This window comes from Allobosea sp. OK403, from assembly GCF_900113835.1.
Lineage (GTDB): Bacteria > Pseudomonadota > Alphaproteobacteria > Rhizobiales > Beijerinckiaceae > Allobosea.
The window spans coordinates 281,052-336,449 of sequence record NZ_FOQV01000004.1 but is presented as its reverse complement, the minus strand read 5'-3'; the positions used below and the strand labels follow the sequence as shown (position 1 = coordinate 336,449).

Sequence of the window (55,398 nt, the reverse complement as noted above, 5' to 3'; positions counted from 1 at the left end):
CTGGGGCTAGTGTCGGAGAGCACGGCGCTGTGGGCGCGCGGCTTTCGCCACCGCAAGGCCTGGGCTGCGCATCATAGGCGCTGCCGCGCCGTGGTGGCGGATGTGGTCGCGGCACTGCCATCCCGGTGCTGCGTCGTCGTGCTCGGTTCGGGGCTGATGCGTGACGTGCCGCTCGACCTGCTCTGCACCAGCTTTGCGCGCGTGCTTTTGGTCGACGCGGTGCATCTGCCGCCGGTCAGGCTGCGCATGGCCTTTCGCCGCAAGGTCACGCTGCTGACGCGTGATCTCAGCGGCGTGATGGGCTGGCTCGCCGGGGAGCGCGAGCGACGGATAGACCCCGTTGCTGATCTCGTCACGGATGCGGGCATCGATCTCGTGATTTCGGCCAATCTGCTCTCGCAGCTCGCCTGGCCGGTGGAGGATTGGCTGGAGGAGAATCCGGAGCGTGCTGCCGCATTTCCGGCCGATCTGCCAGCACGCTGCATCGCCTGGCATCTCGACGATCTCGCGCGCTTTCAGGGGAGCGTCGTCCTGCTCAGCGATGTCGAGATGGTCGAGCGCGACAGGGCCGGAGCGGTGATCGAGAGGCTCGATTTGATGCGCGGCGTCGTGCTCCCCGAGCCGGATGAGAGCTGGGACTGGCCGGTCTCGCCATTCGGGGAGACCGGGCGGGACCGGGAGGCGGTGCATCGGGTCGGCGCCTGGCGGAATTTTGGGAAGTGGCGCGAAAGCCCGGCCGGCCGCTGCCCGCCCTCGCTCAGCGATTCAGCCTGACCTCGCCGCTCTGCGCCAGATCATAGCCGCCGAGTTCGCGCGCCCTTGCCGGCATGTCGGGCCTGCGCATCCAGGCGAGCAGGGTTTGCGTCGCCGGTTCGAAATAGGTCCGGCGGCGCATCACCAGATCGACATGCTCCCAGACCAGCGGCAGGAAATCGAGGCCGAAGGCGGCAGCGATGGCGCGCGAGGCGACGCCGCAATCGGCGCGGCCGGTGCGGATCGCCAGGGCCAGGTCCTGGCCGGTGGCGCAGATGCCCTCGGCCATGACCATGCGGCCGTCGGGGACGCCGTCGCGCGCCATCAGGCTCGTCAGCAGCAGTTGCGCGCCGGCGCCCTGCTGGCGGCGGGCGAAACGGGCACGCCTTTCGACAGCCGAGGCGATGCCGGTAAGGGCGAGCGGATTGCCGGGCGCCGTCAGCAAGCCCTGCTCGCGCCGGGCGAAACCGATCACCACCGCGTCGAACAGGCCGGGCTCGGCCCGGATCGCGGCCAGGTTGGCTGCGTCATCATCGGGTGTGGCATGGAGATGGATCGCGGCGATGGCGACCTCGCCGCGCGTCAGCCGGTCGAGCCCGGCCCGTGAGCCTTCCGCCAACAGCGCCAGACCGCAGCCGGAATCGCGCACGGCGACCTCGAGCAATGAATCCTGGCTGCCGCCGATAATCGGCGGCGGGTTTGAGGGCTGCATGCCCTCGGGCCGCGCCAGCCCGGCCTCGAGCCAGCGGTCGAGCGCCGTACGCGGGAACAGCCATTTGCCGCTGACCTTGGTGCAGGGCACGGCGCCATTGGCAACGAGCTCGTAGAGCTTGCGCTCCTTGAGCCGCAGATAGGCGGCGGCCTCCTCGGTGGTCAGATAAATCCGATCCTGCATTTGGCTGCGCTGGGCTGTTCTTGTTCCAAGATTGGCAATTAGTCGCATTGAACTCTAGAAATCACAAGTGTCTGCAGGCGCTGGCTGTTGGCAGGCTTATGCTTTCGGGCAGATCTGGGCGTTCAGGCAGGTCTGGCTTTCGGGGGAGCGCGACGGACGGTGGACTTCGCGGCGATCTTCAAGGCGGCCTTCGCGCTGGTGGTCGGGCTCGATCCCGGTTTCCTGGCGATTGTGGGCCTGTCGCTCAGGGTGACGCTGACCGCCGTGCTGATCGCGGGGCTGATCGGCCTGCCGCTCGGAGCGGCCCTGGCGCTGGCGCGCTTTCCCGGCCGCTCGGTCGTCATCGTCTGCCTCAATGCGCTGATGGGCCTGCCGCCGGTCGTGGCCGGGCTTTTCGTCTTCCTGCTGCTCTCCCGCTCGGGCCCGCTCGGCCCGCTCGGGCTGCTGTTCACGCCGACCGCGATGATCGCGGCTCAGGTGATCCTGGTCCTGCCGATCGTGATCGCGCTGACACGCCAGACGGTCGAGGATCTCTGGAGCGAGTATCGCGACCATCTGCGTTCGGTCGGGCTGGAGGGAATGCGCGCGATCCCGACCCTGCTCTTCGATGGGCGCTTTGCGCTGGCGACCGCGCTGCTCGCCGGCTTCGGCCGGGCGAGCGCCGAGGTCGGCGCGGTGCTGATCGTCGGTGGCAACATCGCCGGTTACACCCGCACCATGACGACGACGATCACGCTGGAGACCTCCAAAGGCGACCTGCCGTTGGCGCTGGGGCTCGGGCTTGTGCTGATCGCGCTGACGCTGGCGATCAATGCGGTCGCCTTCGGGGCGAGCCGCATCGGCGCCCGCTATGCTGGATGAGCATGATGCGTGACGTGACCTCGATTCTGCCGCTCAGCCTCGAGAGCATCTCCTTCCTCGGGGAGGGGCGCAGATTGGTCGATGCGGTCAGCCTCGTCGTGCCTGCGGGCGGGGTCACCGTGCTGCTCGGGCCCAATGGCGCCGGCAAGTCGCTGATGCTCAGGCTCTGCCACGGCCTGCTGACGCCGAGCGAGGGCCACGTGCATTGGGCGGCGAGCGCGACCGGGCGCGCGAAACGCCACGCCATGGTGTTCCAGAAGCCGATCATGCTGCGCCGCTCGGTCGAGGCCAATATCGATCATGCGCTGGCGGCGGCGGGCGTCGCGCGCATGGAGCGGCGCGAACGCGCTCAGGCCGCGCTGCGGCGCTTTGGCCTGTCTGAGCGCGCGAGGCAGCCGGCGCGGTTGCTCTCGGGCGGCGAGCAGCAGCGCCTCGCCATCGCTCGTGCCTGGAGTTTGAGGCCCGAACTGCTCTTCCTGGACGAGCCGACCTCGCAGCTCGATCCCGCCGCGACGTGGCAGATCGAGGAGTTGCTGACCGGCCTCGTGGCGGAGGGCATCACGGTCTTGATGTCGACGCATGATCTCGGCCAGGCGAAGCGGCTGGCCGATCGCGTGCTGTTCCTGCATCGGGGCCGGTTGGTCGAGGATTCCCTCGCCGCGTACTTCTTCGCCGAGCCGCAGACGATCGAGGCCCGCGCTTTCCTCGCCGGGGAATTGCTCTGGTGAGACGCTCTTCCCGAGAAACCGATTGCTGCCAAAACCAGAAACCCCAGGAGACGACCATGATGAGGAGACGACTATGATCGCGACCAGACGCCTCTTGCTCATTGCGGGCTTCTCGGCCGCCTTTGCCGGCCTTGCGCTCGCCCAGACCACCACAGTCGCGCCACCGGCGGCGGCGGGCACGCGCTTCATCACGGTCTCCTCGACGACCTCGACGCAGGATTCCGGGCTGTTCGGGCATATCCTGCCCTTGTTCCAGGCCAGGACCGGCATCGAGGTGCGGGTGGTGTCGCAAGGCACCGGCCAGGCGCTCGACACCGCGCGGCGCGGCGATGCCGATGTCGTCTTCGTCCATGCCAAGGCGCAGGAGGAGAAGTTCCTGGCTGAGGGTTTCGCGCTCGAGCGCAAGCCGGTGATGTACAATGACTTCGTCCTGATCGGCCCGAAGAGCGACCCGGCCGGTGTCGCCGGCACGAAGGACATTGTCGCTGCGCTGAAGGCGATCCAGGAAAAGGGCGCGCCCTTCGTCTCGCGCGGCGACAAATCCGGCACCCACTCCGCCGAACTGGCGCTCTGGAAGGTTGCCGGCATCGATCTCGATCAGAAGAAGGGCTCCTGGTATCGCGATATCGGCCAGGGCATGGGGGCTGCGCTCAACACGGCTGGCGGCATGGCCGCCTATGTGCTCTCCGATCGCGGCACCTGGATCTCGTTCAAGAACCGCGGCGATCTCGTCATTGCGGTCGAGGGCGACCGGCGTCTGTTCAACCAATATGGCGTCATGGCGGTCAACCCGGCCAAGCACCCGCATGTGAAGGTCAATGACGGCCAGGCCTTCGTGAACTGGCTCATCAGCCCGGAAGGCCAGAAGGCGATCGCCGACTACAAGATCGACGGCCAGCAATTATTCTTCCCGAATGCGACGCAGGCGGGAGCCTGAGCCGATGCGCCGTCTGATTCTTGCCGCCCTGTTCGGGCTCTCCTGCTCCGTCGCGCAGGCAGAGCAACCCGTGCTGCTCCACGCCGCCGGCAGCCTGCGCAATGCGCTGACCGAAGTCGCCCAGGCCTTCGAGGCGACGGCCAAGCTGCCGGTCAAGACCAGCTTCGGACCCTCCGGCCTGTTGCGCGAGAACCTGTCCGGGGGCCAGGCGGCTGAGGTCTTCGCTTCCGCCAATATGAGCCATCCGCTCGCCCTGACGCAGGAGGGCAAGGCCGGTCCCGTCGTGCTCTTCGCCCGCAACGAGACCTGCGCCTTTGCCCGCACCGGGCTGGAGGTGACGACGCAGACGCTGCTGGCGCGCATGCTCGATCCTGCGATCAAGCTCGGCACCTCGACGCCGAAGGCCGATCCGTCCGGGGACTATGCCTGGCAGATCTTCGCCAAGGCCGAGGCGCTGCAGCCGGGCGCCAAGGCGGCCCTGGAGGCCAAGGCGCTCCAGCTCGTCGGCGGTCCCAACAGCGCGCCGACTCCGGCCGACAGGAACGGCACGGGCCATCTGCTGGCGACCGGGGCGGCCGATCTCTTCCTGGGCTATTGCACCAATGCCTTGCCGATCGCGCGCGAACAGCCGGGCCAGCGCATGGTCAGGCTGCCGCCGGCGCTGGCCGTGGGCGCCGATTACGGGATGACCGTGATGAACGGCGCCTCGAACAATGCCTACCGATTGGCGATGTTCATCCTGTCGCCTGAGGGGCAGCGCATCCTTGCCAAGCACGGCTTCACCGCTCCGACCGCGCCGCGCGAGGGCAGTTGACGGCGATGGCTGCGGCCCTTCCGCCGATCCGGCTCCTGGCCGCGGGCAGTTTGCGCGCGGCGTTGGGCGAGGCCGCGGCGGTGTTCGAAGCCAGGACCGGACTGGCGGTCGAACTGGTCTGCGGCGCGTCGGGCCTGCTGAAGGAGCGGATCGCCCAGGGCGAGGCGGCCGATCTCTTCGCCTCGGCTGATCTGGGCAACCCCGAAGCGCTGGCGAAAGCGGGGCTGGCGGGGCCGGTCGTGCTGTTCGCGCGCAACGAGCTTTGTGTCTTCGCGCGGCCGGAGGTTGCGGTGTCTCCTGAGACCCTGCTGGCGCGCATGCTCGATCCGGCGATCAAGCTCGGCACCTCGACGCCGAAGGCCGATCCCTCCGGCGACTACGCCTTCCAAGTTTTCGCCCGCGCCGAGGCCTTGCAAGCCGGAGCGAAGGCGAGGCTGGAGGCCAAGGCGCTGCAACTGACCGGCGGGCCGGCGAGCATCGCGGCCCCCTCCGGCGTCAATGTCTACGGTCACAAGTTGGCGACGGGGGCGGCCGATCTGTTCCTGGCCTATCGCACCAATGCCGAGGCGATCGCGCGAGAACAGCCCGGCCTCCAGCTGGTGCGCTTGCCGGCCGCGCTGTCGGTGGGAGCCGATTACGGCCTGACCGTGATGGCGAAGGCCTCGCCAAATGCCGGGCGGCTCGCCATGTTCATCCTCTCGCGGGCCGGGCAGGAGATCCTGGCGAAGCATGGCTTCGCAGCGCCGACCCTGCCGCGCGACACGAACTGAACGGAGCAAGCGCGGATGGATTGGCAGGCGACGCGACCGGGCGAGACATCCGCGCCCCTGCCCGAGAGGCAGGATGCGCATCTCGTCTTCATCGGCCGGATTCGCACGCCTTTCGCGACGCGCGACCAGTGCCCGCGCCAGGGCGACAGCGAGAACGGTCCGGAATGCCGCGTCGAGATCGACGCGCCCTGGCATGCGGCCTTGATGGGGATCGCGGCCTTCGCTCATCTCGACCTGCTCTATTGGATGCATGAGGCGCGGCGCGACCTCGTGACCCAGACACCGCGCGGGGCGGAGCCGCTCGGCACCTTCGCCCTGCGCTCGCCGGTGCGGCCCAATCCGATCGCGCTGTCGCGGGTGCGGCTGCTGCGTGTCGAGGACGGTACGTTGATCGTACGCGGGCTCGACTGCCTCGACGGTACGCCCCTGCTCGATGTGAAGCCGAACCGCTGCGCCCAGTCGCCAGCGCAGGAGCATCGCCATGCCGCATCCTGACCGCCGCCTGGTTCTGGCCGGGCTTGCCACGCTCGCGATTCCGCGGGGGGCCTGGGCGGCCGCCATCCGCGACGGGGCCGGCCGCGAGATCGCGATTCCGGCCAGGGTCGAGCGCGTCTTCCCCGCCGGGCCGCCGGCCGCGATCCAGCTCTATACGCTGGCGCCGGACCTGTTGCTGGGCTGGCCGCGCGCCAACGGGCCGGAGGAGCTGCCCTTTCTGCTGCCGGATATCGGCAACAAGCCGCAGATCGGCCGCATCACCGGACGTGGCAATAGCGCCAATCTGGAGGCGGTGCTGACGCTGAAGCCCGACCTCATTGTCGATGCCGGCTCGACCGGGCGCAGCTATGTCGAACTCGCCGAGCGTGTGCAGGGCCAGACCGGCATTCCCTATGCGCTGCTCGACGGGCGCTTCGAGGCTACCCCTGCGAGCTACCGCATCCTCGGCCAACTCACCGGGCGCATGGAGCGGGCCGAGACGCTGGCGCGCTGGTGCGAGACCGCCATGACGGTGATCAGGGGCCGCGTCGCGACGATTCCCGCCGAACAGCGCCCTTCCGTCTATTACGCGCGCGGGCCGCGCGGGCTCGAGACCGGGCTGGGCGGTTCGATCAATGTGGAGACGCTGAGCTTTGTGGGCGCGCGCAATGTCGCCGCCGAGCAGCCCGGCAATGGCTTGGCGCAAGTCTCGGGCCTGGCGCAAGTCTCGCTCGAACAGGTCATGGCCTGGGATCCGGAGGTGATCGTCACCATCGATCCCGGCTTTGCCGTGAGCGTGCATACGGATCCGGGCTGGGCGAGCATCCGGGCGGTGAAGGCGGGGCGGGTGCATCTCTCGCCGAAATTGCCCTTCGGCTGGGTCGATTTCCCGCCCTCGGTCAACCGCATGGTCGGCCTGTGGTGGCTGGCGAAGCTGCTCTACCCGGCCCAGTTCCCCGAGGATATCCGCGTCATCGCGCGCGACTTCCACACGCTGTTCTATCAGGTCACGCCGAGCGAGGCGCAGCTCGACCTGATCCTGTCGGGACGGGGGTAAGGTCGTGTTTCCCCGCCCACTGGATCCGTCCTGACGCCATGCCGCCATCCTCCCTTCGCGGAAACGCCATCGCGCTTGGCCTGCTCGGCGTTGCGGTGCTGCTCGCTTTCGGGCTCGGGCGCTTCCCTGTCGGGCCCGCCGAGCTGGCGCGTCTCGTCTGGGCGGGCTTGACCGGCCAGCCCTCGGGCCTGTCGCCGCAGATCGAGGCCGTGATCTGGAATATTCGCGGGCCGCGCGTGGTGGCGGCCGTGCTCTGCGGGGCGGCGCTGGCGGTCGCGGGCACGGCCTTCCAGGGGCTGTTCCGCAATCCGCTGGTCTCGCCCGATATCCTGGGCGCGTCCTCCGGTGCAGCGTTGGGGGCGGTCGTCGGGATCTATTTTTCGCTGGGTCTGTTCGCGATCCAGCTTGCGGCCTTCACGGGCGGGCTGGTCGCGGTCGGCGCTGTCTATGCGATCGGCTCGACGATCCGGCGCGGCGATCCAGTGCTGGCTCTGGTGCTGACCGGCGTCGTCGTCGGCTCGCTCCTGGGGGCCGGCATCGGATTGGTGAAATACTGGGCCGATCCATACAACCAACTGCCCGCCATGACCTTCTGGCTGCTCGGCAGCCTCGCCGGCACGGCCAGGCCGGACCTCGTTCCGCTGCTCGGCCCGGTGTTGCTGGGCACGGCCGTGCTCGTCGCCCTGCGCTGGCGGATGAACGTGATGTCGCTGCCGGAGGAGGAGGCGCGCGCGCTCGGGCTCGATACCGGCCCCTTGCGCATCGCGATCGTAGCGGCGGCAACGCTGGTGACGGCGGCAAGCGTCGCGGCGGCCGGCATCATCGGCTGGGTCGGGCTCGTCGTGCCGCATCTGGCGCGCTTCCTGGTCGGCCCTGATTTCGGCAAGCTCCTGCCGACGGCGGCGCTCCTCGGTGCCGGCTATCTCCTGATCATAGACACGCTGGCGCGCACCGCAGCCCCGGTCGAGACGCCGCTCGGCATCCTCACCGCCGTGATCGGCACGCCCTTCTTCATCTGGCTGCTGGCTTCGGCGCGCGGAGGCTGGTCGTGAGCCTGAGCGCGGCCGACCTCGCCTATGGCTACCCTGAGCGCCGGATCGGCCGCGATATCGGCCTCGATCTGAAGGCAGGCGAGGTCCTGGCGCTGCTCGGCCCCAATGGCGGCGGCAAGACGACGCTGCTCAAGACCCTGCTCGGCCTGCTGCCGCCCCATGGCGGAACGCTGACACTCGACGGCCGGCCGCTGGCGGCGCTTTCGGTCAATCAGCGGGCGCGGGCGCTGGGCTATGTGCCCCAGGCCCATGCCGGCACCTTTGCCTTCACGGTGTTCTTGGTGGTGCTGATGGGGCGCACCGCGCATGGCGGGCTGCTTGCCGCGCCGTCCAGCCATGACCGCGAGGTGGCGCGAGCCATGCTGGAGCGGCTCGGTATCGCGAAGCTGGCGCAGCGCCCCTATACCCAGATCTCGGGCGGCGAACGCCAGCTCGTGCTGATCGCCCGCGCGCTGGCGCAGGAGCCGGCCTATGTCATCCTGGACGAGCCGACGGCGAGCCTGGATTTCGGCAATCAGGGCAAGGTGATGAGCCAGATCAGGCAGCTCGCGGCTGAGGGACTCGGCGTGCTCTTCACGACGCATGATCCCAACCAGGCGCTGGCCCATGCCGACCGGGTGATGCTGCTGCGCGAGGGGGAGGCGATCGCGACGGGCGCAGCCGCCGCGATGCTGACGCCGGAGCGGTTGGCTGAACTCTACGGGGTCGCGATCGAGACCGTGCAAGGCACGGACGGGCGGGTCGCGTTCCTGCCGGGATAAGTGGCTAGATCTGCCCACTCATCCCTTCATGTAATCATGGATCTTCCGGCCGAAGGGCAAGGTAAGGTCGGCGATGAAATGGTGCGCGCCGATGACTTTTCGCACCGGCAGATCGGCGACCGGCGCGTTGACATGCGGGATCAGATGGAGACGGCCGGGGCCGATCCAGGAGCCCTTCACCGTGATGTCGGTGAGGTTCAGCGCCACGAGCTGGCAGATCTCGGGTTCGCCATCGACGCCGGGGATGATCTTGAGGTTGACCTGCGTCTTGGTCAGCATCGCCGTGGTCTTGACGCCGTTGCCGGCCAGGCTCTCATGCTTGTAGCCCATCGTGCCCATGGCGACCTGCTGGCCGGCATATTCGAGCGTGCCGGTGAGCGTGTCCTTGACCACTTCCAGCCTGGGATGGGCGTATTTCTTGGGAAAGCCCCAGATCTCGCGGCCGGCCGCGATCGGCGGTTCGTCGTCGAGATACATCTGCGAGACGAAGGAGACCTCCTCCTCGCCGAATTTGCAGGGGATGACGATACCGCTCTCGGTGTAGCTGCCGAAACCGGAGGAATCGGGCATCTTGATCCATTCATAGCTGACGATCGGCGTCGCCAACGGCATCAAGGGCTCAGGCAATTGATGGCGGATCGCTTCGGGGTCGGTCTCGTAGCTGATGACCATGTATTCGCGGTCGACGAAGCGGTAGGGCCCGGCCGGGTAGCTCGGCCCGGCCAGCGGCATCGATGGCAGATCGAGGATGTCCTTGCGATTCATGACGATGTCGCCCCTTGGATCAGGTCGCTTCTAAAAGTTGAGAGCCTTGCGCGAAAAACCAGTACCCGCTTTTTCGTGCAAGGCTCGAGCCTATTCGGCGGTCCAGCCGCCATCGATCGGTAGGATGACGCCGGTGATCGATTTCGCGGCGTCCGAGGCGAGGAAGACGGCAAGCGCCGCAACCTCCTCGCTGGTGACGAATTGCTTGGTCGGCTGGGCGTGCAGCAAGACGTCGTTGATGACCTGTTCCTTGGTGAGACCGCGCGCCGCCATGGTCTCAGGTATCTGCTTCTCGACCAGCGGCGTCCAGACATAGCCGGGGCAGATCGCGTTCGCCGTGACGCCGAAGGTCGCGGCCTCGAGCGCGACCGTCTTGGTCAGACCGGCGATGCCGTGCTTGGCAGCGACATAGGCGGATTTGAACGGCGAGGCAACGAGCGCATGGGCCGAGGCCGTGTTGATGATGCGGCCCCATTTACGCGCCTTCATGCCCGGAAGCGCGGCGCGGATGGCGTGGAATGCGGCCGAGAGGTTGATCGCGATGATCGCGTCCCACTTCTCGACGGGGAAGTCCTCGATCGGCGAGACGAACTGGATGCCGGCATTATTGACCAGGATGTCGACCGCGCCGAACTCGCTTTCGGCATCGGTGATCATCGCGGCGATGGCGCCGCCATGCGACATGTCGGCGGGGGAATAGCGCGCCACGACGCCGAAATCGGCCTCGATGCCGGCGCGTTCCTTCTCGATGTCGTCGGGCGCGCCGAAACCGTTGATGACGATGTTGGCGCCTTCGGCCGCGTAGGCGCGGGCGATGGCGAGGCCGATTCCGGAGGTCGAGCCGGTGACGACGGCGGTCTTGCCCTTCAGCATGCTGCTCTCTCCCTCTAAAATCCGGACCGGTTCGCCGGTGCTTGCTGCGCCGCAAAATCCGTGCCTGAGGCGTGACGGGGGAAGCTGACGCGGCGATGAAGCTTGCCTGACGGGACGATGACAGCGCCTTGCGGGATGATGACCGTGTTTTGGCGTCATATCGCTGTCACTTGATATCGCTGTCTCCTAAAGCCGGATGATTTTAGATGGGCTCACGAAGTGATCCCATCTAAAATCATCCGGCTCTCATCTAAGAGTGAGAGCAGGATCGATTGCGAAAAAACGGTGCCTATTTTTTCGCATCCTGCTCTGGCGACATCGGCATTATCATTGTTGCAGTGCGATCAGCCTGAGGACATCCGCGCCATGAACGCTCCTCCTTCCGTCTCCCTCTCGGAAAGCCGCTATCTCGGCTGGCGGCCCGAGCGCTGCGACCGCGTCGCGCTCGTGCTCCAGGGCGGCGGGGCGCTCGGCGCCTATCAGGCCGGGGTCTATCAGGCACTGCACGAGGCCGATATCGAGCCGGACTGGGTCTCGGGCGTCTCGATCGGTGCAATCAATTCTGCCTTGATCGCCGGCAATCCACGCGAGCGCCGGCTGGAGCGGCTCAGGGCCTTCTGGGACCGCATCACCGATCGCAAGGTCTGGTGGTTCACGCCGGAGGGCGACATCTACCGCCAGGCGCGCAACGCGACCTCGTCCTTCTTCACGACCATGCTGGGCCAGCCCGGCTTCTTCGAGCCACGCGCGACAAGCCCGCTCTTCGCGGCAGCCGGCGCGAGTGACGCGACCAGCTTCTACGACACCAAGCCCCTGCGCGAGACTCTGCTGGAGCTGGTCGATTTCGAATTGATCAACCGCAAGGCGGTCAGGTTCTCGGTCGGGGCGGTCAATGCGGCCTCGGGCAATTTCGTCTATTTCGACAACGCGCAGGAGGCGATCGGGCCCGAGCATGTGATGGCGTCGGGGGCGCTGCCACCGGCCTTTCCGACCGTGCAGATCGGCACCGAGCAATACTGGGATGGCGGCCTCGTCTCCAATACGCCGCTGCAGCATCTTCTGGCCCAGGACGACACGCTGAACTCGCTGATCTTCCAGGTTGATCTGTTTTCGGCGCGCGGCGCGTTGCCGCGAACGATGCAGGACGTGATGGGCCGGCAGAAGGACATCACCTATTCCTCGCGCACGCGCCTGACGACCGACCTGTTCGCGCTGATCCAGAACTGGAAGAAGAAGACGCATCAGGCACTCTCGAAAGTGCCTGATGACAGCCTGAGCGATGAGGAGCGGACGCTGCGCGACGAGCTCGCGCTGATGCCCGAGCACACCATCCTGCAACTGATCTACCAGCAGAAATCCTATGAGGGCCACGCCAAGGATTACGAGTTCTCGCGCACCTCGATGCAGGAACACTGGAAGTCAGGCTATGAGGACACCAAGCAGACGCTGACCCGCAAGGACTGGCTGACGATCCCGCCCGACGGCGCCGGAATCGTGGCGCATGACGTGCACAGGGATTTCGAGCGACGGTAAAGTTGCTGTCCTGGCTCGGAACCACGCCGTCATCCTAGACAAGCGGCGAAGCCGCGCAGATCCGGGATCCATCGTAGAGTTCCGGAGCCCTCCGATGGATCCCGGGACGCCCTTCGGGCGCCCGGGATGACGCAGTGGCTCTGAGTATAAGGCTGTAGTCGTCAGGCCATCTTTGCCGCCACCGGCAGGCGGGCGCGCACCACGGCGCCGATCGCCGCCAGCGCGGCGGCGGTGAGCAGCGCGCCGAGCGTGAGATACCAGCCGACGGCCGACAGCCCGTAATTGCTGGCGAGCCAGGTCGCGATATAGGGAGCCAGCGACGCGCCGACGATGCCGCCGAGATTGAAGGTCAGCGAGGCGCCGGTATAGCGCACGGCGGTGGGAAAGAGCTCCGCCAGCGCGGTGCCGAGCGGGCCATAGGTGAAGCCCATCAAGCCGAAGCCGAGCACGAAGAACAGCGTGATCGCGGTGAGGTTGCCGGGAATGAACAGCGGCGTGAACAGGAAGCCGTAAGCGGCGATCGCCAGCGTGGTCCAGAACAGCACCCGGCGATTGCCGAAGCGGTCGGCGAGCAGGGCCGAGAGCGGGATCGCCAGCCCGAAGAAGACGACGCCGACCATCTGCACCGGCAGGAACTGCCCGCGCGCATAGCCCAGCGCCGTAGTGCCCCAGCTCAGCGAGAATACCGTCATCAGGTAGAACAGCACGAAGGTCGCCAGGGCCGCGATGGTGCCGAGCAGGAGATGGGCCTTGTGCTGCGACACCACGGCGACGATCGGCATGCGGACGCGCTCATGCTTGTCGATCGCCTTCTGGAACTCGGGCGTCTCGGTCAGGCGCAGCCGGACATAGAGCCCGACGAAGACCAGAAGCGCACTGGCGAGGAAAGGAATGCGCCAGCCGAAAGCATAGAACTGCGCGTCGCTGAGCAGGTCGGTCAGCAAAAGGAAGCTGCCGGTGGCGCAGATGAAGCCGATCGGCGCGCCGAGCTGCGGGAACATGCCGTACCAGGCCTGCTTGCCGGGAGGGGCGTTCTCGGTGGCGAGCAGCACGGCTCCGCCCCATTCGCCGCCGAGCCCGAGGCCCTGGCCGAGACGGCACAGCGCCAGCAGCAGCGGAGCCAGGACGCCGACGCTGGTGTAGGTCGGCAGCAAGCCGATCAAGACCGTCGAGAGGCCCATCGTCATCAGGGCAGCGACCAGCGTGGCCTTGCGCCCGATCCTGTCGCCGAAATGCCCGAAGATCGCCGCGCCGATCGGCCGCGCGAAGAAGGCGATCGCGAAGGTGGCCAGCGATTGCAGCATCGCCGAGGTCGCGTCCCCCCCGGGGAAGAACAGCTTCGGGAACACCAGCACGGCGGCGGTGGCGTAGATATAGAAGTCGAAGAACTCGATCGTCGTGCCGATAAGGCTGGCGAAGAGAATGCGGGCCGGCGAATTGGCGGCAGGAGCGGCAAGGGGGGACGACACGGGACAGCTTTCGATGATCGAGCTTGCGAAGCTGGCGGCCATAGCGGAAAGCCGATTTGCAATCAATGCGTCAGACGCATGACTGCCGTCATATAATTGCGTCGCTATGCTGTCTCTGCATCACTTCATTGCCGATAGCCGCTCCCGTCTCAGGCGCCTTTGCCCAATTCCACCGGGACCGAGAAGGAGCGCTTCACTTGCCCGAGCGCGAAGCTCGATTCGATCGAGGCGACATTGTCGAGCCGGGTCAGCTTGTCCTTGAGGAAGCGCTCATAGGCGGCGAGGTCGCTGACGATGATGCGCAGCAGGTAGTCGCGCGGGCCGGTCATCAGATAGCAATCGGCGACCTCGGGCCAACGGGCGACGGTGGCGGCGAAGCGGTCGAGCTCCTCCTCGCGCTGGCGCTCGAGCTTGATCGAAGCGAAGACCGAGACCGGCAGGCCGAGCTTGTCCTGGTCGACGACGGCGACATAGCCCTTGATCACGCCGGCCTCCTCCAGCATCCGGACCCGCCGCGCGCAGGGGCTTGGCGAGAGCCCGACCTTGCCGGCGAGATCCTGAATGCTCATGCGCCCGTCGGCCTGGAGCGCCTGGACGATGCGGCGGTCGATGTCGTCTAGTCTGTGCTCTGGCATGGTCTCTCGCTTTCAGGCCCAGGATTAGCGGAAACCGCCAATTGGGGAAGCCGCAGCTCATGTCTTTAGCTGCCAACGCTGCGGAAACCATGCATGATCACGGCCTCTTTTGGAGGCACATGCATGTCCGATCCGCGCCTGCCCGTTCTTGCCGAGCTGGAAAAGAAGATCCTCTGGCTCGCCTCCTGGACGATCCATAACGCCAATCACCTCCGCGCCAGCGAGGACGGCATGAAGGTCGGCGGGCATCAGGCCTCCTCGGCCTCGCTCGCGACGATCATGACAGCGCTTTATCTCGGCGTGCTCAGGCCGCAGGACCGGGTCGCGGTGAAGCCGCATGCCTCACCGATCTTCCACGCCATCAATTATCTGATGGGGCTGCAGACGCGCGAGAAGCTGGAGAATTTCCGTGGCTACAAGGGCGCGCAGAGCTATCCCTCGCGCACCAAGGATATCGACGATGTCGATTTCTCGACCGGCTCGGTCGGTCTGGGCGTCGCGCAGACGCTGTTTTCCTCGCTGGTGCAGGACTACGTCAAGGCGCATGGCTGGGGCGAGAAGCGCCAGGACGGCCGCATGGTCGCGCTGATCGGCGATGCCGAGCTCGATGAAGGCAACATCTTCGAGGCCCTGATGGAGGGCTGGAAGCACGGCCTGCGCAACACCTGGTGGGTGATCGACTATAACCGCCAGTCGCTCGACGCGGTCATCCGCGAAGGGCTCTATGACCGCTTCGAGCAGATGTTCAAGAATTTCGGCTGGGACGTCGTCACGCTGAAATACGGCTCGCTGCAGCAGGCGGCCTTCAAGGAGAAGGGCGGCGAGCGGCTGAAGGCCTGGATCGATTCCTGCCCGAACCAGCTCTATTCCGCCCTGACCTTCCAGGGCGGGGCGGCCTGGCGCAAGCGACTGATGGACGATCTCGGTGATCAGGGGCCGGTCACCAAGCTGATCGAGAGCCGCTCCGACGCCGAATTGTCCAGGCTGATGTGCAATCTCGGCGGCCATGACCTGCCCTCGATCCTCGAAGCCTTCGAGGCGATCGACCATGACCGGCCGGTCTGTTTCCTGGCCTATACCGTCAAGGGTTTCGGGTTGCCGCTCGCCGGGCACAAGGACAACCATGCCGGGCTGATGACCAAGGACCAGATGGAGGGCTTCAAGACCGCAAATGCGGTCCGGCCCGGTCATGAATGGGATCTGTTCGAGGGGCTGAACCTGCCCGAGAACGAGCTTCGCGCCTTCCTCGACAAGGTGCCCTTCTTCTCGGAGGGCCGGCGCCGCAAGAGTGCGCCGAAATTGCCGGTGCCCGAGACGCTGGAGGCCGGCATCCAGGCGGTGATGTCCACCCAGATGGGCTTCGGCAAGATCCTGGACGACCTCGCCAAGCGCGGCGGGCCATTGGCTGACCGCATCGTCACGACCGCGCCCGACGTCACCGTTTCGACCAATCTCGGGCCCTGGGTCAACCGGCGCGGCCTGTTCGCCAGGGCGGAGATGGCCGACACCTTCAAGGATGAGCGCATCCCCTCGATGCAGAAATGGGAGTTCTCGCCCAAGGGCCAGCATATCGAGCTGGGCATCGCCGAGATGAACCTGTTCATCAACCTCTCGGCGCTGGGCCTGTCGCATTCGATCTTCGGCGAGCGCCTGATCCCGATCGGCACGCTCTACGACCCGTTCATCTCGCGCGGCCTCGATGCGTTGAACTATGCCTGCTACCAGGATGCCCGCTTCATGGTGGTGGCGACGCCGTCTGGCGTCACGCTCGCGCCCGAGGGCGGTGCGCATCAGTCGATCGCCACGCCCCTGATCGGGATGAGCCAGGATGGGCTTTGCGCCTTCGAGCCGGCTTTCGTCGACGAGCTTTCGGTGATGATGCGCTGGTCCTTCGACTATCTGCAGAGGGATGGTGAGGGTGACCCCAATGAGCGGACCTGGCTGCGCGACGAGACCGGCGGCTCGGTCTATTTGAGGCTCTCGACGCTGCAGCTCGAGCAGCCGAAGCGAGCGATGACGCCGGAGCTCGAGCACGCAATCATCGACGGCGCCTATTGGCTGCGTAAGCCCGGGCCCAATGCCTCGGTGGTGGTCGCCTATACCGGCGCTGTCGCAGCGGAGGCGATCGAGGCCGTCGGGCTGCTCGGTGAGGACCGGCGCGATGTCGGCCTGCTCGCGATCACCTCGGCCGATCGGCTCAATGCCGGCTGGCAGGCGGCGGAGCGGGCGCGCCAGCGCGGCAACCAGCAGGCGACGAGCCATATCGAGCGTTTGCTCGGGGAGCTGTCCCGCGATTGCGGCATCGTCTCGGTGCTGGACGGGCATCCGGCGACGCTAGCCTGGCTCGGCAGCGTGCATGGCCACAAGCAGAAGGCGCTGGGCGTCGAGCATTTCGGCCAGACCGGCACGGTCGCCGACCTCTACCGCCATTTCGGCATCGATGCGAATGCGATCGTGCATGCGGCGCAAGCGGCGGCTCCGGGCCGGCCGGTGCGCTATCTGAAGGCGCTGCCGTAAGCATCAGACGTCATTCTCGGGCGGCGCATGGCGCCGACCCGAGAATCTCATGACAACAAGATGCTGGTTTTCGAGATGGTCGGGTCAAGCCCGATCATGACGATCGCGCTCAGAAACGCGGGGTCGAGAAGCTGTTGGCGAACGGGTTGACGCCGGAGCCGATGCGGCCCGGCAAGGTGCCCTCGCCGTAGAATTCACCGGTGCTGGCATAGACCGGCGTGGCGGCGAAATGCTGGCTGGCGTAATTGTTCATCGAGCCGACCGGCACGACGTTGCCGAGGTCGAAATAACTGCGCTTCTGCACGGTGATGCGCAGCGGGCCGCGGCGATTCTGCGCCTCGGCGATCGTCGTCGCGACGGTCAGCGCCACGAGCGAGAGGCCGAAGCCGGCGGCGAAACGCTGGAAGGAACGCATGACGAAAGGTCTCCTGAGGCGACGGGCAGCGGGGCATCGGTCACGATGCGGGATGACGTGACGATACTCCCTCGTAGTTAACGGTTTTGTTCGCCTTCGCCAGAGGTAACGCACGCGAAAGTGAGATTTTGCGTCTCCAGCTATTTCAAGCGCCAGTTTGGGAAACAGAGCCCCCGGCTCGACGAGCAGCGCGGCGGCGTCTCGAAGGCCGCTTCAGAGCGCGCTGGAACATCCCTGGCGACGCGGACTTCGCCCGCTCCTCAGGATGAGGGCTTCACGCGTTTTAGAAGGCGATCGTCAGCGCCTTGCTGCCGTCTTCAGCGCGGGGGCGGAGCCGTCGGCGTCGAGCCAGGAGGCTTTGCGGCCGGTGGCCGAGAGGCGCGGCGGCGCGCAGGCCGCCTGGCGGGCGAGCTCGGTGCGGGAGAAGGCCGAGCGCAGGGCCTTGTCCTCGCCGGCGGCGAGCAGGTCGATCCGGTCGATCAGGCAAACGAGCTGCTGGCGGTCGGCCGGTCGGCCGGGCGCGCCGCACCACCAGCCGCTGAAGCCGAGCGGCAAGTCGCCCGCGCTCTTCATGTCACCGGGACTCTTGCGGAAGGCGATGCAGGGGCGGCTGGCGTCGCCGTCGCTCAGCGTCGTATCGGCGGTCTCGACCGTGCCGAAGCGGGTCTCGATCGAGCTCGGAACGCCGCTGCGCTGGATCGACATGCCGCGCTCGGAGGCCTCGCGCACCAAAGCGATGACGAAGGGCTGGGGCCGCGGCTCGTTGTTATGGGTGACGAGCAGGCGCAATCGCAGATGCGGCTTGTCGGCATCAAAAGCGCCGAAGCTCAGCGTGTCCTGGCGGCGGGCGCCGTCCTGGCTGCGCATCGCCTCATAAGCCGGCTGCTGGCGGTCGAGCTCGGGCGATTCCAGGCCGAACATCGCGATCGGCCGGGCGATCTTGAGCCAGTTGTCGCCAGTGAGCGCCTGCTGGCGCGGCTCGAGGAGCACGTCGCGGACCGGGCGGCTCTCGCTGGCGGCGGGAATCGTCAGGCTGGCGAGGCGCGGCTCGCTGTCACTGGCGGCCGACAAGGCGGTGATGAGGCTTGCCGTCAGGCCGATGCCGGTCAGGGCGGCAAGCCCGCGCCAGACCAGTCCGCCCGTTAGACCCAGGCCGCGACGGCCGAAAATGGCAAGGGCGCCGCGCAGCAGCATGGCAAAGCCGGTTTCGATCGCGTCGGCGCAGCGGATCAGCGCGGCGACCCCGTCGAAGCGCGCAAGATCGAAGCGCACAAGGCGAGGCCTGCTGCGATCGACCGCGGCGGAGGCGACCCGACCGGTGGCCTTGGCGGCGGCAGCGATCGCTGGCCAATGCGAGCGGAGCCTGCCGAGCAAGAGCGATGCGAGATGACGCGACACGACCGAAACTCACCCTGGTGGTTAGTGGCCGCGTCGTGTGCGCGGCTCGTCTTCACCCGCGCGGAGACTGGCCGGGTGGAAGTCAGCGCCGAGTTACCGCCAGCGGGCAATCGGCGAACAGCGTAAATCCGAGGTCAAGGAGCAGGGTTAACAGCGGGGGACGTTGACTTTTGGCCGCCTTGGGTGTTTTGACTGAGCGCAAGGCGCGTGGGGAAACCCGCCTTGCGCCGACGCGAAGCCTTCAGCCCTTTGGGATTGGCCCTGTGAACGTCCGTCAGACGACGAAACGCACGACCAAAACGACGACCGGTAAAACGGTTACGTCGCGCTGACCTTCGCCTCGGTTCCGGGTTCTCCCCCCCGGCGGGGATAATCGCTGAACCTGCCTCACATCATCGAGCGGGCCGGCATCCCGGGGGAGACCAAACCGGTTTCATCCAAAAGGACCATCACAATGAGCTTCAAGGTCGCGATTGTCGGCGCCACGGGTAATGTGGGCCATGAGATGCTCGATATCCTGGCCGAGCGGGCTTTCCCGGTTAGCGAGGTCGTAGCGCTCGCCTCTTCCCGGTCTATCGGCACCGAGGTCTCCTTCGGCGACAAGGTCCTGAAGGTGAAGGCGCTGGAGCATTACGACTTTTCCGACACCGATATCTGCCTGATGTCGGCCGGCGGCGAGGTCTCCAAGGAATGGTCGCCCAAGATTGGCGCGCAGGGCTGCGTCGTCATCGACAACTCCTCGGCCTGGCGCATGCATCCCGACGTGCCGCTGATCGTGCCGGAGGTGAACGCGGCGGCTGCGGCAGGCTTCACCAAGATGAACATCATCGCCAATCCGAACTGCTCGACCGCCCAGCTCGTCGTCGCCCTGAAGCCGCTGCACGACAAGTATGGGATCAAGCGCGTCGTCGTCTCGACCTATCAGTCAGTCTCCGGCGCCGGCAAGGAGGCGATGGACGAGCTCTTCAACCAGACGCGCTCGATCTTCGCCGCGGGCGAGATGACCACGAAGAAGTTCCCCAAGCGCATCGCCTTCAACCTCATCCCGCAGATCGACGTCTTCATGGAAGACGGCTTCACCAAGGAAGAGTGGAAGATGATGGCGGAGACCAAGAAGATCCTCGATCCGAAGATCAAGCTGACCGCGACCTGCGTGCGCGTGCCGGTCTTCATCAGCCATTCCGAGAGCGTCAACATCGAGTGCGAGAAGCCGATCACGGCCGATGAGGCGCGTGAGGTGCTGCGCACCGCTCCCGGCATCCTCGTCATCGATAAGCACGAGCCCGGCGGCTACATCACCCCGCATGAGGCGGCCGGTGAGGACGCGACCTATATCTCGCGCATCCGCGAGGACAACACGGTCGAGAACGGCCTCGCCTTCTGGTGCGTCTCCGACAATCTGCGCAAGGGCGCGGCGCTGAACGCGGTGCAGATCGCCGAGGTGCTGATCAACCGCAAGCTGATCCAGCCACGCAAGCAGGCGGCGTGAAGCGAGGCGCGATCATCTGCTGATCGAGGCGGGCCGCAAGCCCGCCTTTTTCATGAGGTGCCGTTTGAGACTTGAGCCTCATCCTGAGGAGCCGCGAAGCAGCGTCTCGAAGGATGCTCCAGATGGTTCAGGAGCCTCTAAGAACATCCTTCGAGACGCCATTCCTATAGGAATGGCTCCTCAGGATGAGGGCTGTCGGAAATCTCGAACGGTTCCTGGGATCGCCGGGCGCGGCCATGCATGGTCGCCGTTCGATCTTTGCGCAACGCGCGGCCGATCAAATCGATTAGCGTCGCTTTTCAATCCTGCGCGTCGATGATTTGCCAAACGCTCCCCACCCAGAACCGACACCTTTGCCGCCTGTGACGGCGGCGTTGCCGCCGCGCCGCGACAATGCCTTTCGCGGCATCGGGCTGATCCTGCTGTCGACCTTCTTCCTGACGGCGTCGGACGTGGTCTCGAAGCTGCTCACCACAACGGTGCCGCCCCTGCAGATCACCTGGCTGCGCTACGGTGTCTTCACCGTGATCATGCTCGCCATCGTGGCGCGCAGCGGCGGCCTGGAGCGCTTGCGGACGCGCAAGCCGATGCTGCAATTCCTGCGCGGCCTTGGAGTCACAGGCTCCTCGATCCTGTTTGTGATCGGGCTCAAATATCTGCCGATCGCCGACGCCACGGCGACGAGCTTCATCGCGCCCTTGTTCGTCACGGCCTTGTCGATCCCGATCCTGGGCGAAACCATCGGCTGGCGGCGCTGGACCGCGACGCTGGTCGGGCTGCTCGGCGTGCTGATCGTGGTGCGGCCGGGCGGGACCGGCTTCCAGCTTGCCTCGCTGCTGCCGGTCGTCTCGGCCTCGACCTGGGCCTTCGCGCTGATCGTGACCCGCATGATGAGCAGGACCGAGAGCCCGCTGACGACCTTGGCCTATTCGGCGATGATCGGCTTTGCGATCGTCAGCGTGGTGATGCCCTTCGCCTGGCAGCCCTTGACGGCGGAGATGGTCTGGCTCGGCGTCTTCATCGGCGCTTCCTCGACGGTCGGCCACTGGCTGGTGGTGCAGGCCTTCCGCCATGCCGACGCTTCGCTGCTGGCGCCGTTCTCCTATATGCAATTGCTCTGGGCCGCGATCTTCGGCTTTTTCCTGTTCGCCGTTCTGCCCGACATCTGGACGCTGGTCGGGGCGGTGATCATCGCGGGGTCGGGCCTCTACACCGCGCATCGCGAGCGCATCAAGGCGCGGCTGCTGAGCGCCTGAGACAGGAGCGTTTCCGGCATCCTGCTCGCCCTGGGGTGCGCGTTTTCGCAGCGAGACGCGGGGTTAGGCAGATGACGTACGGTCCTGTAATATGTGGGGCCGGCGTGAAAAGCGGGCACCCACTCTCAAGGACAGTCTCGATGCCATCTGCTTTCATCCGCACCATTCTGACGGCCGCTTGCCTCATTGCATCTCCGCTATTCGCGGAAGCCAAGACCTATTCGATCCCCGACCCCAATCCGGTCGCGGTGATCACGCTGCCCGATGATTGGGAGTCGAGCGAGATCGACAAGGGCGTCCAGTCGACCTCGGATGATGAGACCGTCTATGTCTCCGTCGAGGTCACCGAGCTCAAGGATGCAGCGCAGGCGATCGCCGACGCGGTCAAATGGCTGAAGAGCAAGGATGTCGTCATCGACCAGGCGAGCCAGGAGCAGAGCCTTTCTCGATCAACGGCCTCGAAGGTGTCCAGGTCAAATGGAACGGCAAGGACGAGGACGGCCCGACCCATGTCAGCCTGACCCTGCTGCAAGTGACCGATAGCAAGGGCCTCGTCCTGACCTATTGGGCTTCGCCCGAAGGCGAGACCGAGAATCTCAAGGACCTCTCCAGCATCATCAATAGCCTCAAGGGCCTGAAGTAACGGGGAGCTGCAGGGCGCCGAGAGCCGGATGATTTCAGACGGGGTCACTTCGTGATCCCGTCTGAAATCTGAATCCGTCTCTCATCAAGGAGTTAGAGCAGGATCAATGCGAAAAACCGGTTCCCACTTTTTCGCATCCTGCTCTAGGCGTCCCCCAGGCTCAGGCCTCGATGCGTTCATCACGCATCGAGGCTTCCGGCCCGCCCCGGCGCTGAAGCTGGTCGCGCGACGAAACGTAATTGGCGATGGCGTGCTCCAGGCGCCGCACGCCCTCGGTGATGACCTCCGGTGAGCTCCGGGTGAAGTTGACCCGCATCGCGAAGCGATCCTGGCCGGTGAAATCGAAGACGCTGCTCGGAACGAAGGCGACCTTCTCCTCGACCGCGAAGCGATAGAGCTCGTCAGTGTCGATCGTCTGGTTCCTGGCCCGCATCCAGACGAACATGCCGCCGACCGGCACCTCCCATTCGAACCAGTCGCTCAGGCGCATGGCCGCCTCATTGCACAAGGCGTCGCGCCGCTCGCGGTAGAGCGGGACGATCGTCTTGGCGTGCTCGCTGTCGAAATCCTGTTCGAGCAGTTCGAGCGTGATCGCCTGGGTCAGCATGCTGCTGCTGAGATCGGTCGCCTGTTTTGCGAGCGTCAACGCCTGGATCATGCTGGGTTCGGCGATGATCCAGCCCACGCGCAGGCCCGGGACCAGGCTCTTGGAGACGGTGCCGAGATAGATCACCGGGCCGTCATAGGTGCGCGAATGCCGCGCGACATAATGGCCAAGGATGCTCTGGCCGGGCGGCCCGTCCAATTGGATCGTCCTGTAGGGATCGTCCTCGACGAGCCATGTGCCGGCAGTCAGCACCTTGTCGAGCAGGGCAGCGCGGCGCTCCTGCGAAACCAGCACCCCGGTCGGGTTGGAATAGTTCGGCACGGCATAGACGAATTTGGCCCGGGAGAGAGCGGCCTCGAAGCCCGGTTCCCGCAGATCCCAGTCGAGCTTGTGATACAGCGGTGCGCGCGGGCGCCAGGCGTCGAGCGCGCCGAGATAGGTCGGCGATTGCGCGACGATCAGATCGCCGGGATCGAGCAGCACCTTGCCGATCAGGTCGAGGCCCTGCATCGAGCCGCTGGTCAGCAGCACGTTCTCAGGCGTGAAGCGCCCGCCTGTCTCGGCCGAGATGCGCGCCGCGATCAGCCGGCGCAGGGCGGGAAAGCCCTCGATCGCACCATATTCCAGAACCGCCGGCCCGTGCCGCTCGAGCGCGCGCTGCGTCGCGGATTGGATCGCTGCGAGTGGGTAGAGCTCCGCCGCGGGCAGGCCGCCGGCGAGGCTCACCACATCGGGGCGGCCGCCAAAGGCGAGAAATTGCTGGGAGATATTGTTGCTCGTCTTGAGCCATTGCGCGCAGCCCGGACGATTTCCGGCCGCCGGGCTTCTCGAGATCGTCATATCCAGCTGCTCCAGCTCTTTGGTTTAACGCGTTTTCTCCGCGCAAACGCTTCGCGTTTGTCGCGAGGGAACCGGTGTCCACTTCGCTCGAAAACGCTCCAGCTCGACAGACAATAGCGGTCGTGTTCGGAGAGAGTCCGTGCAATGTTTCGCGTAATCGCCTCGCGATGGAGCATTAGTCGCTCGAATTCTGGTCTAGTGGAGTGAAAAACCCTCATGATCGAGTTGGACCAGATCGATCGCAAGATCCTGGCCGCGCTCCAGGCCGATGGACGGATCTCGAATCTGGAGCTTGCCGAGCAGGTCGGGCTGTCGCCGACGCCTTGCAGCCGGCGCATCAAGCGGCTCGAAGAAACCGGCGTAATCGAGGGCTATGCGGCGCGGATCAGCCCGGCGGCGCTCGGCTTCGGCATCTGCGTGATGGTGAGCGTGCGGCTCGCCAAGCAAAGCCCGGATGCGGCGAGCCAGTTCCTGGCCGCGATCCAGGGACGGCCGGAGATCACGGAATGCCTGCTGGTGACCGGCAATGTCGATTATCTGTTGCGGGTCTGGGTCAAGGATATCGAAGCGCTCAGGAGCTTCATCACCGAGGCGCTGCAATCGATCCCCTGCGTCGCCGAAACCTCGACGATGGTCATCCTGGAAGCGACGACCTCGAACCGGCTTCTGTCGGTGCCTGGCAAGGCCAGGCTCAGGACATAGCTTCGCGCGCCATTGCCGAGGTCACGGACCTGTCCGCCCCGCAATCGCCGAGAGGTCTGTCGCCGGATCGAGGGGCAGGCCAGCGGCTTTTCGCTCGGAGTAGCGGTCGATCAACTGGCCCGCATGCGGCCGCAGCAGCACCGTGAAGCGGACCAGCTCCTCCATCACGTCGACGATGCGGTCGTAATAGCTCGATGGTTTCATGCGTCCGGTCTCGTCGAATTCCTGGAAGGCTTTTGCGACGCTTGACTGGTTGGGGATCGTCACCATCCGCATCCAGCGGCCGAGCAGGCGCAGCGTGTTGACGCTGTTGAAGGATTGCGAACCGGCCGAGACCTGCATGACCGCGAGCGTGCGCCCTTGCGTCGGCCGAATCCCGCCCATGTTCAGCGGCAGATGGTCGATCTGTGCCTTCATAACGCCGGTGATCTGGCCGTGCCGCTCGGGGCTGCACCAGACCTGACCCTCCGACCAGATCGCGTGTTCGCGCAGCTCATGGACGGCGGGATGATCGTCGCCCTTGTTCTGGTCGGGCAAGGGCAGGTCGGAGGGATCGAAGATACGCGTCTGCGCGCCGAAGAACTGGAGCAGCCGTGCAGCCTCCTCCACGCACAGCCGCGAATAGGAGCGTTCACGCAACGAGCCATAGAGCAACAGGATGCGCGGTGCTGGGTCGTCTTGGCCCAATCCGAGCGCAGGCCGCTCCCGCGCATAGCGCCGCTCAAGCGCCGGAAGATGCGCCGGGCCGGACAGGATGCGCAGGCGTTTCATGCCCTCGCGCCCGCCAGCTCCGCTCCGGAAAACCAGCGGCGGCCGAGCCAGAGCGCGACATGGACGAGCAGGACGAGGACCGGCACCTCGACCAGGGGGCCGATCACGGCAGCAAAAGCGACCGGTGAGGCGAGGCCGAAGCTCGAGATCGCGACGGCGATCGCCAGCTCGAAATTATTGCCCGAGGCGGTGAAGGCGACGGCCGCGGTGCGGGGATAGTCGGCCTCGATCCACTTGCCCATGGCGAAGCTGATCAGGAACTGCAGCACGAAATACAGCGCCAGCGGGATTGCGATCCGCACCGCATCGAAAGGCAGGCGCACCAGATCTCCGCCCTTCAGGCTGAACATCGCGACGATGGTGAACAGCAGAGCGGCCAGCGTGATCGGCCCGATGCGCGGCAGGAAGGTGTCCTCGTACCATTCCTGGCCGCGGCGCGCGGTCAGGATGCGCCGCGTCAGGTAACCGGCCAGGAAGGGGATGCCGAGATAGATCGCAACCGCTTGCGCGATCGTCCAGAAGCTGACCGCGACGATGCTGCCCTCCAGCCCGAACAGCGGCGGCAGGACGCTGAGGAAGAACCAGGCGTAGACGCTGAAGAACAGGATCTGGAAGAGCGAGTTGAAGGCGACGAGCCCGGCGACATATTGGTTGTCGCCCTTGGCGAGCTGGTTCCAGACCAGCACCATGGCGATGCAGCGCGCGAGTCCGATCAGGATCAACCCGGTCATGTAATGCGGCTGATCGCGCAGGAAGATCACCGCCAGCGCGAACATCAGGACGGGGCCGATCAGCCAGTTCTGGACCAGCGACAGCGCCAAGACGCGCTTGTCGGCGAATATGGCGGGTAATTCCTCATAGCGGACGCGCGCCAGCGGCGGGTACATCATCAGGATCAGGCCGATCGCGATCGGGACGTTGGTCGTGCCGATCGAGAGGCTCTCGAGCGCGGCGGGCAGGCCGGTGAAGACCGTGCCGAGGGCGATGCCGAGCGCCATTGCCGCAAAAATCCAAAGCGTCAGGTAGCGATCGAGGACAGAGAGCCTTTCGGGCGCAGGTGCGGTCGTCATGCCGAAATCCTCGTTCCGGTCTCGTCGATGACGTGCTCGCCATCCTCCTTGGCGAAAGCGCCCTGCTGAGGCGCGGGCAGCAGGTCCAGAACGGCTTCCGAGGGCCGGCAGAGCCTGACGCCGAGCGGTGAAACGACCAGCGGCCGGTTGATCAGAATGGGATGCGTCATCATCGCGTCGATAAGCGCATCGTCGGGCAAAGACATGTCGCCAAGGCCGAGCTCGGCATAGGGCGTGCCCTTCTCGCGCAGCAGATCGCGCGGCGCCATGCCGGCGCGAGCGATCAACTGGACTAGCAATGCCCTTACTGGGGGCGTCTTCAGATATTCGACGACATGCGGCTCGATCTCGGCATTGCGGATCATTGCCAGCGTGTTGCGCGAGGTGCCGCAGGCCGGGTTGTGGTAGATGACGATGTCGGTGCTCATGCGGGTCCCACTCAGCAGCACGGGGTCAGTTCGGCGATCAACGGCGCGCAGAGCTCGGGTTTTCCGGCGCAGCAATCCTTGACGAGGAAGAGGGTCAGCGCGCGCAAGCCATCGAGATCGGCGCGGTAGACGATCGAGCGGCTGCGCCTTTCCGACCTGACGAGCCCTGCGCGCGACAGCACCGCCAGATGCGCCGACATGGTGTTCTGCGGCACCTCGAGAAGGCGGGCGACCTCGCCGGCGGCCAGGCCTGCGGGCTCATGGCGAACCAGCAGGCGGAAGCTGTCGAGGCGGGTCGTCTGCGCCAAGGCGCCGAGCGCGGTGATGGCTGTCTCGGATTCCATATATCCAGATTAATGGATATATATGATTATGCAAGCCCAGCGTTTTGCGAATGACGGCCGTCACGATTCGCCGATGCAGGCTTGCTGCCGCCGCCCTTGCCTGACGCCCTGCCGGTCATGCTAGCCTCGGCGGCTTGCAGGAGGGCGGAATGGACAGCGCATCACAATCGGCGAAAGAGGCTTTCGAGGCTGCCCTTGGCACGCTGCGAACGGCGCTCGCCCATGTCGCCAATGGCGATATCGGACCGATCAAGGCGTTCTATTCGCATCGCGACGACGCGACCAGCTTCTATGGCTGGGGCGGATATGAGAAGGGTTGGGACGAGGTCTCGCGGCGCTGGGACTGGGCGGCGGAACGCTTCAAGGGCGGCACGGTCAGCCACAGGAACATCACCACCGTGGTGGGGGCCGATCTCGCCTACACGACCGATATCGAGACCTTTAGCGTCAAAATGTCGGGCATGGAGCAGCCGACGCAATGGTCGAACCGGGTCACCCATGTGTTCCGATTCGAGGATGGCGGCTGGCGCCTGCTGCACCGGCATGCGAACCGGCTCGAGGACCAGTACGAGCCGTCGAAGCGGTTGGAGGCGCGTTAGGCCGCTTTCCGCACCGCTTGAATCGTCATTGCGAGGAGCGTCAGCGACGAAGCAATCCAGGAGGTTTCGCTCGACGTCCCCTGGATTGCTTCGTTGCACTCGCAATGACGGCGTGGCTCCGAGCCAGGACACCAGGCGGTGGCGGGCGGATGTCAGCGCTCGTCGAGCGCCCCGTCGGTCAGGTGAAATAGGGCGCGAGGTTCGCCCGGATGCGGTCCAGCACCGTCGCGCCGGAAAGATCGGGCGTGAAGCTCTTGCCCGTGATCATTTCATAGGCCTGGATATAGACGCGCGAGGTCTGTTCGACGAGCGCGGCGGGGATCGCCGGGATCGGGTCCTTGTAAGGATCGCAGCGCGCTGCGACCCAGGCGCGGACGAAGTCCTTGTCGAAGCTGACCGGTCGCGTTCCCTCTGCCAGGCTCTTCTCATAGCTGTCGGCGACCCAGTAGCGGCTGCTGTCGGGGGTGTGGATCTCGTCGGCGAGGATGATGGCGCCGGTCTTGTCGGTGCCGAATTCGTATTTCGTATCGACGAGGATCAGGCCGCGCTCGGCGGCGCGGGCCTGGCCGCGCGCGAACAGCGCCAGCGCATAGCGCGAGACGGTGTCCCATTGTTCCTGGCTCAACAATCCCTGCGACAGAATCTCGGCACCCGACAAGGGCTCGTCATGGCCGCCGTCGAAGGCCTTGCTGGTCGGGGTGATGATGGCCTCGGGCAGCTTTTCGTTGTCGCGCAGGCCGTCGGGCAGGCGCATGCCGTACATTTCGCGCTCGCCGTTCCTGTACTTTGTCAGGATCGAGGTGCTGGTCGTGCCGGCGAGATAGCCGCGCACGACGATCTCGACCGGGAGGATATCGAGCCTGGTGCCGATCACGACATTGGGGTCGGGATAGGCAAGCACATGGTTGGGGCAGATATCGGCGGTTTCCTCGAACCAGTAGCGCGCCGTCTGGGTCAGCACCTGCCCCTTGAACGGGATGGCGGTCAGGATCAGGTCGAAGGCGCTCAGGCGGTCGGTCGCGATGATGATACGACGGCCATCGGGCAGATCGTAATTCTCGCGGACCTTGCCGTTGTAACGGTTCGGCAGTTCCGGAATGAACGCATCTGACAGAACGCGGGAATCGCTCATCGGGGGTCTTTCGCTGGAGCGCTTTATCTTAGTGCGTTTTCTTCGCGCGAACCGGTGACCACTTCGCTCGAAAACGCTCTAGGCTTGCAACCGCTTAAAATCGCGCAAGCCTGCCGGGTCAAGCGGGATCGTCGGATATCAGGGGCCCGGTGGGCGATGGCTTGTCATGATGTTGGGATCCGGCCGATCGTCCACCCTCGCCGTCATCCCGGACAAGCGGCGTAAGCCGCGCCGATCCGGGATCCATTCCTGAAGCGTTCCGGCATGGATCCCGGGTCTCCGCTCCGCTGCGCCCGGGATGACGGCGCATTTCATGTTTGCGTATCCGGTTTCGGGATGATCGCGCTCATGGCGGCCACGGGGCACCGCCTATGCGCGGGAGCCCGTCTTGGCCGGCTTCCGCGCATAGCGGGCGAGGAACATCGTGACGGCCGAGGCGACGACGCGCTTGATCTCGGCCTCGGGGGCGGGGCTGCGCTTGGCGTTGAACAGGCGCGGGCGCACCAGGGTCGACTGGCAGAGATCGAGGAACTGCACGGCCGCGAGCTCGGTGTCGTCGATGTCGAGCACGCCCTTCTCGACCTGGCGGGCAAGGTAACCCGCCAGGCATTGGGTGCCGTATCCAGGGCCGCGCTCGTAGAACTCCTTGCCGAGATCGGGCATGCGCTCGGCAACGCCGAGCACGATGCGGTGGGCGCTGACGGCGAAATCGCCGACCAGCATGCGCGCCAGCCCCTCGCCGAAGCCCGCCAGCCCATGGGCGAGATCGAGATCGCTATTCAAGATCTCGTAAAGGCCGCGCTTCTGCGCCTCGCGCTCGCGCTCGATCAGGGCGACGAAGAGATGCTCCTTATCCTGGAAATAGACATAGAGCGTGCTCTTGGAGACATTCGCGGCGGCGGCGATGTCGCTCACGCTCGCTGCATCGAAGCCGTGCGCCGTGAAGACCTCAAGCGCGCCGTCCAAGATCTGGCGGCGCTTGTCGGGGTCTGCTCCCGCGATGCGCCGATTTCGCGATGTCGGCTTAACCGCCTGCTCAAGTGTTTCGCTCATACTGTCCATCCGGCGCCTCTCGGCCGCCCCTGAAAAAAGAATCGAACCAACTGGTTCGATTTCTCTTGATATGCGCCATCGATGGCGTTATTTCAACCGAAATCGAACCTGTCGGTTCGAATTGAATTTCGCCAGGATGCTTCCATGTCCGCCGAGACCATCACCGACCAGCGTCGCGACCGGCTCAAGCTGGTCGACCCCGCGATGGATACCACGCAGCCCGCCCATGCCCGCCAGCCCGGCGAGGCTGTGCCCCAGGACGCGGCGGAGACGGCCGTGGCGCCGAAAGCGAAGCGCGGCGGGGTGCGCCGGGCCGGCCTGATGCTGCTGGCGACGGCGGTGGTGGGTGTCGGAGCCTGGTACGGCGTCGACTGGTGGAAGAATGGCCGGTTCATCGTCTCGACCGACGATGCCTATGTCGGCGCCGAAATGGCGACGATCTCGGCCAAGCTCGCGGCCAATATCGCGACGGTCTCCGTGGTGCAGAACCAGGAGGTCAAGGCCGGCCAGCCGCTGGTGGCGCTCGACGATGGCGACTGGCGCCTTGCGCTCGACAGCGCCAAGGCCAAGAGCGCGACGGCCACAGCGACACTGTTGCGCATCGACAGCCAGATCGAGGCCGGCCGCGCCGCGCTGGTGCAGGCGCGGGCCCAGCAGACTTCGGCCGAGGCGGCCGTCACCCGCACGGCTGCCGATTTCGATCGTGCCAGCAGCCTTGCCGCCAAATCCTACGGTTCGCAGGCCACGCTCGACGCCGCCAGGGCGGCGCGCGACCAGGCTGTCGCCTCTCTGGCGAGCGCCAAGGCCGGCGTCGTGCAGGCTGACGCCAATGTCGAGGTGCTGAAGGCGCAGAGCGTCGAGGCGGCTCGTCAGGCCGACGAACTCAAGGTGGCCGAGCAGAAAGCTGCGCGCGACCTCACCTTCACCAAGATCGCCGCGCCGATCGACGGCCTCGTCGCCAACACCAATGTCCAGCTCGGCGATCTCGTCAGCGCCGGCAAGCGCCTGATGTCGATCGTCCCGCTCGACCAGGTCTATGTCGATGCGAATTTCAAGGAGACGCAGGTCGGCCCGCTGAAGATCGGCGACAAGGCCTCGATCACGGTCGACGCACTCCCCGGCCAGGTCTTTGAGGGCAAGGTCAGCGGTATCGCCGGCGGCACGGGCTCGGTCTTCACGCTGCTGCCGCCCGACAATGCGACAGGCAACTTCACCAAGATCGTCCAGCGTGTGCCGGTGCGCATAGCGCTTGCGCCGGAATCGGCCGGCAGGCATGTCCTGCGCCCGGGCATGTCCGTCGTGGTGAGCATCGATCCGCGGCCTGCCTCGCAGCGCTGAGGCATCGGTTCGAAATATCTCGAGCCCTCATCCTGAGGAGCCATTTCATCAGAAATGGTGTCTCGCAGGATGGTCCAGCGCCCCCTGGAACATCATTCGGGACGCGCCTTCGGCGCTCCTCAGGATGAGGGCTCGAGTTCCCGGAGCCGGATGATTTCAGATGGGCTCACACAGTGATCCCATCTGAAATCATCCGGCTCTCATCTAAAAGTGAGAGCAGGATCAATGCGAAAAACCGGTTCCCACTTTTTCGCATCCTGCTCTCGTCTATTGTTTTAACGCGTTTTCTTCACGCGAACCGGTATCCACTTCGCTCGAAAACGCTCTAGCATTCGCCGAGCGAATTGAAAGGCGGGCCGCCATGGCCACCGCGACGCTGACCAGTCCAGCCGGCGCGCCTCCGAAGGAGGACGCCATTCCGAGGCGGCGGATCTTTGCCTTCATCGCCATGGTCTTCGGCATGTTCATGGCGATCCTGGACATCCAGATCGTCTCGGCCTCGCTCGCCGAGATCCAGGCCGGCCTGTCCGCCTCCTCGGACGAGATCGCCTGGGTCCAGACCGCCTATTTGATCGCCGAAGTGATCATGATCCCGCTCTCGGGCTATCTGAGCCGCGCCTTCTCGACGCGGGTGTTCTTCTCGATCGCGGCCGCCGGCTTCACGATTTCGAGCGTGCTTTGCGCGACGTCGTCCTCGATCAACGAGATGATCCTGTGGCGCGCCGTCCAGGGCTTCATCGGCGGCGGCATGATCCCCGGCGTGTTCGCCGCAGCCTTCACCATCTTCCCACCGTCCAAGCGGCCGATCGTCTCGCCGATCATCGGGCTCGTGGCGACGCTCGCCCCGACGATCGGGCCGACCGTCGGCGGCTATCTCAGCCATGCCTTCTCCTGGCACTGGCTCTTCCTGGTCAATGTCGTGCCGGGCATCTGCGTCTCGATCGCGGCCTGGACATTGATTGATTTCGACAAGCCGCAGGCCGGGCTGCTGAAGCGCTTCGACTGGCTCGGTCTGATCGGCATGGCCTCCTTCCTCGGCAGCCTCGAATATGTGCTGGAGGAAGGCACGCGGCTCGACTGGTTCGAGAGCCATGAGATCGTGTTCTTCTCCTTCGTCATGGTCGCCGGCGCGGTCCTGTTCTTCTGGCGGGCGCTGACGCGGGACGACCCGCTGGTCGATCTCTACGCCTTCGCAAACCGCAACTTCGCCTTCGGCTCGCTGTTCTCCTTCTGCATGGGCATCGGGCTGTACGGGCTGACCTATCTCTACCCGGTCTATCTCGGGCGCATCCGCGGCTATGACGCGCTGATGATCGGTGAGACGATGTTCGTCACCGGCCTGTGCATGTTCCTGACCGCGCCGATTGCCGGGCGACTCTCGACCAAGCTCGACCCGCGCGTGATGATGATGATCGGCTTCGGCGGTTTTGCGCTGGGAACCTATATCGCCTCTGCCATCACGGCGGATTGGGATTTCTACGAGTTGCTTGTGCCGCAGATCCTGCGCGGCTGCTCGCTGATGCTGTGCATGGTGCCGATCAACAATCTCGCGCTCGGCACCTTGTCGCCGCATCAGCTCAAGAATGCCTCGGGCCTCTACAACCTGACCCGTAATCTCGGCGGCGCTGTCGGCCTGGCCCTGATCAACACGGTGTTGAATACGCGCACTGACCTGCACATCACGCGGCTGCATGAGATGGTCGCCGCGGGTCGCCAGATCGCCGAGGAGAACATCGCGGCGCTGACGCAGCGTTTTTCCGATTTCGGCGACGCCGCCCAGTCGATGGCATTGGCCCTGATCAACCAGCGCGCCCATAAGCAGGCGCTGATCATGGCCTTCGGCGACGTCTTCCTCGGGCTGACCCTGATCTTCGGCGTGCTCGTGCTGATGGCGCTGTTCATGAGCAAGCCGCCCAAGGCCGCACCGGCCGGCGGCGGCGGGGGGCATTGAGGGGGCGCCGTCATCCCGGGCTCGGCCCTTCGGGCCGCCCCGGAATGACGGCGGAGATCGCGCGGATCGTCCTTGCCTGATGCGTCATGTCGCACTTGCTCAGATTGACATTTCTCTGCCGCTCGGACAAATATAACAACAATATCAGTAGTTTAGATGTTTTCTAAACTGCGAGGCCGGTCAGCCGGCATTGTCGGAAGGCGTTATTCATGAGTGTTTTGCCTGCGAAGGACCTGGGTCAGCCCCGCATTGCCGCGGACCATATCCCGTGGCCGCAGAAAAGCCCGACCTCCTGCCCGATCAGCGCGGTGAAGGCGCGCCTGCGCACCGCAGGTCTGCGGCCGACGCGCCAGCGCATGGCCTTGGGCTGGCTGCTTTTCGCCAAGGGCGACCGCCATGTCAGTGCCGAGATGCTCTATGAGGAGGCGATCCGCGCCCGCGAGCCGCTCTCGCTTGCCACCGTCTACAACACGCTGCGCCAGTTCTCGGAAGCCGGGCTGCTGCGCCAGGTCTCGGTCTCGGGTCCGAAGACCTTCTTCGACACCAATGTCTCCGAGCACCACCATTTCTACAATGAGGACGACGAGACGGTCGTCGACATCCCGGGTTCGACGATTCAGGTCGCCGGTCTGCCGCAGGCGCCCGAAGGCATGGAGATCTCCTCGGTCGAGGTCATCGTGCGGCTGCGCCGCGCCGATGGCGAGGACATCGAGACGCGCATGACTGGGGGCCGCCACGCGTGATCGTCTGCTCCTGCAACGTCCTGTCGTGCCGGCAGATCAAGGGCACGATCGCTCCTGATGGCAGTGGCCCGGCGACGGCGAACCAGGCCTATGACTGCCTTGGCTGCAGCGCGAGCTGTGGTGGTTGCGCCCGGCAGGTCCGCGCGATCCTGGCCGAGGCGCGCGCCGCCTGCATGAGCCAGTGCGGCTCCTGCGCCAGCCGCGACATCGAATGCGCCGTGCATGTCTCCATCGGCCAGATGATGGGTGGGCTGGAGATCGCCAGCGACCGCGTCGCGGCCTGAATCGCCCGCGCGGAAAAGCGCTTTCGCGTGACTTGCGGCCTTTCCTTCTACAAAAGCTCCAGTTACATTAGATCGTTCTAATGTAACGCTGAGGAACTCCGCCATGAAGGGTGACAAGAAGGTCATCGAATATCTCAATAAGGGGCTTCGCTCGGAGCTCACTGCTATCAACCAGTATTGGCTGCATTACCGGATTCTCGATAATTGGGGTCTGAAGGAGATGGCCAAGACTTGGAAGAAGGAGTCGATCGAGGAGATGGTCCATGCCGACCGCTTTGTCGACCGCATCCTCTTCCTCGAAGGCTTCCCGAACATGCAGACGCTGGATGCGCTGCGGATCGGTGAGACCGTCCCCGAAGTGATCGAGTGCGATCTCAAGGCCGAGATCGAGGCGCGCGCGCTCTATCAGGAAGCGGCGAAGTATTGCCGTGAGGTCGGCGATTACCCCTCCGAGGAGCTGTTCAAGGCGCTGATGAAGGATGAGGAAGGTCATATCGACTTCCTGGAGACGCAGCTCGAACTGATCGGGCGCATCGGACTGGAACTCTACACCCAGAAGCATGTCGGCGGGCTCGACGAGGCCCACTGAGCCTTCGTTCTTTCCAGGCACGCGATCCCGCGCCGGATCCGCCATGCGGGTCCGGCGTTCCTGCGTTTGGGGTTAGCGCTCTTGGTCCGGCCTTCCAGGGGAGGGAGCGGTCCCGGGGACTGGCTTTCATCATGTCCGGGCCGGCATGCCGGACAAGCCGCGTTGATGGGCGAGGGGCGCGCGACCGTCTGATCCTGAGCTTGCCTACGGGCTCGCCAGCGCCCGGGCGCCGTGGCAGAAGGCGGCCAATGCGGCGCAAGCGGAGGTCTGGTCATGGCGGCGACGGTGATCGCGGTAAGCGCGGCTTTGGGGCATGCCTTCAGCAAGCCGAACCTGCCTTCGATCCGCCTGCTTGCCGGCCTCGGCGTCGAAGGCGACGCTCATTGCGGCGAGACGGTGAAGCATCGCTCGCGCGTCGCGGTCGACCCGACGCAGCCTAATCTGCGCCAGGTCCATCTGCTCCAGGCCGAATTGCTCGACGAATTGAACGCGGCGGGTTTCGACGTCGCACCCGGGCAGATGGGCGAGAACCTGCTGACGCGCGGGCTCGATCTGCTCGGCCTGCCGGTCGGGACGCGACTGCGGCTGGGAGCTGACGCGCTCGTCGAGATCACCGGCTTGCGCAATCCCTGCGCTCAGATCGAGGCGTTCCGGCCAAAGCTTCTCGCCGCCGTGCTCGGCCGCGACGAAAACGGCAAGCTCATTCGCAAGGCCGGCATCATGGGGATCGTGCTGGCAGGTGGCGAGATCCGCCCTGGCGATGCGGTGGGCGTCACATTGCCAGCGCAGCCGCACCGGGCGCTGGAGCGGGTCTGAGCGTCTCAACAACTCCAAGGACCGCCACACATGCTCTGAAACACGCCGTCATCCCGGGCGGTCGGAGGTCGTCCCGGGATCCATCATAGGGCGCCGTCCATGCCCTATGACGGATCCCGGATCTGCACGGCTTCGCCGCTTGCCCGGGATGACGGCGCGGTTCCGAGCCAGATCAAGCCTGTGACCAAAAAAAAGCCCGCCGGCGCGACCCGGCGAGCTTGGATATCTATCGAGTCATCGCCTCAGATGAAGCTGACATTGGCCGCTTCGGGGCCTTTCTTGCCGGCGCGGATCGAGAAGCGCACGCGCTGCCCGTCCATGGGCGGCTGCAAGCCACTGCGGCCGAGCGATGAGACGTGCAGGAACACGTCCGGCCCGCCCTTGTCGGGGGCGATGAAGCCAAACCCGCGATCCGAGTTGAAGAACTTCACGGCGCCGTCGAACGGGCCTTCCATCGGGCCGCTGTCGCGGCTGGCGAAGCCGCCGCGATCACCGCCTCGGTCGTTGTAGCCACCGCCACCACCATAGCCGCCACGATCGCCACCGCGATCATTGTAGCCACCGCCACCATATCCACCGCCGCCGCCGAAATCGTCACGCGGCGGGCGCGGTGAGAAGGGGCGGGGCGCGCGGTCGGAGCGAGGCGTCGCCGGCTGCGCGGTCGAGGCGTCGATTTCGTGAACGGCAACGACCTGCAGGCCGCGCCGGCCTTCGCCGAGATCGGCGATGATCGTCGCGCCGGGCTGAAGGTCCTGCTGGTCGAGCGGGCCGAGGGCCGAAACATGCAGGAAGACGTCGCCGGAGCCGTCGGCCGGCGAGGCAAAGCCGAACCCCTTTTCAGGGTCGAACCATTTGACCTTGGCTTCGATATTCTCGTGGGTGACGAAAGGCTGGGCAGCGGGAGGCTTGCGACGATCGAACATGGAGCTTCAAGAATGCGGTGATCGGAAGGCAGCAATCTAGCGCAAGCCAGCCCGGCCGTCATCGGGGGCGCGAGAGGAATTTATCGCGCCCAAAGTCGCATCCATTTACCCGCGCGAAGCTGCTCGCGCGAGGCTCTCAGCCTGGTTCGTCGCAGCGGATCATCTGAACCTTTTTCGGCATCTCCCCGACCGCCGGGACGAATTGCCCGGTCGCCGGATCGAGCAGCATCAGCACGCCGGTGGCGACCGCGAAATAGGCACCGTGCAATTGCAGGCGGCCCTTGCCTTCCAAAATCTGCACGCAAGGGAAGGTGCGCAGATTGATGAGCGATTGCTGGATCGAGGCAAGCGAGAGCCGCTCGACATAATCCTCGAAACTCTCATTGCGGCCGCGCCCGCCGGTGCGCTGCGCGGCGGGGCCGATCAGCGTGATCCATCTGCCGATGAAGTCGCCGGGCGAGAGCGGGCCTTGCGTATCGTCGGCGAAGGCGCGGATGCCGCCGCAGCGGCCATGGCCGAGCACAACGATATGCTCGACCTTGAGCGCCTGCACGGCGTATTCGAGCGCAGCCGAAGTGCCGTGGAGCTGGTCGTCGGGCGAAAACGGCGGCACCAGATTGGCGACGTTGCGGGCGACGAACATCTCGCCAGGGCGTGCGTCGAAGATAATCTCGGGCGAGACGCGCGAATCGCAGCAGCCGATCAGCATGATCTTCGGCGTCTGCCCGCTATCGGCGAGCTCCTCGTAGCGGCTCTTCTCGCGGTCGAAACGGTCGTCGAGGAAGGCGCGATAACCTTCGGTCAGGCGCTCGGGGAATAGGGGCGCTGGTTTGTCCATGCCCCTCTCGAACAGGATGCGGGGGCTTTCGTCAAGCGCATGTTGCGTCGCAGCGTTGGGCGGAAACCGGTCATCCGGCTGCGAGAAATGCCTCCAGCCGCGCCAGAAGCACCGCCGAATCGCCCTCCAGGAGCACGGTCTTCAAGCGGGCCGAGGCGCCCGCGACCAGCCTCACCCGCGAGCGCGGCAGGCCCATGAGCTTGGCCAGGAACGCGACCAGCGCTGCATTGGCCTCGCCATCGCTGGGTGCGGCGCGGACCCTGATCTTCAGGACCTCGCGCCCATCGGCCATGGGTTCGACGCCGTCGAGCCCATCGCGCCCGCCGCGCGGCGTCAGCCTGACGGAGAGGATGAGGCCGTCCTGCGATGCGCGCCAGGCCGGCACGCAAACCCCGGCTCTAGAAGACGGCGGGGTAGATGTAGCGGACGATAACGCTCTGGATGAAGAAGATCAGCAGCAGGAGGATGATCGGCGAGATGTCGATGCCGCCGAGATTGGGCAGGCGTTCGCGGATCGGCCGCAGCGCCGGCTCGGTGATCTTGTAGAGCGAATCCCAGACTGTCGCGACGAACTGGTTGCGCGTGTTGACGACATTGAATGCAATCAGCCAGCTCAGCACGGCCGATGCGATCAGGAGCCATGTGTAGATGTTCAAGGCGAGCATCACCACATCGAGAACGGCACGCATCGGCATTCCTCTTGAGAATTCAGTGTTGACCGGCAGCGCGATGCTTCCGCCGACCCCGCGACGACGTCATGGGCGAAGTCGTGATGCGGGTGATTGACATCCACGCGACGCACGGCCTAGAAGGCCAGCGCCTTGGGGCTGTAGCTCAGATGGGAGAGCGCTGCAATCGCACTGCAGAGGTCAGGGGTTCGATTCCCCTCAGCTCCACCAGGCTTTTCTCGTAGATCGTTGAAAGGCCTGGTGGATATCCAGGCAGCGGCGCAGGCGGCAGGCCGCGCCGCGTGGGCCAGACTCTCGCCCAATGCTTTGGCTCGGCCGTGTTTCATTGCTGGCAAGCGCGAATGGCGCTGTATTTCCCGATCGTCGATGGTGTCGCGACGGGTAATGCCGCTCTGTGCAAGCAGGTTTCTCCCGCATCAGCCAGACTGCATTGGTCGGCAGAGTTTTCGGACACTAAAGATGCCGACTTCTCTATGAGGCCTTGCTTCTGCCTTGATACGGGGCAATATTGCCATATAATTTCTCAAGTCTAGGGTCGAAGAATGTCCGACGATAGCGAAGCGCTTATTGGCCTCTCGGCGATGGTCGTTGCGGCCTATGTCGCGCATAACAATGTTCCGCGCGCCGATCTGCCCGGCTTGATCGCGAGCACCCATGCTGCCCTGGCCGGTCTCGGCGAGGAGCCGGCTGCCGCGCCCGCAGGGCCGCTCGTGCCGGCGGTGCCGATCAAGAAGTCGGTGACGCCCGACGCCATCATCTGCCTGGAGGATGGCAAGGCGTTCAAGTCGATGAAGCGGCATCTCGGCGTCTCCTACGGCATGACGCCGGCCGAGTACCGCACGAAATGGGGCCTGCCGGCGGATTATCCGATGGTCGCGCCGAACTATGCCGAAGCGCGTTCCGCTCTGGCCAAGACGATGGGCCTCGGCCGCAAGGCCGCCGCAGCGCGTTCCGCCCAGCCGGCCCGTCGCAGCAAGAAGGTCCCAGCCTGACCGGCGGCTTTCGCGGGAGGCCGCGAAAGCCTGTTGTCGCATACGGACGCCGCGCTCTTCGCGCGGCGTTTTGTTTTGAAGGGCTGCGGCTCCGGCCTGCTCCGACTCTAGGCGGTGCGCGCTTGCCTGTTCACGTGCGGGCACAGTAGCTCTTGGTATGCCAGCTCTTGGGCGCACGCCTGTTTCCGATCGCCGCGCCGCCAACCCATTCGGGCTCTTCCGCCGCCATGATCATCCGTCAGTTGATCTATCTCGATGCGCTGGCCCGCGAGAAGCATTTCCGCCGGGCGGCCGAGGCCTGCCATGTTTCGCAGCCGACCTTGTCGGCGGCCATCGTCCAGCTCGAGGAGGAGCTCGGCGTGCTGATCGTCGAGCGCGGACGGCGCTTCCAGGGGTTGACCAAGGAGGGCGAGGTCGTGCTCGCCCATGCAAGGCGCATCCTTGCCGAAGCCGATCTGATGAAGGAATCGATCGCGGAACTGAAGGAGGGCGTCAGTGGCCGCATCAGGCTGGGCGCGATCCCGACCGCCTTGCCGATGATCGCCCATATCACCGCGCCGTTCTCCTCGCGCTATCCGGCGGTCTCCTTGACAGTCTTGTCGCTGACTTCGCACGAGATCCAGGATCGCATCGACAATTTCGAGCTCGATGTCGGCTTGACCTATCTCGACAATGAGCCGCTCGACCGGGTGATCTCAAAGCCGATCTACCAGGAATCCTATGTGCTGCTGACGCGAGAGGATGGCCCGCTCGGCGGCTATGAGACGATCTCCTGGGCGGAAGCCGGTGAGCTCAAGCTCTGCCTGCTGACTTCCGATATGCAGAACCGGCGTATCATCGACGGCATCTTCCGCTCGGTCGGGCTTGCTCCGAGGCCGGCGATCGAGACCAATTCGATCTTCAATCTGTGCTCGCATGCCGGCATTCAGGGCGTCTCCAGCATCGTCTCGCTGCAGTTGCTGGAGTTCTTCGGCGTGCCCCTGGGCACCAAGGCCCTGCCGCTGGTCGAACCCGAGGCGCAGCGCACGATCGGCCTGATCGTCGCCGACCGCCAGCCCTTCGCGCCGCTGGCCAGGAACCTCTTGATGATGTCGCGGCCGGTGCCCGAGGCGGCTCTGCCGCGGCGACCGATCGTGCGATAGCTGGGGCCTATCGTTTTCCGCCGATGAAACGATGCCTGTGCCGCAGAATGAGGTGATAAGCCAAGATTATCGCAAGCCGATTGAGAATGGCGCCCCTCTCTAAGGGTCGGCTGAGCGATTTTTGATAGCTAAAAACTATCATTCAGTTGAAACAAACGATTTGAAATCATTCCAGTATGGACCACCATTCACCAAAAGCGATCGTCGGGTGAACCGCGTCGAATGGAGGAATGATGGCCGGATACCCCGCCTGGGACCAGGATAGCGCGCGCTCGATCATTGCCGGCCTTGCGCATCTCGAAGGCGCGACGCTGCCGATCCTGCACGCGCTGCAGGAGGAGTTCGGCCATGTCGACCCGCAGGCGGTGCCCTTGATCGCCGAGGCTCTGAACCTGTCGCGCGCCGAAATCCATGGCACGATCTCGTTCTATCACGACTTCCGGACCGCCCCGCCGCCTCGGCGCGTGATCAAGCTCTGCCGCGCCGAGGCCTGCCAGGCACTGGGCTGCGAGGCGCTGGTTACGGCGCTGGCGCGTGAGCACGGCATCGCGGTCGATGATCATGAGGCTGGGGCGGATGTCGCGGTCGAGACGGTCTATTGCCTCGGCAATTGCGCGCTGGGACCCGCCGCGCTGGTCGATGGCGAACTGATCGGCCGCGTCGATGCCGGCCGGCTCGCTGAGCTCTGCGGCCCCCATGCGGGAGCGCGCGCATGAGCCAATCTCCTGTCAAAATCTTTGCCCCTGTCAAAATCTTCGTGCCGATCGATGCCGCCGCCCTGTCGGTGGGGGCCGAGGGCGTCGCACAGGCGATCTTTCGCGAGGCGCAGGTGCGCGGCGACGCGATCGAACTCGTCCGCAACGGATCGCGCGGCATGCTCTGGCTGGAGCCCTTGGTCGAGGTCGTGACCGCGGAGGGGCGTATCGCCTATGGCCCGGTCGCGGCGAGGGATGTTGCGGGCCTGTTCGAGGCGGGGTTCCTCTCCGGTGGCGCCCATGCGCTGCGATTGGGCGCCACCGAAGAACTCGACTGGATGAAGCGCCAGCAGCGCCTGACTTTTGCGCGCATCGGCGTCATCGACCCGCTCTCGCTTGCCGATTATCGCGCCCATGGCGGCCTGGCCGGACTCAAAGCTGCGCTGGCGATGACCGGCGGGGCGATCGTCGAGACGGTGAAGGCCTCAGGGTTGCGCGGGCGCGGCGGGGCGGGCTTCTCGACCGGCATCAAATGGAAGACGGTGCACGACGCGCAGGCGGAGCAGAAATACATCGTCTGCAATGCCGACGAAGGCGACAGCGGCACCTTCGCCGACCGGATGCTGATGGAGGGCGACCCCTTCCTGCTGGTCGAGGGCATGGCGATCGCCGCCGTCGCGGTCGGCGCGACCAAGGGCTTCATCTATCTGCGCTCGGAATATCCGCATGCGCATCGCACCTTGCAACGCGCCATCCTGAAGGCGGAGAGCGCCGGCATCCTGGGCGATTCCGTGCTGGGCTCAGGCCATGCCTTCCATCTTGAAGTGCGATTGGGGGCCGGCGCCTATATCTGCGGCGAGGAGACCTCGCTGCTCGAAAGCCTGGAGGGCAAGCGCGCGCTGGTGCGGGCCAAGCCGCCGCTGCCGGCCCTGCAAGGGCTCTTCGGCAAGCCGACCGTCGTCAACAATGTGCTCTCCTTCGCGGCCGTGCCCTGGATTCTCCAGCATGGCGCAAAGGCTTATGCCGATTACGGCATGGGCCGCTCGCGCGGGACCTTGCCGGTGCAGCTCGGCGGCAATGTCCGGCGCGGCGGGTTGATCGAGCTCGCCTTCGGTATCTCACTGCGCGAGATCATCGAGGATATGGGCGGCGGCACATTGTCGGGCCGGCCGATCCGCGCCGTGCAGGTCGGCGGGCCGCTGGGCGCTTACCTTACGGCGGGTCAGCTCGACGTCGCCATGGATTACGAAGCGCTGGCCGCGATGAAAGCCATGCTCGGCCATGGCGGCATCGTCGTCTTCGACGACACGGTCGACATGGCCAGGCAAGCCCGCTTCGCCTTCGCCTTCTGCGCCAAGGAATCCTGCGGCAAGTGCACGCCCTGCCGCATCGGCGCGGTGCGCGGCGTCGAGGTGATGGACCGCATCATCGCCGGCACCGAACGCCCGAAGAACATCGCGGTCCTGCGCGATCTCAACCGTCTGATGACCGATGCTTCGCTCTGCGCCATGGGCGGCTTGACCCCGATGCCGGTGATGAGCGCGCTGAACCATTTTTCCGAGGATTTCGACCGGCCGGTCCCAGCCCTGGCCGCCGAATGAGGAGCCTGTCATGAGCCTGATCAAGGAGATCGATTTCGGCACGCCGATCCGCGTTTCCGAAAAACAGGTCACGCTGACGATCGACGGGCAGAGCGTCACGGTCCCGGCCGGCACCTCGGTGATGGCGGCTGCGATGAGCGTCGGGACCAAGATCCCCAAGCTCTGCGCCACCGATATGCTCGAGCCCTTCGGCTCCTGCCGGCTCTGTCTCGTCGAGATCGAGGGCCGGCGCGGCACGCCCTCCTCCTGCACCACCCCGGCCGAGGAGGGCATGGTCGTTCGCACGCAGACCGAGCAGCTCTCGACCCTGCGCAAGGGCGTGATGGAGCTCTACATCTCCGACCATCCGTTGGATTGCCTGACCTGCTCGGCCAATGGCGATTGCGAATTGCAGGACATGGCGGGCGCGGTCGGCCTGCGCGAGGTGCGCTATGGCTATGAGGGCGAGAACCATGTCTTCGCCAGGACGGCGGACGGCCTCGCCAATGAGAACTGGTTGGCCAAGGACACCTCCAATCCTTATTTCACCTATGACCCGACGAAATGCATCGTCTGCAATCGCTGCGTGCGCGCCTGCGAGGAGGTGCAAGGCACCTTCGCGCTGACCATCACCGGCCGCGGCTTCGATTCGCGCGTTGCGCCGGGGCCGACCGACTTCCTGGGTTCCGAATGTGTCTCCTGCGGCGCCTGCGTGCAGGCCTGCCCAACGGCGACGCTGATGGAGAACAGCGTCATCCAGATGGGCCAGCCCGAGCATTCCAAGGTCACGACCTGCGCCTATTGCGGCGTCGGCTGCTCGTTCAAGGCCGAGATGCAGGGCGACAAGGTCGTCCGCATGGTGCCCTACAAGGACGGCAAGGCCAATGAGGGCCATTCCTGCGTCAAGGGCCGTTTCGCCTGGGGTTATGCGACCCATAAGGACCGCATCACCAAGCCGATGATCCGGGAGAAGATCACCGATCCCTGGCGCGAAGTGTCATGGGAGGAGGCGATCAACCATGCGGCTTCCGAGTTCAAGCGCATCCAGTCGCGCTATGGCCGGGAATCGCTTGGCGCCATCACCTCGTCGCGCTGCACCAATGAGGAGGTCTTCCTCGTTCAGAAGCTGGTGCGCGCCGGCTTCCGCAACAACAATGTCGATACCTGCGCCCGCGTCTGCCATTCGCCGACCGGCTACGGCCTGAAGACGACGCTGGGCACCTCGGCGGGCACACAGGATTTCAAATCGGTCGCCAAGGCCGACGTCATCCTGGTGATCGGCGCCAATCCGACCGACGGCCATCCCGTCTTCGCCTCGCGGATGAAGAAGCGCCTGCGCCAGGGCGCCAAGCTCATCGTCGCCGATCCGCGCCGGATCGACATGGTGAAGTCGCCCCATATCAAGGCGGAACACCATCTCCAGCTCCTGCCCGGCACCAATGTCGCGCTGATCAACGCGCTCAGTCATGTCGTCGTGACCGAGGGCCTGATCGCCGAGGACTATGTCCGCGAGCGCTGCGACCTGGCCGATTTCGAGATCTGGGCCCGCTTCATCGCGCAGGCGCACAACTCGCCCGAGGCGAGCGAGGAGTTCACCGGCGTCCCGGCCGCCGATGTCCGCGCTGCGGCGCGGCTCTACGCCACCGCCGATAATAGTGCGATCTTCTATGGGCTTGGCGTCACCGAGCACAGCCAGGGCTCGACCATGGTGATGGGCATGGCCAATCTCGCCATGGCGACCGGCAATATCGGGCGCGACGGCGTCGGCATCAATCCGCTGCGCGGCCAGAACAACGTCCAGGGTGCCTGCGACATGGGCTCCTTCCCGCATGAGTTCACCGGCTACCGCCATGTCTCGGACGATGCGACGCGCCAGATCTTCGAGATGATGTGGGGCGTGCCGCTCGATGTGGAGCCGGGCCTGCGCATCCCCAACATGCTCGACGAGGCGGTCGGCGGCACCTTCAAGGCGCTCTATGTCCAGGGCGAGGACATCGCCCAGTCCGACCCCAACACGCAGCATGTCACCGCCGGGCTGTCTGCGATGGAATGTGTCGTGGTGCAGGATCTCTTCCTGAACGAGACGGCGAAATACGCCCATGTCTTCCTGCCGGGCTCCTCCTTCCTGGAGAAGGACGGCACCTTCACCAATGCCGAGCGCCGCATCAACCGCGTCCGGCAAGTGATGGCGCCGCTCTCGGGCAAGGCGGAATGGCAGGTCACGATCGATTTCGCCCGGGCGCTCGGCTATGAGATGGCCTATGCGCATCCCAGCGAGATCATGGACGAGGTCGCGCGGCTGACGCCGAGCTTCGCCGGGGTGAGCTATGACAAGCTCGACAAGCTCGGCTCGGTGCAATGGCCCTGCAATGAGAAGGCCCCGACCGGCACGCCCCTGATGCATGTCGACCGCTTCGTGCGCGGCAAGGGCAAGTTCATGATCACCGAATTCGTGCCCACCGAGGAGCGCACCGGGGCGCGCTTCCCGCTGATCCTGACGACGGGGCGCATCCTCTCGCAATATAATGTCGGCGCACAGACGCGGCGCACCGCCAACTCCGCCTGGCATGACGAGGACGTGCTGGAGATCCACCCCTTCGACGCCGAGAATCGCGGCATCAAATCTGGCGATCTCGTCGCGCTCGCCAGCCGCTCCGGCGACATCTCCCTGCGCGCCGAGGTCTCGGAGCGGATGCAGCCGGGCGTGGTCTACACGACCTTCCACCATGCCGAGACCGGCGCCAATGTCATCACCACGGATTTCTCGGATTGGGCGACCAATTGCCCGGAATACAAGGTGACGGCGGTCGAGGTCAGGCGGACGAATTATTATTCGCAGTGGCAGGAGCGCAATCGCGAGGAAGACATCTCGCTGCGCCGGATCGCGGGGCGTTTGCCCGATGCCGCGGAATAGCCCGCCCGCCCAGCCGCCGGCCTCTTGCGCCGTGCCGACCGAGCGGGTCCGCTTCGATGGCGGCCTGGGCCTCGCAGTGAGCGCCGAGGTCGCTGTCGAGGCACCGGTCAGCATCGTCTATGGCAACCTGCCCTATGCGGTGATGATGGCGACGCCGTCGGATCTTGAGGATTTCGTCGCCGGCTTCAGCCTGACCGAGGGCATCGTCACCGGCATCGACGAGATCAGAGCCATCAGGGTCCAGCCGCAGCCGGACGGCATCGTCGTCACCGTCGATCTCGCGCCCGGCCGTTTCCGCGAGCATCTGGCGCGGCGCCGCAATCTCTCGGGCCGGACCTCATGCGGGCTCTGCGGCGTCGAGACGCTGAGCGAACTGCCGATGGCACGGGCGGGAGCGCGGGAGGGGCAACCGATCGCGCGCAGCACCATCCATGCGGCCCTGGCGAGCCTTGAGCGTCACCAGCCCTTGAACCGGCTCACCCATGCCGTCCATGCCGCCGTCTGGTGCGATGCGACGGGTGCGATCCTGGCGGCGCGCGAGGATGTCGGCCGGCACAACGCGCTCGACAAATTGATCGGCGCGCGTTTGCGCGCTGGCCACGAGGCCAGCAGTGGTTTCGTGCTCGTCACCAGCCGCGCCTCCTTCGAGATGGTCGAGAAGGCGGCGATCTTCGGGGCCGGCACGCTGGTCTCGATCTCGGCACCGACCTCGCTCGCGATCGAGCGGGCGAAGCGGCTCGGCTTGAATCTCGTCTGCGTCGCCCGTGACGATGGCTGCATCGTCTTCGCCGGAGCGTTGGCGCCTGAACTGGAGACGCAAGCACGATGAGCGAGGCTGCGTTGCCGACGAGCGAGGCGCGGGACGCCCATAAGGCCGAGCAGTGCGAGAAGCTCGCGCGCATGGCCGGGCAGATCGCCGATTTCTTCAAATCCTATCCCGACGCGCAGGCGGTGCCCGCCATCGCCGACCACATCAACCAGTTCTGGAGCCGGCGCATGCGTGAGGATTTCCTCGCCGCGTTCACCAGCGATTCCCAGGAGCTCCAACCCCTTGTACGGCGCGCCTTGGCGCTGATCAGGCCGGCGCGGGGCGGATAGCGGAGCAGAGCGCGCCTGAAAAAGGCGTGCACAACGCGATTTCAACGAGCCGGGAGCAACCCGGCCCGATTAGAGAATCTTGGGGAAAAGGGAACTGACATGAGCATCGCACAGGATATCGGGCAGGTTTCGCTTGCTCCGGGTCTGCTGGACCGGGAGCGGATCATCGCGAAGGCCGGCTTCAACCGCTGGCTGGTGCCGCCGGCGGCGCTTTGCATCCATCTCTGCATCGGCATGGCCTATGGCTTCAGCGTGTTCTGGCTGCCGCTCAGCCAGGCCATCGGCGTCTCCAAGCCGGTCGCTTGTGCGGCCGATGTCGGGCTGATCGGCTCGCTCTTCACCACGGCCTGCGACTGGAAGGTCGCCGATCTCGGCTGGATGTACACGCTGTTCTTCGTGCTGCTCGGCTCCTCGGCGGCGATCTGGGGCGGCTGGCTCGAGCGCGTTGGCCCGCGCCGGGCGGGCTTCGTCTCGGCGCTGTGCTGGTGCGGCGGTCTCCTGATCTCGGCGCTCGGCGTCTACACCCACCAGCTCTGGCTGATGTGGCTGGGTTCGGGCGTCATCGGCGGCATCGGGCTGGGCCTCGGCTACATCTCGCCGGTCTCGACCCTGGTGAAATGGTTCCCCGACCGGCGCGGCATGGCGACCGGCATGGCGATCATGGGTTTCGGCGGCGGCGCGATGATCGGCTCGCCCTTGGCCGACATCCTGATGAACGCCTTCAAGACCCCGACCTCGGTTGGCGTCTGGCAGACCTTCGTGGTGATGGCGGCGATCTACTTCGTCTTCATGATGGCTGGCGCCTTCGGTTACCGCATCCCGCCTTCGGGCTGGCGCCCGGATGGCTGGACCCCGCCCGCGACCCAGAATGCGATGATCACCTCTGGCCATGTCCATCTCAAGGACGCGCATAAGACGCCGCAGTTCTGGCTGATCTGGGCCGTGCTCTGCCTCAACGTTTCGGCCGGCATCGGCGTGCTCGGCATGGCCTCGCCGATGCTGCAGGAGATCTTCGCCGGCTCCCTGATCGGCAAGCCGGAGATCGGGTTTGCCGCACTCGACGCCGAACAGAAGAAGCAGATCGCCACGATCGCCGCGGCCTTCGTCGGCCTGCTCTCGCTGTTCAATATCGCGGGCCGCTTCTTCTGGGCCTCGCTCTCGGACAAGCTCGGCCGCAAGCTGACCTATGCGACCTTCTTCGGCCTGGGCATCGTGCTCTATGGGCTCTCGCCCTGGGCCGCCCATGCCGGCTCGCTGGCGCTGTTCGTCGCCTTCTTCTGCATCATCCTGTCGATGTATGGCGGGGGCTTTGCCACCGTGCCGGCCTATCTCGCCGACATGTTCGGCACCCAGTTCGTCGGCGCGATCCATGGCCGTTTGCTGACGGCGTGGTCGACGGCGGGCATCATCGGGCCGGTCGTGGTCAACTATATCCGCGAGGCGCAGATCAATGCCGGCGTGCCGCGTGCGCAGGTCTATGACCGGACGATGTATATCCTCGCCGGCATGCTGGTGGCGGGTTTCATCGCCAATCTGCTCGTCCGACCGGTGGTGCAGAAATGGTTCATGAGGGATGCGGAGGTCGCAGCTCTCCAGGCCAAGACCGCCAGCGCCGCGGCGAGCGGCCCGCATGGCTCCTTCGGCATCGGCAAGGGCGGCTTCGACGGCACGGCGCTGCTCGCCTGGGCCGTTGTCGGCATTCCGCTGGCCTGGGGCGTCTGGATCACCTTGTCCAAATCGCTGGCGTTGTTCCGCTGAGAGAGCCGCAGCAGTGAGGATACCGGGGCCCGCATCATCCGATGCGGGCCTTTTTCTTGGGCGCTTTCTTGGGCGCTTTCCCGGGCGATTTTGGTGGGCCCCCGGGGAGGCCCGCGATTTCGCGGGTTGACAGAAAGGTAATGTTATAATGTAACGAAATTGCTCCACAATCACCTGAGTCCATCATGCCTCCCACCTCGCTCCTGACCGACCGCCGCCTGCCGGTGACCGTGCTCTCCGGCTTCCTCGGGGCCGGCAAGACCACCTTGCTCAACCACATCCTCAATAATCGCGAGGGCAAGCGCGTCGCGGTCATCGTCAACGATATGAGCGAGGTCAACATCGACGCCGATCTCGTGCGCGAGGGTGGCGCGGATCTGTCCAAGACCGACGAAAAGCTCGTCGAGATGAGCAATGGCTGCATTTGCTGCACCTTGCGCGACGACCTCCTGAGCGAGGTACGCCGGCTCGCGGCCGAGAACCGCTTCGACTACCTGCTGATCGAAGGCACCGGCATCGCCGAGCCGTTGCCGATCGCCGCGACCTTCTCCTTCCGCGACGAGGACGACCGCTCGCTCGACGATGTCGCGCGGCTCGACACGATGGTGACAGTGGTCGACGCCATCAACCTGCTTGCCGATTACGATAGCCGCGATTTCCTCGGCGACCGCGGCGAGACCGCCGGCGCGGGCGATGCGCGCACGCTGGTCGACCTCCTGGTCGAGCAGATCGAATTCGCCGATGTCGTGGTGATCAACAAGGCCGGCGAGGTCTCGGCCGGGGAGCGCGACAGAGTTCGCCGCGTCGTGCGCGGGCTCAATGCGGATGCCCGGATCGTCGAGGCCGATTTCGGCCGGGTGGCGCTCGACCAACTGCTGAACACGCGCCTGTTCAACGAGGAGAAGGCGCAAACGCATCCGCTCTGGCACAAGGAGCTGTTCGGCTTCCGCGACCATGTGCCGGAAACCGAGGAATACGGCATCCGCTCCTTCGTCTACCGAGCGCGGCGGCCGTTCCATCCGCGCCAGCTGCACGCGCTGATGAATAATCGCTTTGCCGGCGTGATCCGCGCCAAGGGGCATTTCTGGCTGGCGACGCGGCCGCATTGGGTCGGCGAATATTCGCTCGCCGGGCGGATCACGCGCACCGAGGGGCTGGGCAGCTGGTGGGCGGCGGTGCCGAAGGAGCGCTGGCCGCGCTCAGAGGAGTTCGCCTCGCTGATGCGCCGCCACTGGTCGGAGCTCTGGGGCGACCGCCGGCAGGAGCTGGTCTTCATCGGCGGGCCGGAGATGTACGAGGCCGCGATCCGTGCGGCGCTCGATGCCTGCCTGACTGGAAGTTCCACGACAGGCCTCTCGAAAGCGCTGCTCGCGCTCGACGACCCGTTCCCCGCCTGGGACCGGCAGGCGGCCTGAGCTTCCTCCCGCCGCCTCGGGCGGCGGCATAGCCCCCTTTCACAGCGGATCTTCCCATGACCATCGACCTTGCAGCGGCGCGGCGCGCCGGCATTCTCCGTGCCGGCGTCGCGCTTGGCGCCATCATTGCGACCGGCGCCTTGGCACAAACGGCCATCGAACTGCCCGAGATCACGGTGACGGCGCCAAGCCCGATCCAGCCGCGCAGCCTGCCCGATGCCGCGGCTGCGCCGAATGGCGAGGCGGTTGCGGTCAACCGCAGCTTCTCCTCGGTCACCTTCCTCACCGCCGGCGAACTTCTGCGCAATGGCGGCCGCACGCTCGGCGACCAGCTCGCCAATCAGCCGGGCATCACCAATTCCGGCTTCGCGCCGGGCGCAGCCGACCGCCCGATCATTCGCGGCCTCGATAATTTCCGCGTCCGCATCCAGGAAAACGGCATCGGCTCGCAGGATGTCTCCGATCTCGGCGAGGATCACGGCGTGCCGATCGATCCGCTGGCGGCGCAGCGCGTCGAGGTGATTCGCGGGCCGGGCACCTTGCGCTATGGTTCGCAGGCGATCGGCGGCGTCGTCAGCGTCGACAACAACCGCATCCCGTCATTCCTGATCGCGCCGGGCTTCCATGCCGAGACGCGCTCCTCGGTCTCCTCGGTCGATCGCGGCATCGAGAATTCGGGGCTGATCGATGCGCGCTCGGGCCAGTTCGTCGTCCATGGCGACATCTATCATCGCAATGCCGAGGATTATCACATCCCCGGCGGCACCCAGTTCAACAGCTATGTCCGCTCCGACGGCCAGGCGATCGGCGGTTCCTATTTTCTGCCCGATAATCGCGGCTTCATCGGTGTCTCGCTGTCGCATTTCACCAGCCTCTACGGCATTCCCGGCGCCGATGCGCGGGCGACGCGCACCCGCATCGACCTCGAACAGACAAAACTCGCGGGCAAGGGCGAGTTCCAGATCGATGGCGGCTTCATCGATACCTTGCGCTTCTGGGTCGGCGGGTCCGTCTACAAGCATCAGGAGCAGGGGCTGAACGATGGCGGCGGCTTCGAGACCGCCGCTACGTTCAAGAATCGCGAGATCGAAGGGCGCGTCGAGGCGCAGCTCAAGCCGCTCGAAACCGGCATCGGCCGCCTGACCTCGGCCTTCGGCCTGCAACTTGGCCGCCAGGAGATCGGCACCTCCGGAGAAGCTGGTGGTTTGCTGCCGCCAGCCGACACCAACAGCGCCGGCATCTACAATTTCAATGAATTGCAGCTGCTACCCGGCACCAAGCTGCAGGCCGCTGGCCGCATCGACTATGTCGACGTCAAGGGTACTGCGACGAACTTTCCGGCCGGCTATCTGCCTGGTTTCACCGAGGGCATCGACCCCGAGACTGGCGCGGCGACGCAAGTTGCGACGGCGGACGATCCGACTTCCTCGGCACGGCGCCGCCGCTTCAGGCCGGTGAGCGCCAGCCTCGGTCTGCTTCAGGATCTGCCCTTCGGCTTCACCGGCAGCCTGACCGGCTCCTATACGGAGCGCGCGCCCAAGGCTTCCGAACTGTTCTCGCGCGGCGCGCATGATGCGCCCGGCACCTTCGAGATCGGTGATCCCAATCTGAAGAAGGAGACCGCCAAGACGGTCGAATTGGGCCTGCGCCGCACGGCCGGTCCCTGGCGCTTCGACGCCTCGCTCTATGCGACACGCTATGAGGGCTTCATCTATCGCCGCGTCACCGGCCTGCGCTGCGACAATGATTTCGCCAGTTGCGGCACGGGCAACGCATTGACGCAGGTGGTCTACACCCAGCGCAACGCCAGCTTCCTCGGCGGAGAACTCAAGACGCAATACGATCTCTTCGAGATCGGCCTGAACGTCTTCGGGGTCGAGGGGCAATACGACATCGTTCGGGCGAGATTCTCCGGCGACGAGAATGTGCCGCGTATTCCGCCTCAACGCCTCGGCGGTGGGCTGTTCTGGCGCGGCGGCGATGCCTGGTTCGCTAGGGTCAACCTGATCCACGCGTTCTCGCAGAAGCGGATCGCGCCCGAGGAGACGCCGACCAGCGGCTACAACCTGCTCAACGCCGAGCTCAGCTACAAGGTCAAGCTCAAGGACGGGCCGCTCGGGCCGATCGAGCTCACCGCCGGCGTCAACGGCACCAATCTGCTCAACGAGACGATCCGCAACGCGGTGTCCTTCCGCAAGGACGATGTGGTGGCGCCCGGGCGCGGCGTGCGCGCCTTCCTGAGCGCGAAGTTCTGAAGGGGTGGCGAGCGCCGGATCGCGTCTTGTGCGGCGCAAGGCGGTGTGCTTCCTTGGCGGGGTCGGTTCTCGAAAGAGATCAAAAGGGAATCCGGTGAGCGCGCGCAAGCGCGCGATTCCGGAGCTGCCCCCGCAACTGTCAGCGGCGAGCGACGTTCGATCATGCCACTGGGCTTGCCCCGGGAAGGCCGAACGAAGCTTGGACCCGCGAGCCAGGAGACCTGCCGACGTCGTGAAGCCATGCAACCGGGCGGGGTGCCCCGGAAGGAGCTCTGATGACGGTCGCTCACTTGCGCGCTCTGGTCGCGCAACCGGGTTCGAACGGCGCCGAAGCACCGGCCGCGTCCCATCCATGGGAAGCCGCCGGTGACGGATGTCGAATGCTGCCCCCCTAGACACCGAGGCTATCGCCTCCGGAGGAACGGATTTCGGCCTGACGGACGAAATCCGCTCCTGTCGGACGAGACGTGCCGCGATCGTCGCTCTCTCCCCAGACCACAGGATCCGCTCCGACGCGGAACTGGCGGGCTGGGCGCGAATGATCGCGCCGGGCAGCGTGGTGACCGCGTGCGCGCTGCGTGCGGCTCAAGGACGATCCTTCATCCTTTGCGCCCGCGAGCCGGGCTGATCCTTTCCCATCGGAGATTGCCGCCATGAATCTGACGACGATGTCGCGCCGCGCCCTGATCAGGCTGGCCTCGGTCCTGCCTGTCATAGCCCTGTTCGGCTCGGCGTCCCTGGCCCAGCAGGGCGAGCCTGTCCTGCGCGTGGTCGCGCCCTGGGAGTACACCTCGAACGACCCGGCCGATATCGGCTATATCCTGACCCGCCTCGGAGTTGCGGAGACGCTGGTGCAGGTCGAGCCGGAAGGCCAGCTGGTCGGCGGCATCGCTGAAAGCTGGTCGGTCTCCGAGGACAAGTTGAGCTGGCGCTTCAAGCTGCGCGCGGGGCTGAGCTTCCATGACGGAAGCCCGGTGACGGCGCAGGCCGTGGCGGCCAGCCTGAAGCAGTCCTTCATCGGCGAGAGCCTTTCGGCCGTGCCGCTCGACAGCGTGTCCGTCGATGGCGCCGACGTGGTGATCCGCACCAGCACCCCCTTCAGCGTGCTGCCGGCTTTCCTGTGCGATTACGCGTCGATCGTGCTCGCGCCTTCCGCTTACGGCACTGACGGCAAGGTCATCAAGATCGTCGCGACCGGGCCCTATAAGCTCACCGCGATCGACGGCAAGACGACGCTGGAGCTCGACCGCTTCGAAGGCTATGCGCGGCCCAGGCCCGCCATCGCCAAGCTGCGCTACATGGCGGTGGTCAATGGCGACACCCGCGCCAATATCGCGATCGCTGGGGACGCCGACCTCGTCTATACGCTCAGCCCCATCGCGACGCCGCGGATCAATGCCGCCGGCCAGATGAAGGTCGAGAGCCTGACCATTCCGCGGGTTCGCGCGCTGTTCTTCGACAGCGGGTTGCCGCAATTTTCCGATTTTCGCGTCCGCCGCGCCATCGCCATGACTGTGGATCGCGACGGCATCGCCAAGGCGATCCTGCGCCATCCGGATTCGAGTGCCTCACAGCTCCTGCCGCCGATCATGACGGGCTGGTATCGCCAGGGTCTGCCCGCCATCGCCCATGATCCCGCGGCGGCGCGCAAGCTGCTCGACGAGGCCGGCTGGATCGCGGCAGGCGACGGTATCCGCGTCAAGGACGGCGTCCGCCTCGCGGCCAAGCTCCTGACGCTGGTTAACCGGCCGGAGCTGCCGGTCATGGCATCAGCCATCCAGGCGCAATTGCGTGGGATCGGCATGGAGGTCGTGATCGAGGTTGGTCCCGGCAACAGCGTTCCCGCCGCGATCAAGGACGGGACCATGCAGTTCACGCTCGTCTCGCGCACCTATGTCAATGTGCCGGAGCCAATCGCGACGATCATCCCCGACTTCACGCGCGAGCGCTCGGTCTGGGGGACGGTACGCTGGGATGGCCGGGATCAGGTCAAGGCCCTGACGGAGGCCTATCTCGCGAGCTTCGACGACGCCCGCAAGGACGAGCTGCGTGGGCAGATCATCGCCCTGCTGCATGACCAGATGCCCGTCGTCCCGGTCTCCTGGAGCGAACACAGCGTCGCGGTATCCGGGCGGATCAAGAATGTCGCGATCGACCCCTATGAGATGCGCTACCTCGTCGAACGGATGGCCTGGAAGTGAGGCCGGCGCTGACGCTGCTCGGGTCGCGCGCTGCGCAGGCCGCGCTGACGGCCTGGCTCTTGGCGACGCTGTGCTTCGGCTTCATCCATGCCTTGCCCGGCGACATGGCGCTGCGCATCGCCGCGGCCCGCGTCGGCGATGAGCGGGTGACGGTCGAGACGACTGAGCGCATCCGCCGCGAGGAGGGGCTCGACCGGCCATTGGCCGTGCAATACGCCGCCTGGCTCAGCCGCGTCGCGACCGGCGATCTCGGCCAATCACTGGTCTCGCGCCAGCCGGTGCGACAGGAGATCGCCTATCACGGCCGCTTCACGCTCGGCCTGGGCGCTCTCGGCTGGCTGGTCTCCTATCTTATCGCCCTGCCGCTTGGCATTGCCTGCGGTTTTGCGCCGGGGGGATGGCTCGACCGTGTAACGACGGGCATCGCGGTCGCGCTTGCCTCGCTGCCGAGCTTCCTCGTCGGCATCGGCCTGATCTCGGTCTTCGCGCTCAGCCTGCGCTGGCTGCCGCCGGCGGGCTACCGGACAGGTGCGCATATGGTCCTGCCGGCCTTGACGCTGGCGCTGGGCCTGGCGGCCTTCTCGGTCAGGATCATCCGCAATGCGGTGGTCGAGGTGCGCGGCGCCTTCTACATGACCTTCGCGCGGATCAGGGGGCGCTCGGCCGCATCGGCCTTCCGCCATCACGGCGTGCGCAATGCGGCGATCCCGGTTGCGACTTTTGCGGCCCTGCAATTCGCCTACATGGTCGACGGCTTCGTCGTGGTCGAGATGCTGTTCAACTATCCCGGGTTGGGCGAATTGCTGGTCAAGGCGCTGCTCGCCCGCGACGTGCCGGTGGTGATGGGCGCAGGGCTGGTGATCGGGCTGGTTTATGCGGGCGTCAACCTCCTGGCCGATCTCGCTTGCCTTGCCCTCGACCCGCGCCAGGCTGCGAGGTTTCCGGCATGAGCGGGCAGGCGGTTTCCGAACGCATCAGGACGAGGGCTGAGAGAGGGGATCGGCTGAAGGCCGGTCTCGCCTTGCCGCTTGTCCTGCTGGCTGCCGTGGCTGGGCTCGCGCTGTTTGGGCCATTGCTGTCGCCGCATGATCCCACAGCGCAGGATCTGCTGCATGCGCTCGAAGGACCCTCGCTCGCGCATCCGCTAGGCACAGACCATGTCGGGCGCGACGTGTTCGCGCGGCTGGCGCATGGGGCGGGCCGCTCGCTGGGGATCGCGCTCGCCTGCGTCGGTGCCGCCACGGGGCTCGGCCTCGGGCTCGGCCTGATCGCTGCCTATGCCGGGCGCTGGAGCGACATGGCGATCATGCGTCTCGCCGATCTGATGCTGGCTTTTCCCGGCATCCTGCTGGCGCTGGTGATCTCCGGCTTTCTCGGCGGCGGCGTGCTGCCGATGCTGATCGGCATCAAATTGACGCTGTGGCCGCAATTCGCCCGGATGGCGCGCGCCATCGCGCAGGGCGAGCTCAAGGAACCGCATGTCGAGGCGGCGCGACTGGCGGGTTTCCCGGCCCGCACCCTGCTGATCCGCCACGT

Annotated in this window: 54 protein-coding genes, 1 tRNA gene and 1 riboswitch (2 of these 56 running past the window's edge); of the genes, 37 read left to right on the top strand and 18 right to left on the bottom strand. The window is 65.7% G+C overall.

Annotated features, from left to right (window positions below; genetic code table 11):
* Window positions 1–774 carry the 3' portion of a hypothetical protein gene (locus BMZ97_RS17710; RefSeq protein ID WP_092172288.1) on the top strand. The gene continues 57 nt to the left of window position 1, outside the view, so 774 of the gene's 831 nt are visible here — the last part of the coding sequence; the start codon falls outside the window, past its left edge; it ends in the stop codon at window positions 772–774.
* On the opposite strand, the gene BMZ97_RS17705 is transcribed toward BMZ97_RS17710, so the two are convergent.
* Window positions 758–1,648, bottom strand: a complete 891-nt coding sequence (locus BMZ97_RS17705) for a helix-turn-helix transcriptional regulator (RefSeq protein WP_092172285.1) — start codon at window positions 1,646–1,648, stop codon at window positions 758–760. The two genes, BMZ97_RS17710 and BMZ97_RS17705, sit on opposite strands and share 17 nt — an antisense overlap.
* A gap of 174 nt (window positions 1,649–1,822) precedes the next feature.
* Between BMZ97_RS17705 and BMZ97_RS17700 the strand changes: the two genes are divergently transcribed.
* The 9 genes from BMZ97_RS17700 to BMZ97_RS17660 all read left to right on the top strand — a co-directional run bounded on the left by BMZ97_RS17700 (window position 1,823) and on the right by BMZ97_RS17660 (window position 9,102).
* Window positions 1,823–2,509, top strand: a complete 687-nt coding sequence (locus tag BMZ97_RS17700; RefSeq protein WP_092172507.1) for an ABC transporter permease — start codon at window positions 1,823–1,825, stop codon at window positions 2,507–2,509.
* Between the two features lie 5 nt (window positions 2,510–2,514).
* Window positions 2,515–3,237: an ATP-binding cassette domain-containing protein gene (locus BMZ97_RS17695; RefSeq protein ID WP_092172504.1), complete on the top strand. Its 723-nt coding sequence runs from the start codon at window positions 2,515–2,517 to the stop codon at window positions 3,235–3,237.
* Between the two features lie 73 nt (window positions 3,238–3,310).
* Window positions 3,311–4,174 carry an ABC transporter substrate-binding protein gene (locus BMZ97_RS17690; protein ID WP_092172283.1) on the top strand — a complete coding sequence of 288 codons (864 nt, stop codon included), beginning with the start codon at window positions 3,311–3,313 and terminating at the stop codon, window positions 4,172–4,174.
* 4 nt (window positions 4,175–4,178) lie between these two features.
* The gene (locus BMZ97_RS17685; RefSeq protein ID WP_092172280.1) at window positions 4,179–4,988 is read left to right on the top strand and encodes a molybdate ABC transporter substrate-binding protein; all 810 of its coding nucleotides are present in this window, start codon (window positions 4,179–4,181) and stop codon (window positions 4,986–4,988) included.
* A gap of 5 nt (window positions 4,989–4,993) precedes the next feature.
* Window positions 4,994–5,758, top strand: coding sequence for a molybdate ABC transporter substrate-binding protein (locus BMZ97_RS17680; RefSeq protein ID WP_092172277.1), 765 nt, complete (start codon window positions 4,994–4,996; stop codon window positions 5,756–5,758).
* Between the two features lie 15 nt (window positions 5,759–5,773).
* Window positions 5,774–6,253, top strand: coding sequence for a tRNA (N6-threonylcarbamoyladenosine(37)-N6)-methyltransferase TrmO (gene tsaA / locus BMZ97_RS17675; protein WP_092172274.1), 480 nt, complete (start codon window positions 5,774–5,776; stop codon window positions 6,251–6,253).
* Window positions 6,240–7,289: an iron ABC transporter substrate-binding protein gene (locus BMZ97_RS17670; protein WP_092172272.1), complete on the top strand. Its 1,050-nt coding sequence runs from the start codon at window positions 6,240–6,242 to the stop codon at window positions 7,287–7,289. The genes tsaA and BMZ97_RS17670 overlap by 14 nt, the downstream gene beginning before the upstream one ends.
* Window positions 7,290–7,327: 38 nt before the next feature.
* Window positions 7,328–8,341 (top strand): FecCD family ABC transporter permease, encoded by a 1,014-nt coding sequence (locus BMZ97_RS17665; protein ID WP_092172269.1) that lies wholly within the window; start codon window positions 7,328–7,330, stop codon window positions 8,339–8,341.
* A complete protein-coding gene (locus BMZ97_RS17660; RefSeq protein ID WP_092172266.1) occupies window positions 8,338–9,102 on the top strand; it encodes an ABC transporter ATP-binding protein in 765 nt (254 codons plus the stop codon). The genes BMZ97_RS17665 and BMZ97_RS17660 overlap by 4 nt, the downstream gene beginning before the upstream one ends.
* 18 nt (window positions 9,103–9,120) lie before the next feature.
* Here BMZ97_RS17660 and BMZ97_RS17655 read toward each other — a convergent pair whose 3' ends face one another.
* Both BMZ97_RS17655 and BMZ97_RS17650 read right to left on the bottom strand, forming a co-directional pair.
* Window positions 9,121–9,867, bottom strand: coding sequence for an acetoacetate decarboxylase (locus BMZ97_RS17655; RefSeq protein WP_092172263.1), 747 nt, complete (start codon window positions 9,865–9,867; stop codon window positions 9,121–9,123).
* Between the two features lie 90 nt (window positions 9,868–9,957).
* Window positions 9,958–10,740: a 3-hydroxybutyrate dehydrogenase gene (locus BMZ97_RS17650; RefSeq protein WP_092172260.1), complete on the bottom strand. Its 783-nt coding sequence runs from the start codon at window positions 10,738–10,740 to the stop codon at window positions 9,958–9,960.
* A gap of 366 nt (window positions 10,741–11,106) precedes the next feature.
* Between BMZ97_RS17650 and BMZ97_RS17645 the strand changes: the two genes are divergently transcribed.
* Complete coding sequence (locus BMZ97_RS17645; protein WP_092172258.1) at window positions 11,107–12,273, top strand: patatin-like phospholipase family protein; 1,167 nt, start codon at window positions 11,107–11,109, stop codon at window positions 12,271–12,273.
* A gap of 161 nt (window positions 12,274–12,434) precedes the next feature.
* Here the strand turns inward: BMZ97_RS17645 and BMZ97_RS17640 are convergent, their stop codons facing one another.
* Together BMZ97_RS17640 and BMZ97_RS17635 are read right to left on the bottom strand one after the other, a co-directional pair.
* Window positions 12,435–13,742: an MFS transporter gene (locus tag BMZ97_RS17640; RefSeq protein ID WP_244546467.1), complete on the bottom strand. Its 1,308-nt coding sequence runs from the start codon at window positions 13,740–13,742 to the stop codon at window positions 12,435–12,437.
* A gap of 149 nt (window positions 13,743–13,891) precedes the next feature.
* On the bottom strand, window positions 13,892–14,377 hold the full coding sequence (locus BMZ97_RS17635) for an Lrp/AsnC family transcriptional regulator (RefSeq protein WP_092172252.1): 486 nt from the start codon (window positions 14,375–14,377) through the stop codon (window positions 13,892–13,894).
* A gap of 123 nt (window positions 14,378–14,500) precedes the next feature.
* Here BMZ97_RS17635 and BMZ97_RS17630 point away from each other — a divergent pair, with 123 nt between their 5' ends.
* Complete coding sequence (locus tag BMZ97_RS17630; protein WP_092172249.1) at window positions 14,501–16,894, top strand: transketolase-like TK C-terminal-containing protein; 2,394 nt, start codon at window positions 14,501–14,503, stop codon at window positions 16,892–16,894.
* A 109-nt stretch (window positions 16,895–17,003) separates the two neighbouring features.
* On the opposite strand, the gene BMZ97_RS17625 is transcribed toward BMZ97_RS17630, so the two are convergent.
* Window positions 17,004–17,309, bottom strand: a complete 306-nt coding sequence (locus BMZ97_RS17625) for a hypothetical protein (RefSeq protein ID WP_092172246.1) — start codon at window positions 17,307–17,309, stop codon at window positions 17,004–17,006.
* 297 nt (window positions 17,310–17,606) lie between these two features.
* Window positions 17,607–18,707 carry a hypothetical protein gene (locus tag BMZ97_RS17620; protein WP_092172243.1) on the bottom strand — a complete coding sequence of 367 codons (1,101 nt, stop codon included), beginning with the start codon at window positions 18,705–18,707 and terminating at the stop codon, window positions 17,607–17,609.
* A gap of 454 nt (window positions 18,708–19,161) precedes the next feature.
* On the opposite strand from BMZ97_RS17620, the gene BMZ97_RS17615 reads away from it, so the two are divergent.
* The 3 genes from BMZ97_RS17615 (at window position 19,162) to BMZ97_RS17605 (ending at window position 21,973) form a co-directional block, all read left to right on the top strand.
* The gene (locus BMZ97_RS17615; protein ID WP_092172240.1) at window positions 19,162–20,196 is read left to right on the top strand and encodes an aspartate-semialdehyde dehydrogenase; all 1,035 of its coding nucleotides are present in this window, start codon (window positions 19,162–19,164) and stop codon (window positions 20,194–20,196) included.
* Between the two features lie 362 nt (window positions 20,197–20,558).
* Complete coding sequence (locus tag BMZ97_RS17610) at window positions 20,559–21,452, top strand: DMT family transporter (protein ID WP_092172238.1); 894 nt, start codon at window positions 20,559–20,561, stop codon at window positions 21,450–21,452.
* A 140-nt stretch (window positions 21,453–21,592) separates the two neighbouring features.
* Window positions 21,593–21,973, top strand: a complete 381-nt coding sequence (locus BMZ97_RS17605; RefSeq protein WP_092172235.1) for a hypothetical protein — start codon at window positions 21,593–21,595, stop codon at window positions 21,971–21,973.
* Between the two features lie 282 nt (window positions 21,974–22,255).
* On the opposite strand, the gene BMZ97_RS17600 is transcribed toward BMZ97_RS17605, so the two are convergent.
* On the bottom strand, window positions 22,256–23,542 hold the full coding sequence (locus BMZ97_RS17600) for an aminotransferase-like domain-containing protein (protein WP_092172232.1): 1,287 nt from the start codon (window positions 23,540–23,542) through the stop codon (window positions 22,256–22,258).
* 216 nt (window positions 23,543–23,758) lie between these two features.
* On the opposite strand from BMZ97_RS17600, the gene BMZ97_RS17595 reads away from it, so the two are divergent.
* Window positions 23,759–24,244, top strand: coding sequence for an Lrp/AsnC family transcriptional regulator (locus tag BMZ97_RS17595; protein ID WP_092172229.1), 486 nt, complete (start codon window positions 23,759–23,761; stop codon window positions 24,242–24,244).
* 21 nt (window positions 24,245–24,265) lie between these two features.
* Here the strand turns inward: BMZ97_RS17595 and arsH are convergent, their stop codons facing one another.
* The 4 genes from arsH to BMZ97_RS17575 are packed head-to-tail and all read right to left on the bottom strand — an operon-like array spanning window position 24,266 to window position 26,857.
* The gene (arsH, locus tag BMZ97_RS17590; protein ID WP_092172226.1) at window positions 24,266–25,015 is read right to left on the bottom strand and encodes an arsenical resistance protein ArsH; all 750 of its coding nucleotides are present in this window, start codon (window positions 25,013–25,015) and stop codon (window positions 24,266–24,268) included.
* A complete protein-coding gene (gene arsB, locus BMZ97_RS17585) occupies window positions 25,012–26,085 on the bottom strand; it encodes an ACR3 family arsenite efflux transporter (protein ID WP_092172223.1) in 1,074 nt (357 codons plus the stop codon). Before arsB ends, arsH begins: the two co-directional genes overlap by 4 nt.
* On the bottom strand, window positions 26,082–26,513 hold the full coding sequence (arsC, locus tag BMZ97_RS17580) for an arsenate reductase (glutaredoxin) (RefSeq protein ID WP_092172220.1): 432 nt from the start codon (window positions 26,511–26,513) through the stop codon (window positions 26,082–26,084). Before arsC ends, arsB begins: the two co-directional genes overlap by 4 nt.
* Before the next feature lie 11 nt (window positions 26,514–26,524).
* Entirely contained in the window at window positions 26,525–26,857 is a 333-nt protein-coding gene (locus tag BMZ97_RS17575; protein ID WP_092172217.1) for an ArsR/SmtB family transcription factor, read from the bottom strand.
* A gap of 149 nt (window positions 26,858–27,006) precedes the next feature.
* On the opposite strand from BMZ97_RS17575, the gene BMZ97_RS17570 reads away from it, so the two are divergent.
* A complete protein-coding gene (locus BMZ97_RS17570) occupies window positions 27,007–27,456 on the top strand; it encodes a YybH family protein (protein ID WP_092172214.1) in 450 nt (149 codons plus the stop codon).
* Between the two features lie 178 nt (window positions 27,457–27,634).
* Here the strand turns inward: BMZ97_RS17570 and BMZ97_RS17565 are convergent, their stop codons facing one another.
* Together BMZ97_RS17565 and BMZ97_RS17560 are read right to left on the bottom strand one after the other, a co-directional pair.
* The gene (locus tag BMZ97_RS17565) at window positions 27,635–28,588 is read right to left on the bottom strand and encodes a phosphoribosylaminoimidazolesuccinocarboxamide synthase (protein ID WP_092172211.1); all 954 of its coding nucleotides are present in this window, start codon (window positions 28,586–28,588) and stop codon (window positions 27,635–27,637) included.
* Between the two features lie 369 nt (window positions 28,589–28,957).
* Complete coding sequence (locus BMZ97_RS17560) at window positions 28,958–29,641, bottom strand: TetR/AcrR family transcriptional regulator (protein ID WP_092172501.1); 684 nt, start codon at window positions 29,639–29,641, stop codon at window positions 28,958–28,960.
* 144 nt (window positions 29,642–29,785) lie between these two features.
* Between BMZ97_RS17560 and BMZ97_RS17555 the strand changes: the two genes are divergently transcribed.
* The 6 genes from BMZ97_RS17555 (at window position 29,786) to BMZ97_RS17530 (ending at window position 35,362) form a co-directional block, all read left to right on the top strand.
* Window positions 29,786–30,979: an HlyD family secretion protein gene (locus tag BMZ97_RS17555; RefSeq protein WP_244546466.1), complete on the top strand. Its 1,194-nt coding sequence runs from the start codon at window positions 29,786–29,788 to the stop codon at window positions 30,977–30,979.
* Between the two features lie 361 nt (window positions 30,980–31,340).
* Entirely contained in the window at window positions 31,341–32,930 is a 1,590-nt protein-coding gene (locus BMZ97_RS17550; RefSeq protein WP_092172208.1) for a DHA2 family efflux MFS transporter permease subunit, read from the top strand.
* A gap of 209 nt (window positions 32,931–33,139) precedes the next feature.
* Window positions 33,140–33,673 (top strand): iron response transcriptional regulator IrrA, encoded by a 534-nt coding sequence (gene irrA, locus BMZ97_RS17545; RefSeq protein ID WP_092172205.1) that lies wholly within the window; start codon window positions 33,140–33,142, stop codon window positions 33,671–33,673.
* Window positions 33,670–33,957, top strand: coding sequence for a (2Fe-2S)-binding protein (locus tag BMZ97_RS17540; RefSeq protein WP_139221249.1), 288 nt, complete (start codon window positions 33,670–33,672; stop codon window positions 33,955–33,957). Before irrA ends, BMZ97_RS17540 begins: the two co-directional genes overlap by 4 nt.
* Window positions 33,958–34,060: 103 nt before the next feature.
* Window positions 34,061–34,546: a bacterioferritin gene (bfr, locus tag BMZ97_RS17535; protein ID WP_092172202.1), complete on the top strand. Its 486-nt coding sequence runs from the start codon at window positions 34,061–34,063 to the stop codon at window positions 34,544–34,546.
* A 273-nt stretch (window positions 34,547–34,819) separates the two neighbouring features.
* Window positions 34,820–35,362, top strand: a complete 543-nt coding sequence (locus BMZ97_RS17530; RefSeq protein ID WP_092172199.1) for an MOSC domain-containing protein — start codon at window positions 34,820–34,822, stop codon at window positions 35,360–35,362.
* Window positions 35,363–35,604: 242 nt separating this feature from the next.
* Here BMZ97_RS17530 and BMZ97_RS31745 read toward each other — a convergent pair whose 3' ends face one another.
* The 4 genes from BMZ97_RS31745 to BMZ97_RS17510 all read right to left on the bottom strand — a co-directional run bounded on the left by BMZ97_RS31745 (window position 35,605) and on the right by BMZ97_RS17510 (window position 37,812).
* Complete coding sequence (locus BMZ97_RS31745) at window positions 35,605–36,285, bottom strand: cold-shock protein (RefSeq protein ID WP_092172196.1); 681 nt, start codon at window positions 36,283–36,285, stop codon at window positions 35,605–35,607.
* Between the two features lie 136 nt (window positions 36,286–36,421).
* A complete protein-coding gene (locus tag BMZ97_RS17520) occupies window positions 36,422–37,123 on the bottom strand; it encodes a carbonic anhydrase (RefSeq protein WP_092172192.1) in 702 nt (233 codons plus the stop codon).
* Between the two features lie 70 nt (window positions 37,124–37,193).
* Window positions 37,194–37,508 (bottom strand): DUF167 family protein, encoded by a 315-nt coding sequence (locus BMZ97_RS17515; RefSeq protein ID WP_092172189.1) that lies wholly within the window; start codon window positions 37,506–37,508, stop codon window positions 37,194–37,196.
* Window positions 37,509–37,521: 13 nt separating this feature from the next.
* Window positions 37,522–37,812, bottom strand: coding sequence for a YggT family protein (locus BMZ97_RS17510; protein ID WP_092172495.1), 291 nt, complete (start codon window positions 37,810–37,812; stop codon window positions 37,522–37,524).
* Window positions 37,813–37,946: 134 nt separating this feature from the next.
* Here BMZ97_RS17510 and BMZ97_RS17505 point away from each other — a divergent pair.
* The 14 genes from BMZ97_RS17505 to BMZ97_RS17435 form a co-directional block, all read left to right on the top strand.
* A tRNA-Ala gene (locus BMZ97_RS17505) sits at window positions 37,947–38,022 on the top strand.
* A 332-nt stretch (window positions 38,023–38,354) separates the two neighbouring features.
* Entirely contained in the window at window positions 38,355–38,804 is a 450-nt protein-coding gene (locus BMZ97_RS17500) for a Ros/MucR family transcriptional regulator (protein ID WP_092172186.1), read from the top strand.
* Window positions 38,805–39,031: 227 nt separating this feature from the next.
* A complete protein-coding gene (locus tag BMZ97_RS17495) occupies window positions 39,032–39,946 on the top strand; it encodes a LysR family transcriptional regulator (protein WP_244546465.1) in 915 nt (304 codons plus the stop codon).
* Window positions 39,947–40,179: 233 nt separating this feature from the next.
* A complete protein-coding gene (locus tag BMZ97_RS17490; protein ID WP_092172183.1) occupies window positions 40,180–40,662 on the top strand; it encodes an NAD(P)H-dependent oxidoreductase subunit E in 483 nt (160 codons plus the stop codon).
* Window positions 40,659–42,242, top strand: coding sequence for a formate dehydrogenase beta subunit (locus tag BMZ97_RS17485; protein ID WP_092172180.1), 1,584 nt, complete (start codon window positions 40,659–40,661; stop codon window positions 42,240–42,242). The genes BMZ97_RS17490 and BMZ97_RS17485 overlap by 4 nt, the downstream gene beginning before the upstream one ends.
* Before the next feature lie 10 nt (window positions 42,243–42,252).
* The gene (fdhF, locus tag BMZ97_RS17480) at window positions 42,253–45,135 is read left to right on the top strand and encodes a formate dehydrogenase subunit alpha (RefSeq protein ID WP_092172177.1); all 2,883 of its coding nucleotides are present in this window, start codon (window positions 42,253–42,255) and stop codon (window positions 45,133–45,135) included.
* Window positions 45,122–45,964, top strand: a complete 843-nt coding sequence (gene fdhD, locus BMZ97_RS17475; protein ID WP_092172174.1) for a formate dehydrogenase accessory sulfurtransferase FdhD — start codon at window positions 45,122–45,124, stop codon at window positions 45,962–45,964. The genes fdhF and fdhD overlap by 14 nt, the downstream gene beginning before the upstream one ends.
* Complete coding sequence (locus BMZ97_RS17470) at window positions 45,961–46,233, top strand: formate dehydrogenase subunit delta (protein ID WP_092172171.1); 273 nt, start codon at window positions 45,961–45,963, stop codon at window positions 46,231–46,233. Before fdhD ends, BMZ97_RS17470 begins: the two co-directional genes overlap by 4 nt.
* Before the next feature lie 99 nt (window positions 46,234–46,332).
* Window positions 46,333–47,991 (top strand): OFA family MFS transporter, encoded by a 1,659-nt coding sequence (locus BMZ97_RS17465; protein WP_092172168.1) that lies wholly within the window; start codon window positions 46,333–46,335, stop codon window positions 47,989–47,991.
* 185 nt (window positions 47,992–48,176) lie between these two features.
* Window positions 48,177–49,406, top strand: a complete 1,230-nt coding sequence (locus BMZ97_RS17460) for a GTP-binding protein (protein ID WP_092172165.1) — start codon at window positions 48,177–48,179, stop codon at window positions 49,404–49,406.
* Between the two features lie 56 nt (window positions 49,407–49,462).
* Entirely contained in the window at window positions 49,463–51,661 is a 2,199-nt protein-coding gene (locus tag BMZ97_RS17455) for a TonB-dependent receptor (protein WP_092172162.1), read from the top strand.
* A gap of 46 nt (window positions 51,662–51,707) precedes the next feature.
* Window positions 51,708–51,905: riboswitch (cobalamin riboswitch) on the top strand.
* A gap of 409 nt (window positions 51,906–52,314) precedes the next feature.
* Window positions 52,315–53,862, top strand: coding sequence for an ABC transporter substrate-binding protein (locus BMZ97_RS17445; RefSeq protein ID WP_092172156.1), 1,548 nt, complete (start codon window positions 52,315–52,317; stop codon window positions 53,860–53,862).
* The gene (locus BMZ97_RS17440; RefSeq protein ID WP_092172153.1) at window positions 53,859–54,812 is read left to right on the top strand and encodes an ABC transporter permease; all 954 of its coding nucleotides are present in this window, start codon (window positions 53,859–53,861) and stop codon (window positions 54,810–54,812) included. Before BMZ97_RS17445 ends, BMZ97_RS17440 begins: the two co-directional genes overlap by 4 nt.
* A protein-coding gene (locus BMZ97_RS17435; protein WP_092172150.1) for an ABC transporter permease crosses the window boundary here: on the top strand, window positions 54,809–55,398 show its 5' portion. It continues 274 nt past the right edge of the window; 590 of the gene's 864 nt are visible here — the first part of the coding sequence; its start codon is at window positions 54,809–54,811; its stop codon lies off the right edge, out of view. The genes BMZ97_RS17440 and BMZ97_RS17435 overlap by 4 nt, the downstream gene beginning before the upstream one ends.

Excerpts from the sequence above, each read along its gene's own strand:
- BMZ97_RS17495 (WP_244546465.1), top strand. The coding sequence starts at position 39,032 with ATGATCATCCGTCAGTTGATCTATCTCGATGCGCTGGCCCGCGAGAAG.
- BMZ97_RS17575 (WP_092172217.1), bottom strand. The coding sequence starts at position 26,857 with ATGGAATCCGAGACAGCCATCACCGCGCTCGGCGCCTTGGCGCAGACG.
- BMZ97_RS17520 (WP_092172192.1), bottom strand. The coding sequence starts at position 37,123 with ATGGACAAACCAGCGCCCCTATTCCCCGAGCGCCTGACCGAAGGTTAT.
- BMZ97_RS17645 (WP_092172258.1), top strand. The coding sequence starts at position 11,107 with ATGAACGCTCCTCCTTCCGTCTCCCTCTCGGAAAGCCGCTATCTCGGC.
- BMZ97_RS17500 (WP_092172186.1), top strand. The coding sequence starts at position 38,355 with ATGTCCGACGATAGCGAAGCGCTTATTGGCCTCTCGGCGATGGTCGTT.
- BMZ97_RS17635 (WP_092172252.1), bottom strand. The coding sequence starts at position 14,377 with ATGCCAGAGCACAGACTAGACGACATCGACCGCCGCATCGTCCAGGCG.
- BMZ97_RS17650 (WP_092172260.1), bottom strand. The coding sequence starts at position 10,740 with ATGCTGAAGGGCAAGACCGCCGTCGTCACCGGCTCGACCTCCGGAATC.
- BMZ97_RS17470 (WP_092172171.1), top strand. The coding sequence starts at position 45,961 with ATGAGCGAGGCTGCGTTGCCGACGAGCGAGGCGCGGGACGCCCATAAG.
- BMZ97_RS17665 (WP_092172269.1), top strand. The coding sequence starts at position 7,328 with ATGCCGCCATCCTCCCTTCGCGGAAACGCCATCGCGCTTGGCCTGCTC.
- BMZ97_RS17555 (WP_244546466.1), top strand. The coding sequence starts at position 29,786 with ATGTCCGCCGAGACCATCACCGACCAGCGTCGCGACCGGCTCAAGCTG.
- BMZ97_RS17560 (WP_092172501.1), bottom strand. The coding sequence starts at position 29,641 with ATGAGCGAAACACTTGAGCAGGCGGTTAAGCCGACATCGCGAAATCGG.
- BMZ97_RS17685 (WP_092172280.1), top strand. The coding sequence starts at position 4,179 with ATGCGCCGTCTGATTCTTGCCGCCCTGTTCGGGCTCTCCTGCTCCGTC.
- BMZ97_RS17615 (WP_092172240.1), top strand. The coding sequence starts at position 19,162 with ATGAGCTTCAAGGTCGCGATTGTCGGCGCCACGGGTAATGTGGGCCAT.
- bfr (WP_092172202.1), top strand. The coding sequence starts at position 34,061 with ATGAAGGGTGACAAGAAGGTCATCGAATATCTCAATAAGGGGCTTCGC.
- BMZ97_RS17565 (WP_092172211.1), bottom strand. The coding sequence starts at position 28,588 with ATGAGCGATTCCCGCGTTCTGTCAGATGCGTTCATTCCGGAACTGCCG.
- irrA (WP_092172205.1), top strand. The coding sequence starts at position 33,140 with ATGAGTGTTTTGCCTGCGAAGGACCTGGGTCAGCCCCGCATTGCCGCG.
- BMZ97_RS17595 (WP_092172229.1), top strand. The coding sequence starts at position 23,759 with ATGATCGAGTTGGACCAGATCGATCGCAAGATCCTGGCCGCGCTCCAG.
- BMZ97_RS17600 (WP_092172232.1), bottom strand. The coding sequence starts at position 23,542 with ATGACGATCTCGAGAAGCCCGGCGGCCGGAAATCGTCCGGGCTGCGCG.
- BMZ97_RS17695 (WP_092172504.1), top strand. The coding sequence starts at position 2,515 with ATGCGTGACGTGACCTCGATTCTGCCGCTCAGCCTCGAGAGCATCTCC.
- BMZ97_RS17705 (WP_092172285.1), bottom strand. The coding sequence starts at position 1,648 with ATGCAGGATCGGATTTATCTGACCACCGAGGAGGCCGCCGCCTATCTG.
- BMZ97_RS17570 (WP_092172214.1), top strand. The coding sequence starts at position 27,007 with ATGGACAGCGCATCACAATCGGCGAAAGAGGCTTTCGAGGCTGCCCTT.
- BMZ97_RS17690 (WP_092172283.1), top strand. The coding sequence starts at position 3,311 with ATGATCGCGACCAGACGCCTCTTGCTCATTGCGGGCTTCTCGGCCGCC.
- fdhF (WP_092172177.1), top strand. The coding sequence starts at position 42,253 with ATGAGCCTGATCAAGGAGATCGATTTCGGCACGCCGATCCGCGTTTCC.
- tsaA (WP_092172274.1), top strand. The coding sequence starts at position 5,774 with ATGGATTGGCAGGCGACGCGACCGGGCGAGACATCCGCGCCCCTGCCC.
- BMZ97_RS17445 (WP_092172156.1), top strand. The coding sequence starts at position 52,315 with ATGAATCTGACGACGATGTCGCGCCGCGCCCTGATCAGGCTGGCCTCG.
- BMZ97_RS17460 (WP_092172165.1), top strand. The coding sequence starts at position 48,177 with ATGCCTCCCACCTCGCTCCTGACCGACCGCCGCCTGCCGGTGACCGTG.
- BMZ97_RS17485 (WP_092172180.1), top strand. The coding sequence starts at position 40,659 with ATGAGCCAATCTCCTGTCAAAATCTTTGCCCCTGTCAAAATCTTCGTG.
- BMZ97_RS17625 (WP_092172246.1), bottom strand. The coding sequence starts at position 17,309 with ATGCGTTCCTTCCAGCGTTTCGCCGCCGGCTTCGGCCTCTCGCTCGTG.
- BMZ97_RS31745 (WP_092172196.1), bottom strand. The coding sequence starts at position 36,285 with ATGTTCGATCGTCGCAAGCCTCCCGCTGCCCAGCCTTTCGTCACCCAC.
- arsB (WP_092172223.1), bottom strand. The coding sequence starts at position 26,085 with ATGACGACCGCACCTGCGCCCGAAAGGCTCTCTGTCCTCGATCGCTAC.
- BMZ97_RS17550 (WP_092172208.1), top strand. The coding sequence starts at position 31,341 with ATGGCCACCGCGACGCTGACCAGTCCAGCCGGCGCGCCTCCGAAGGAG.
- BMZ97_RS17455 (WP_092172162.1), top strand. The coding sequence starts at position 49,463 with ATGACCATCGACCTTGCAGCGGCGCGGCGCGCCGGCATTCTCCGTGCC.
- arsC (WP_092172220.1), bottom strand. The coding sequence starts at position 26,513 with ATGAGCACCGACATCGTCATCTACCACAACCCGGCCTGCGGCACCTCG.
- fdhD (WP_092172174.1), top strand. The coding sequence starts at position 45,122 with ATGCCGCGGAATAGCCCGCCCGCCCAGCCGCCGGCCTCTTGCGCCGTG.
- BMZ97_RS17630 (WP_092172249.1), top strand. The coding sequence starts at position 14,501 with ATGTCCGATCCGCGCCTGCCCGTTCTTGCCGAGCTGGAAAAGAAGATC.
- BMZ97_RS17670 (WP_092172272.1), top strand. The coding sequence starts at position 6,240 with ATGCCGCATCCTGACCGCCGCCTGGTTCTGGCCGGGCTTGCCACGCTC.
- BMZ97_RS17465 (WP_092172168.1), top strand. The coding sequence starts at position 46,333 with ATGAGCATCGCACAGGATATCGGGCAGGTTTCGCTTGCTCCGGGTCTG.
- arsH (WP_092172226.1), bottom strand. The coding sequence starts at position 25,015 with ATGAAACGCCTGCGCATCCTGTCCGGCCCGGCGCATCTTCCGGCGCTT.
- BMZ97_RS17530 (WP_092172199.1), top strand. The coding sequence starts at position 34,820 with ATGGCGGCGACGGTGATCGCGGTAAGCGCGGCTTTGGGGCATGCCTTC.
- BMZ97_RS17655 (WP_092172263.1), bottom strand. The coding sequence starts at position 9,867 with ATGAATCGCAAGGACATCCTCGATCTGCCATCGATGCCGCTGGCCGGG.
- BMZ97_RS17680 (WP_092172277.1), top strand. The coding sequence starts at position 4,994 with ATGGCTGCGGCCCTTCCGCCGATCCGGCTCCTGGCCGCGGGCAGTTTG.
- BMZ97_RS17510 (WP_092172495.1), bottom strand. The coding sequence starts at position 37,812 with ATGCGTGCCGTTCTCGATGTGGTGATGCTCGCCTTGAACATCTACACA.
- BMZ97_RS17605 (WP_092172235.1), top strand. The coding sequence starts at position 21,593 with ATGCCATCTGCTTTCATCCGCACCATTCTGACGGCCGCTTGCCTCATT.
- BMZ97_RS17490 (WP_092172183.1), top strand. The coding sequence starts at position 40,180 with ATGGCCGGATACCCCGCCTGGGACCAGGATAGCGCGCGCTCGATCATT.